Raw genomic sequence first — 54,022 nt, 5'->3', positions numbered from 1 at the left:
TGATCATGGATGGCAACGGTCGCTGGGCTAAATCCCGCGGTTTGCCCCGCGTGATGGGGCATCGGGCTGGGGTTGAAGCGCTGAAAGCCACACTGCGACTGTGCAGCGACTGGGGGATTCAAGCCCTCACGGCCTACGCCTTCTCCACGGAGAACTGGTCGCGCCCAGGGGAGGAAGTGAACTTCCTGATGACCCTGTTCGAACGGGTGCTGCAGGCCGAACTGCAGGCGCTCGAGGCCGAACAGGTGCGGATTCGCTTTCTCGGCGATCTGAAGGCCCTGCCCCAGAAACTGCAGGAGCTGATTGCCGATGCCACGGCCCGGACGGCGGGCAACAACGGCATTCACTTCAACGTCTGCACCAACTACGGCGGTCGACGGGAGCTGGTGCAAGCCGCTCAGCGGCTGGCCCAACGCGCTGCAGCCGGGGAGCTGGACCCCGACAGCATCGACGAGAACAGCATCGCCGCCGAACTGTTCACGGCTGGCGAACAGGATCCCGATCTATTAATCCGCACCAGCGGCGAACACCGAATCAGCAATTTCCTGCTCTGGCAGCTGGCCTACGCCGAAATTCACGTCACCGATGTGCTCTGGCCTGACTTCAATGCCGATGCACTGAAAGCCGCCCTGCGCGATTTCCAACGTCGCCACCGCCGCTTCGGCGGTCTTGATCCGATCCGCCCATGACCCTCAGCATCCGCCACGACTGGACCACCGAGGAGATCCAGACCCTGCTGGAACTTCCCTTGATGGAGCTGCTCTGGCAGGCCCAAACAGTGCATCGGGAAGCCAACCCGGGCTACCGGGTGCAGCTGGCCTCGTTGCTGAGCGTGAAAACGGGGGGCTGCGAAGAAGACTGTGCTTACTGCTCTCAGTCGATCCACAACAGCAGTGACGTCACCGCCTTTGAGGCCCAGATGCAGGTGGAGCCGGTGCTTCAACGGGCCCGGGCCGCCAAGGAAGCCGGAGCTGATCGCTTCTGCATGGGCTGGGCCTGGCGGGAGATCCGCGATGGCGCTCCCTTTGAGGCGATGCTCGAAATGGTGCGGGGGGTGCGCGGCATGGGGATGGAAGCCTGCGTGACCGCGGGGATGCTCACCGACCAGCAGGCGGAACGCTTGGCCGAAGCTGGCCTCACGGCCTACAACCACAACCTCGACACCAGCCCCGAGCACTACGACCGGATCATCTCCACCCGCACCTATCAGGAACGGCTGGAAACCCTGCAACGGGTGCGCAAGGCCGGCGTCACCCTCTGCTGCGGCGGCATCATCGGCATGGGTGAAACCCTGCGGGACCGCGCCTCAATGCTGCAGGTACTGACCAGCATGAACCCCCATCCCGAAAGCGTTCCGGTGAACGGGCTGGTGGCGGTGGAAGGCACACCTTTGGAAGAGCAGGCTCCCTTTGAACCGCTGGAGCTTGTGCGAATGGTGGCGACGGCAAGGATCCTGATGCCCCATGCCCGGGTGCGGTTGAGCGCCGGCCGTGAATCGATGAGCCGGGAAGCGCAGATCCTCTGCCTCCAGGCGGGGGCCGATTCGATCTTCTACGGCGATGTTCTGCTCACCACCGGCAACCCGGACGTGGAGGCCGACCGCCAACTGCTCGCCGATGCGGGGGTGACCGCCAACTGGCAGGAGGGCGCGGCGGCTCCGGCCAGCTGCTCGCCCCGTTGACCAGCTGCACCCATGTAACGATCACCCCACTGGCACACAGGTTGAGGGGGCGCAGGGCTAGTCCGGAAACAGCCCTTCGATGAGGCGCCGTGATTGATCCCCTCGTCATCCCCTTGCTGCTCGGTCTGTTCGTTCTCTCGGTGATCCTTGAAACCATCAAAGACGAACGGCAGCGTCACCGCTCTTGAGATCAGGCCTGACAGCTTCTGAGCGGACCATCCCGACTGTCACCAACCGGAAACACTGCACAAAACACTCATTGTGGGTGGCATCCCGGTTGAGCTACACCGTGCTGGTCTGTGATCCAGCCATGAAGATCGACAGCGCCAACGCTCAACCGATGGGAAGCCTGATCTTTGAAGGAGGGCACAAGCCCTTCCATGCCCTGGCCTGTCCCCTGAAGCCGGCTTCGGTGCGGATCAGCAGGAAAGCCTGACAACCAACAACGCGGTGGCACACTCCGGCCTGATGCAGGCTGGAGGACTGTTGAACCTGTAAGCGCGTGGATCCAAGCAACCTGGAGCCTGTGCTGGCCAAGGACAGCCGACTCCTGGTGGCGGCGTTCTATGCCTTCACGCCCCTGGATGACGAGCGTCGGGAGGCATTGCTGAGCAGCTTGCCGAGCCTGGCTCGCGAAGGCAGCGTGCTCGGATCTGTGTTGGTGGCCCATGAAGGGGTGAATGGCACGATCAGCGGACCAGAGCACGGCGTTGATGCGCTGCTGGATCACCTGCGCGCCTCGTTGGATCTGGGCGACGACCACTACGCACGGCTCGAGGTGAAGCGCAGCTGGGCCGAAAAACCGGTGTTCCGCCGTTTCAAGGCCCGCCGCAAAAAGGAGATCGTGACCATCGGCGTGGCCAGCGTGGATCCCAGCGCCAGCGTGGGCACCTATGTGGAACCCGAACACTGGAATGCCCTGGTGGATGATCCCGACACCCTGCTGATCGACACCCGCAACAGCTACGAAACGGCGATCGGCAGCTTCGAGGGGGCCATCGACCCCAGCACCGAGAGCTTCCGCGACTTCCCGCACTGGGCAGAGTCCACGCTGCGGCCCCTGATCGAAGAGAAGGGCAGCAAGCGCATCGCCATGTTCTGCACCGGCGGGATCCGCTGCGAAAAAGCCAGCAGCTACCTGCAGCAAGAGGGTTTCGGGGAGGTGCACCACCTGCGGGGCGGCATCCTCAAGTACCTCGAGCAGGTGCCGGAAGCCGAAAGCCGCTGGCAAGGGGAGTGCTTTGTTTTTGATCAACGGGTGGCGTTGAACCACCGGCTGGAACCTGGAGAGCACAGCCTTTGCCACGCCTGCGGCCTGCCGGTGTCAGCCCAGCAACGCGAACTGCCGAGCTACATCAAGGGGGTGCAGTGCGTGCACTGCGTGGATCGCTTCAGCGATGCCGACCGGGAACGCTTCGCCATGCGTCAGCGTCAGATCGATCAAAGCCAGATTGATCAAAGTCAGATCGACCAACACAACATCGACCAGCAGCAGGCCTGAGCAGTCAGTCCGCATCGGACAATCCCTGGCAGGGACCACCCCGATGCCGTGCTGCCGATCCTCTACAGCTTTCGACGCTGCCCCTACGCCATGCGCGCCCGCTGGGCTCTGCTGGAAGCAGGACTGTTGGTTCAGTGGCGGGAGATCGCACTGAAGGCCAAGCCGGCGGAGATGTTGGCGGTCTCCCCCAAGGGCACCGTGCCCGTGTTGGTGTTGCCGGACGGCAGAGTGATCGAAGAAAGCCTGGCGGTGATGCACTGGGCCCTGGATCAAGCAGACCCTCGCGAGCTGCGCAACGCCGGCGATGCCTCAGCGCTGATCGAGCAGAACGACGGTGCGTTCAAACATCATCTCGACCGCTTCAAATACACCGACCGCTACCCCGGCACCAACAAAGAGGAGCAACGCTCCGCCGGGCTGACAATCCTTCAGAACTGGAACCAGAGGATCGCTGATCAGGGCTGGCTGCTTGGCAAGCGCTGCTCGCTGGCGGATGCCGCCCTCTGGCCGTTCGTGCGGCAGTGGCGGATCGCAGATCCCGAGGGATTCGACAACGACAACAGCCTGGAAGCTCTTCGCCAGTGGCTCCAGCGTTTCCTCGAGGACCCCCGCTTTGAGCGGCTGATGCAGCGGGCCGACCCCTGGAATGCCGGGGGGCAACAACACCACTTCCCCGCCGATGCCGTGGCAGTTCCCAAGGATCAAGCCCTGTTTCACCTGGCCCTCAAGGCCGACTGGCAGGCCGCCGAGGCCAACGGCAGCTACCGCATCTCCACCCGGGGAATGAGCCTGAAGCAGGTGGGCTTCATCCACTGCTCCTGGCAAGAGCAGGTGCAGGCGACCTTTGAGCGGTTCTACGCCGACGCCGGCGAGGTGCTGCTGCTGGAGATTGATCCCGCTTCCGTGAACGCTCCCCTGCGGGCCGATGCCATCCCCACCGGCGAACTGTTCCCCCATCTCTACGGGCCGCTGCCCTTGGAGGCAGTGCGCTCGGTCGGCACCATGCCCGCAGCAGCATGACCGGACGACCATGACCGTGGCCAGATCCCAATCGATGCTTGAGCAACTGGAAGCCGAAGCCCGTGATCGGGGACTGCTGCTGAGGTTGCAAGTGGGCCGCCCCCTGGGGCTGTGGAGCCTGCGGCTGGTGGTAGCCCAGCAAACCGCCAGCGGCAGCCTGTTGCTGCTGGGGGAAATGAAGGGATGGGCCTATCCCGCCGCCACAGGCCTGCAGCTCGACACGATGCGAGTGATGCCAAAGGCGCCTGCCGGCGTGGGTGATCTGATCTGGGCGGCCACCATGGCCTGGGCCCAGGAGGCCACCCCCTGCTCACGGGCCCGGTTGCTGGCCATCCGCGACGACGAACAGCAGCACCGCCGGTTGGTGCGCTACTTCCGCCAACGCGGCTTCGGCAAAACTCGCGATGTGGAGGCGGCGCTCTGGGATCTGCCCCTGCGCATGGTCTGGGGCGGCGCCGGGGCCCTGATGAGTGGTGATCTGGCCACCGTGCTGGAGCGCAGCCTGCGGGGCTGGCGTCAGTCGGCGGCGTGATAGCTGCTGCGAACCAGCGGACCACTCCGCACCTGGGCAAAGCCCAGCTCTCGGGCCACGTCCGCCAGCTCATCGAACTCCTGGGGCGTCCAATAGCGGGCCACCGGAATGTGCACCAGCGAGGGGCGCAGGTACTGCCCCAGGGTGATCCGTTGGCAATCCACGTTGCGGAGATCCTTGAGGGTGGCGATCACCTCCTCGCGGCTCTCGCCCAAGCCGAGCATCAGGCCACTCTTGGTGGGGATCTCAGGAGCCAGCTCACGGGCAGCCGCCAGTAAACCCAGCGACCGCTCATAGGTGGCACCGCGGCGCACCTCCCCCTGCATACGCTGCACCGTTTCCAGGTTGTGGTTGAAGCACACCGGCTGGGCCTCAAGCACCGTGGCCAGCCGCTCCCGTTGGGCCGTCACCGCCTGATCGTGATCCGCCACGCCCCCCCAGAAATCGGGGGTGAGCACCTCAAGGGCGATCAGCGGATTACGGGCCCGGATCGCCGCCATGGTGCTGGTGAACAGGCTGGCGCCGTGATCGGCGAGATCGTCACGGGCCACCGCCGTGAGCACCACGTAACGGAGCTGCATCGCCTCCACCGCATCGGCCACACGTTCGGCTTCTGCGGTATCCACCGGCATCGGGGCCTGGCCCTTGTCCACCTGGCAAAAGGCACAACTGCGGGTGCAGATCGAGCCGCCCAACAGGAACGTCGCCGTTCCGGCGGCGTAGCACTCGCCGCGGTTGGGGCAGCGCCCCTCCTCACAGATGGTGTGGAGACGGTTGTGCTTCACCAGCCCCTGCACCCGCTCCAATTCAGAGGCATTGCCGATCGGCCGCCGCAGCCAGTCCGGCAGTCGCTCGGCCGGAGGGATGGCGCTGTACTTGCTCATACCGGCCGGCGCCCCTCCAGGGCCCTGCTCAGGGTGACCTCATCGGCGTATTCCAGTTCACTGCCCATGGGCAGGCCGTAGGCGATCCGGCTCACCGAGCAGAAGGGCTTCAGCAACCGCCCCAGATACAAGCTGGTGGTGTCCCCTTCCACGCTGGGGGTGAGGGCCAGGATCACTTCACTGATCTCCTCGTTGGTGATGCGCTGCACCAATTCGGTGACATGCAGCAGCTCCGGGCTGATGCCATCCATAGGTGAAATCAGACCACCGAGCACGTGGTAGCGCCCCTGGAATTCTCGGGTGCGCTCCAGCGCCAGCAGATCGCGGGAATCAGCCACCACGCAGATCACGCCGTTGCGGCGCTCGGGGTTGCGGCAGATCTCACACTCCGGATCAGCGGAGAGGTGGAAACAGGTTTGGCACTGGCCCACCTGGGTGCGAGCCGCCAACAGGGCATCAGCGAACTGGTGGATCTGCTCCTGCGGTTGGTTCAGCAGATGCAACGCGAGCCGCTGGGCCGTGCGCGGGCCGATGCCGGGCAGACGCTCGAACTGATCAATCAGCCGAGCCAACGGTTTGGTGAAGCCGCTCAGGGGTCTGCCGCCGATGCGGGAAATGTAGGAGTTGCAGAGATCATCTGCCGCAACAAAGGCCACGACCATCAGGCCACAACGGCAGAATGACCCGTGGATTGATCGCCCCGCTGATGCAGCTCCTCCAGTCTCTGAGTCGCGTGATCGTTTGCGGCGTTCTGGCACTGGTGCTGGGGGCCTGCGCAGCGGGACCGACTGCAGGACTGCAGTCGTACCAGAGCCCGGATGGCCGTTTCGCCTTCCTCTATCCCACCGGCTGGACCGAGGTGCAGGTGAGCAACGGACCCCGTGTGGTGTTTCACGACCTGATCCACAGCGATGAAACCGTGAGCCTGATGATCAACAAGGTGAACGAAGACAACGAGCTGAGTGAACTGGGCAGTGCCGTTGCCGTGGGAGAGCGCCTGCGCCGTGAAGTGATCGCGACCGCCGGCAGCGGCCGCACCGCTGAGCTCGTGGAAGCGCAGGAGCGTGAGGTGAATGGCCACACCTTCTACGACCTTGAATACGCCGTGCACCTGGAAGACCGTGACCGCCACGAGCTGGCGACCGTCGTGGTGGACCGCGGCCGGCTTTACACCCTGGCCACCAGCGTCAACGAAGACCGCTGGGCCAAGGTGGGTGACCTCTGCGGCCGGGTGGTGCGCTCACTCACCCTGCTGATCTGATCAGAACAGGAAGCGGAAACGCCGGCCGTTGGGATCACCTGAATCGGCGCCACTGCTCGACTTCGCCGGCCACTCCGTATCAAGATAGCTGATGCCTTCGGCATCGAACGGAACCGCCCTCAGGCTGGTGGCCTCAAGTTCGGTGGTGCCCATGGCGGTGACCAACCCGCCCAGTTCCATTGGCCCCAGATCCGTCTCCAACGCCTGCCCTGCCGCAGTGATCAAGGCCGGCAGGCGGATCAGATTCTGCGGTTGTTTCATCTGCTCAAACAGCCCCTTCAGCGCCAGCTGCTGCCGTTCCAGCCGGCCGAAATCGCCGCGGCCGTCGTTGCGCCAACGCAGAAAACCCTCCAGATCCTTGCCCTTCAACAGCTGAGGGCCTGGCTGCAGGTCGATCAACAGGTTCTGACTGCGATCGACGTAATACAGGCGCTTGGGAACATCCACTTCGATGCCCCCCACTAGGTTGGCCAGGGTTTCGATCGCATCCAGGCGCACCACGATGTGGTGACGGATCGGGCGGTTCATCAGGCGCGACAACTCCCGCTCCACCGCCTCCACGCCGCCGTAGGCCATCAGCGCATTGAGCTTGATGCCGCCGAAGCCCTCGGCATCGATGTAGCTGTCGCGAGGGATCTGGGTAATCGACGTGGTGGTGCCATCCACCCGCACCGTGAAGATCACATCGGTGTTGCTGCCGGTGCGGTCCCGGCCCAGCACCACCACCTCCCTGGCCCCGAAGCCGGTCCACCCAACAAACGGGTTGGCCAGCGGCGCGGGCTGAGGCTGAGGCAGCGCGAAGGGTTGATCTGCCGTGCTGGATGGCGCGGTGATCAACCGGCTCAGCGGAACCGAGAGAATCAGGCCGCCGCTGAGACCCGCCACCACAGCAGCAACCATCGGCCAGTTGATGGCCTCAGATGACGCCTTAGCAGGAGGGGCTTGTGGCATGGCACACACGCTATGCAGCATCTTGGCGCGCTCGTCCCATCTCGGGAAGAGGGGCTTAGGCCTCTGTTAAACCAACGGATCGCTGATCACCATCGAGGCGCAGGGGAGCTGGCGGATCAATTGGCTGGTGCGATCACTGCCGGGAATCGGCAGACCGGCAACCCGCCTGCGCTGGGTGCGCAGGATCACCAGATCGTGTTCGCGGCTGAGCCGATGAATGGCCCCATCGATGCCGGGTCCCCGCACAATCACGATGTGGAACCGCTCCTCCGGAATCCCCGGCGGTCGCCAGCGGATCAGCTGCTGTTCCATCCAGTGACGGTCCTGCCCGCTGAAGCGGGGATCGTGAACGTGCAGCAGGGTGATCCGCACGCGCTGATCCTCAGGAGCTGAGTTGATCACCCGCAGCGCCAGTTCGAACTGCTCGCGAGCGTTGGCGGAGAGGTCTTTGATCGGAACGAGGATCCGGCCCAAGCCGCTTTCGGCCCCACGGCCCAGATTCACCACCACCACCGGACAATGGGCCGTGCGGCAGACCCCATCAACGATGTCGCCCATCAGCCAGGCCCGGAGTTGATCGCTGCGGGCTGCACCGATCAACAACAGATCCGCGGCCTGCTCCAGGGCTGTGCGGCTCATGCCGCCGGCGATGTCTTCATCCAGCCGCAGCAGGCTGCGGGTGGGCACAGCCAACTGGGCGCCGATGCTCTCCGCCGTGCTGAGGCGTCCGCGCGCTGCCGCAACGGCCCGGTTCAGGCCACCGCGCATCTCCTCGAGGCTGGGATTCACCATCGCCAGGGGCAACAGCACACCTTCAGCCCCCGATGAGCCCTGCACCAGCCGAGCCGCCATGCTCAGCAACCCCTTCTCGGTGCTGGGGTTGGCTACCGGCACCACGATGCGCAGGGGACGCTGCACCACCTCATTGACCCCATCCAGCACCGCCGCCTCCTCACCGAAGCTGACCGGCACCGCATCGGGGCTGGGATCCTTGAGCCGGGTCACCGACTGCTCGGTGAGGATCGGCCCCAGGGTGGCCGTCACCACCATCACCGCCAGCACGCTGTTGAGCACGGTCTGATTGAGCAAACCCGCCTGATAGCCGATGAAGGCGGTGGCCAGGGTCGCCGCCACCTTGGGCATCGTCAGCGACCACATCATCAGGATCTGAGCGCGGCGATAACCGAACAACCGTCCGCTGACCCACGACGCCAGGCCCTTGCCGCCGATGGCACCCACCAGCATCAGCGCGGTGAACTGAAAGTTGCCCAGGCTCTCGCCAAGGCTGCCCAAATCCAGCAGCAAGCCCAGATCGATGAAGAAGATCGGGATGAACAGCACGCCACCCACAAAAATCACCTGCTCCTTCACCCGGCCCTCGGGCAACACGGAATTCACCGCCAAACCAGCCAGGAAGGCGCCGACGATCTTCTCGACGCCGGCCAGCTCAGCCCCCAGGGAGGCCAGGAACAGGGCCACCAGAACAGCGAGCACCATCCGGTTTTCATCGCTGATGCCCCGCAGCACCAGGCGCCGGCCCAGCCAGCGGATGCCGATCACCACCACCAGAGCGAAGCCACCGATCTTGAGCAGCAGCAGGCCCAGGCCCAGCCCGCTGAGGCTGCCCTGGCCCAGCCCCAGCCCCACCGCCAGCAGCAGAAGAGCCACGATGTCGGTGAAGATCGTGCTGCCCACGCTCACCACCACTGACTCATCCTTCTGGGCGCCATAACTGCGCACGATCGGATAGCCCAAGGGGGTGTGGGTGGCCATCAGGGCGCCGAGCAACAGGCACGACACCGAGGCGAAGCCCGCCATCAGGCCGATCGACACGCCCGTGCCCACACCGATCAACAGGATCAGCAAGCCATAGATGAACGAGCGGCGTTTGACCCGGTTGAACTCCTCGAGGTCGATCTCCAGACCCATGGTGAACAGCAGATACACCGCCCCGAGATCGGAAAGCAGCCGCACCGTTTCGCTGCTGCTGTCGACCCAGTTCAAGGCATGGGGGCCCACCACCACACCAGCCGCCAGCAACCCCACCAGGTCGGGCAGACCCAGCCGCCGGATCAACGGCGGCACCGCCGCACTGATCGCCACCAACATCGAGAACACCCCGAGGGGGTGATGCATGACGTGGCTGATCGAGGCCTGCATGGCCATGGCTGCACCGCCGGCTTGCGGACCCAGCATGGTCGCGGGATCTGCCGGCAACAACAGCTGCTTCAGGAAGCGATAAGCCCTTCGCCGGCCTGCACCTGCCAGAGGTTGGTGTAGATCCCGCCCTGGTCCACAAGGCTGTCGTGGCTGCCCTGCTCCACAATCCGGCCCTGGTCCATCACCACAATCCAGTCGGCATGGCGCACCGTGCTGAGCCGGTGGGCGATCACCACGGTGGTGCGCTGCTGGGTGATCTGGGCCAAGGAGCGCTGGATGGCGGCTTCGGTGTCGTTGTCCACCGCAGCGGTGGCTTCATCGAGCACCAGCACAGGCGCATCCTTGAGGATGGCGCGGGCCAAAGCGATGCGCTGACGCTGTCCGCCGGAAAGGCGCTGCCCCCGCTCCCCAACAAGGGTGTCGTAACCCTGGGGCAAGGCGTCGATGAAGCCAGCGGCTTCAGCCAGGCGAGCGGCCTGCTCAATCGCCACCGGATCGGGATCTGCAACGCCATAGGCGATGTTCTCGGCCACGGTGCCGTGAAAGAGGTAAACGTCCTGACTTACCAGGGCGATGCAGCGGCGCAGGTCCTGCAGCTGCAGGGTGTCGATGGGGACTCCATCCAGGCAGATGCGTCCGCCATCACGCTCATACAGGCGCAGCAGCAGCTTCACCACGGTGCTCTTGCCAGACCCCGTCGCCCCGACGATGCCGAGGGTCGATCCCGCTGGCACGGTGAGATCGAAGCCCTGCAGCAGCGTTGATCGGCCGGCATAGGCGAAATCAACAGCTTCAAAGCGAATCTCACCCTGCAGCCGCTGCGGGTCCACCGGCACCGTCCCTCCCTGGATCAACACCGGCGTATCGATCAGATCGAGCACCCGTTGCGTGGAGGCCATCGAGCGCTGGTACTCATCGAGGGTGCGGCCAATGGCGGTTAACGGCCAGAGCAGCCGCTGGGTGATGAACACCAGAACGCTGTAGGTGGCCACCGGCAGTTCCCCGGCCAGGGCCTTGAAACCACCGATCAACAAAATCGCCAGAAAGGCGAACAGGATCGCGAAGCGAATCAAGGGGATGAAGGCCGCTGAGAGACGAATCGCCCGGGCATTGCTCAGGCGGTAAGCCAGGCTTTCCGCCCGCAGGCGCTCCAGTTCAAGAGCCTCAGCGGTGAAGCTCTTGATCGTGAGCATCCCCCCCAGGTTGTTGGCGAGCCGGGAGGCGAGGTCGCCCGCCCGAGCCCGCACCTCCCGATAGCGCGGCGCCAGCTGGCGCTGGAAATGCAGCGATCCCCAGAGAATCAACGGGATCGGCAGGTAGGCGAACAGGGCCACCTCCGGCGCCACCATCGCCATGCCGATGCCCACCACCAGCACGGTGGTGATCAACTGCAGGATCTGGTTGGCACCCCGATCCAGAAACCGTTCGAGCTGGTTGATGTCGTCATTGAGCACCGCCATCAGGCGACCGGTGCTGTCCTGCTCGAAAAAGGCCAGCTCCAGCTTCTGCAGATGGTCGTAGGCCTCGAGCCTGAGGCTGTGCTGAGTGGTTTGCGCCAGGTTGCGCCAGAGCACGTCGTAGAGGTATTCGAACAGCGACTCCGCCGCCCAGATCACAAAGGTGAGCAGGGCCAGACCCCACAGTTGCTGGCCGGCGGTCCTCAGACCAAAACCCGCCAGCACGGATTGCTCTTTAAGCAACACCACATCCACGGCCAAGCCGATCAAGATCGGCGGGGCCAGATCGAACAGCTTGTTGAGCAGGGAGCAGATCACCGCTGCAACCACCAGGCGGCGCTGCGGCGCCAGATGGCGCAACAACCGCATCAAAGGAGAGCGGTTTGTTGAAGCTTTGCTGAGGGTTCGTTCCAACAGGGTTTTCTCCCTCTGAAGACGCACTACAACGGAATCACAATCGAAGGAGGTGCAATGAGCCGATCAAGGTCGTTCAACCGCTTTCACCGCTACCTGGCACAGCAGAAACGCCGCGGACTGCGGGCTGTCTTGCCCCAGTTCCAGGACGCCCGTGAGCATCAGGAAGGCCCAACCGACAGCAGCGCTGAGGTGCTGCGTCGATTGAGCCGGCGTGAAATGGAATTGGACCTGATGGAGGCCGAGGCCTGAGCCTCAGCCGCGGTAACCGCCACCACCACCACGGGGGCCGCCGGAGCGCTCCCGAGGGGTGGCCTTGCTGACGCGGATCATGCGGCCCATCCACTCCACGTCCTGAAGATCGTCGATGGCTTTCTGCTCATCGGCATCGTTGACCATTTCAACGAAGGCGAAACCGCGTTTGCGGCCGGTCTCACGATCCAGGGGCAGGCTGCAGTTCTTGACCTCGCCGTACTCACTGAAGAGATCGAAGAGGTGCTCCTGCTCCGCCTGGAACGAAAGATTGCCGATGTAGATGGTCATGGACCGTGGAACCGTTGAACGTGCTCAGTCGCTTGAGCTGGTTCCGAAAGCTCGGAAAGGGCCAATGCTCAAGCTTGAACCCGATGACGTTACAGGGCAGTCGCACGAATCAACACAAAAAAAAGAACCAATTGCGAAGACTCGCCCGCAACCGAGCCATCCACTCCATTGTCAGAAGACCCTGACGAAGGAGAGAGATGACATTCGACGGCCTTTGTTTCCAAGCCCTGGCCTGGACCGCCGACGGAGAACTGGATCCCGTGGACAAACTTGTGCTGCTCAACAACTTGATCCGGCAGGGCACGCCGAGCGAGCAGATCGAGTTGATTCAGGTGGTGGAGAAGTTGGCCCTGCTCCAGCCCGAGGTCACCGTTCAGGTGAGCCATTTCTGACGGCTTTTGATCCCCGGGGATCAGAGGCCGTAGGTCTCGGCGGCTCTGGCCTTGCAGGTGGCCTGGGCCGTCTGAATCCCCGCCCCGTTCTGCACATCGGCCAGGAAGCAACGGCAGGTGTCATCCACCATTCCCTCCGGAGCCACGGTCCCAGCCCTATGCAGCTCGGCCTTAACGGCCGTTTTGCAGAACTGGGTGATCAGGCTGTTGTCCGAGGCTGAAGCAGCCAGGGGAGCCGACATCAGACCAACGGCCAACAGCACACGCATCAAGAGGCCTTGCTGATTTGCAGTTCGCGGTTCATCACGCGCAGGCGCTGAAGGCTGTTGAACACATCTTCCGGCATGCCCTTAGGAAGATCCACCAGGCTGTGATTGTCAAAAATCTGGATGCGGCCGATCATCCGGCCCTGCAGACCGGTCTCGCCGGCGATGGCACCCACCAGGTTTCCGGGTTTGACCCGATCGCGGTGACCCACCTCAACGCGGTAGCGCTGCATGTTCTCCTCAGGAGCCCGGGCCGGACGCTCGCGCCGCTCGCGGCGGTCGCCTGAATGGCGATCTCGGTCGCGGTCGTTGCGACGGGTGTTCTGAATCCAGTCGTCGTCGCCCTTACGCAGCAGCGCATCGGGGCCAATGGCCAGGTTGAGCGCCGCCATGGCCAGCTGCTCGGGGCTGAGCTCAAGCTCCGTGGCCACGCGCTGCATCAATTCCTGGAGCAGGGCCGCTTCATCGGCATCAGGGCGTTGGGATTGGGCCGCATCACTCAAACGCTTGCGCAGGCGGTCCAGCCGTCCCTGGTTGATGGCCGTGTTACCGGGCACCTCCATCGCTTCGATCGGTTGGCCCGTGGCCCGCTCGAGGTTGCGGATGAAACGGCGTTCCCGTGGAGTCACGAACAGAACCGCTTCTCCGGTGCGTCCAGCCCGGCCCGTCCGGCCGATGCGGTGCACGTAGGCCTCGCTGTCGAACGGCATGTCGTAGTTGATCACCAGGCCGATGCGCTCCACATCGAGACCCCGCGCTGCAACGTCGGTGGCCACAAGGATGTCGACCGATCCACTGCGCAGCCGCTCCACGGTGCGTTCCCGTTGGTTCTGGGGAACATCGCCATTGAGCACCGCCACCTGATGGCCACCGGCCTCAAGGGTTTCGGCCACGGTCAGGGTGATCGCCTTGGTGCGGGCAAAGATGATCACACCCTCACCACCACAGGCATCGAGAACCCGCTGCAGGGCCTCGAGCTTGTGCGGCATCGGCACCGTGATCGAACGCTGGCGGATCCGCTTGCCTTCCTGATCCTTGGTGCGGATCGTGACCTCAGCCGGATCCTTGAGATAACGCTTGGACAAGCGACGGATCTCAGGGGGCATCGTCGCGGAGAACAGCACCACCTGGCGCTGCTCAGGGAGCTGATCGAGGATCCACTCCACATCGTCGATGAAGCCCATGCGGAGCATTTCGTCCGCTTCATCGAGCACCAGGCTGCGCAGACCGCTGGTGTCGAGCGTGCCCTGACGCATGTGGTCCATCACCCGGCCGGGGGTGCCCACCACCACATCAACCCCGCGCCTGAGGGCACTGATCTGGGAGCGGAAATCCGTGCCGCCGTACACCGCCAGCACCTTCAGATGGGGATGGCCGGCGGAATAAGCCTTGAACGATTCGGCCACCTGCATCGCCAGCTCCCGTGTGGGGGCGAGCACGAGGGCCTGGGGTGTTTTCTGGCCGCTCTCGAGACGCTCGAGCAACGGCAGGGCAAAGGCTGCTGTTTTGCCGGTGCCGGTCTGGGCCTGACCCACCAGATCGCGGCCGAGCATCAGCTCGGGGAAGGCCGCCTTCTGAATGGGGGAAGGTTCGCTGTATCCCTTGTCCGCCAAGGTGCGGAGCAAGGCCTCACTGAAACCAAAACCGGCAAAACCGGATTCCGGTTCAGCCGAAGTGATGGTGGTGGTGAACACCTCAGCATTGGTGTTGGATTCCGGCAGTTCGGACGCAGAAAGATCCACTGCGCAGGCGGAATCGTCGCGCTGCTGTTGCTGTTCAGTCATGAAAGGTGGCTTCGCCTGATTGATCTCTGAAATCAGGCTCACAACCTCCCTGCAACGTAAGAGTTGCGCTCTGGTTGTGTTGCCTACGCTTCAAAGGTTGGCCATCAAGTTATCACCCGGCCGTAATCATCCTGCAGCCGTTCGATGTCGTCTTCCCGCAGATCATCACCGTGCTGAACTTCCAGAATCAGCAGATCTGAACCGTCTGCAAGGGCGCGATGCAAAGCGCCGCAGGGGATCGAGAGCATGACGCCCGCACTGGCGGGATGCCAGATGTCTCCGCAGAGCAGAGCCCCCGAGCCAGACACCACGGTCCAACTTTCGCTGCGATGACGATGCCGCTGCAGCGACAACTGCTGCCCGGCACGAACCAGCAGCCGTTTGACCAAATAGTTGTCCCCCTGGCTCAGCGTTTCGTACCAGCCCCAGGGACGCTCAACCCGCATCAGTCCACCCGCGTCAGATCAGCGTCACCAGGTCAAGGCTGGCACGGGCACGGGTGATAGCTGTGTACAGCAATCGGCGTTGATGTTCTGCAGCCGGGCCATCCTCCAGGGGATCTGGCCAGAGCACGATCACCCGGTCGGCCTCACTGCCCTGGGCCCGATGGATGGTGAGCGCAACCGCCGGCTCCAGACGCCGCAAACGGGCTGGATGCAAACGGCGCACCTCGAGCCGGCCGCCCGGGTCCACCACCTGGAACAACAGACGTCGTTCAGAGCCTGCCCCGATCACCACCCCGAGGTCGCCATTGGCCAAGCCCAGTTCTGGTTGATTGCTGCCGCAGATCACCGGCAAGCCGATCGGCCAACGCTCGACCCTGCCGGCGGCATTGACCCCCAGCAGCGTGCGGTGCACATCATCAAGACTCCACGGCCCCCGGCGACGTGGACAGAGCAACAGGTCCTGCTCGAGCAGCGCAAACAAAGGCCGGGATGCCGCCATCAGCTCCTGCTCGGTGCAGCGGTCGAGATCAACCGTTAATGCCTGCAACTGCTGGAGGCGCTGGATCCAGCGCTGGCGCACCAAGGCAGGGAAACGACGCAGGGGCCAGGGATGCACTTGAAGATTGGCCTGCTCAGGCAAGGCGGCCAGATCCGCTGCAAAGGCCTGCAGATCCCCCTGGCGCAGCTGTTGCGCCACCTGCGCCAGGGCACCGCGGTTGCGGTAGGTGCGCTCCAGATGCACGGCGCCGGCACCGAAACGACCGCGCACGTCCGACTGCTGCAGCCGATGCCAGACCGCTCCACTCCCCACCGGCGGCAGCTGAGCTGGATCCCCCACCAACAGCAGCCGGCAACCACTGGGCAACGCCTCCAGCAGGGCCTGGGTCAAGGCCAGATCCAGCATCGACATCTCGTCGATCACCAGCAGATCCAGTTCCAAGGGACGCTGGCGGTGCCTGCCGAAGCCACGGCTTCCGGCCTCCAACCAGCGGTGGAGGGTGCTGCAGGGCAACGGAGCCCGCTGCGCCATCACCGCCTCCCCCAGGCGCCGGGCCGCCTTGCCGGTGGGGGCCGCCAAACCGATGCGCAGGCCGGGATGGCGGGCTTCCGCCCGGGCCAGAATCTCCACCACCGTGCTGGTTTTGCCCGTGCCCGGACCACCGCTGAGCAGCACAACCGAGGACTGATCCAGGGCGCGCACAGCGGCGCACTGTTCAGCGTTGAGACGATCCGACAGCTCGGGATCAGCAGCCTCGACGGGTTTGGGAAGCGGAGCATGGGCCCGCTTCACCAGCTCGGCCACCACCTGCTCCATGGCCTGCAACCAACGGCGCCAGCCCAGCCGATCACCCTGGAGCAGCAGGGGGGAGGCATCCCCCTCCAGCCATCCACTGGCTTGGGCAGCTGCCAGCCGCTCCGGCGTCAGCGCCACCGTCAACTCCCCCTGCTCCAAGGCCAGCACCAGATCTCGGCTGAGCTCCTCCAAGGCGGGGCCATCAGCCCGGGGCGGGATCCGTCGCCGCAGGGCGGCATGGAGTCCGGCCGTGAAGCTGGAGGGCCAGGTGCTGGTTCCCTGGGGCAGCAGCTCCGTCACGCCGGAACCTCCCCCAGGGCTCGATCCAGGGCCGCGATGCGATTGAGCGGCACGGGTTCAACGATGCGCCCCGGCCCAACAGCATTTTCCTGAGAGGCAATCACCGCTCCGGGCATCCCCCGCAGGAAGCAGTAGACGTAGCCCCCCAGATGCTGCTCCGGGTCGTAATCCGGCAGCCGCCAACGCAGATGGCGATGCAGAGCCACCAGATAGAGGTGGGCCTGCAGGGGGTAGTGGTGGTGCAACATCTGCTCCTCCATCGCCTCCTGGGAGTAGTGATGCGGACCGCACAGCCCCGGCTCAGCACCGGTGCGCCGTTCACCGATCCAGTTGCTCTTCCAGTCGAGAACCCACCAGCGTTGGTGCTGGGGGTCCTGGAACACCAGATCGATGGAACCGGTGAGAAACCCACGGCTGTTGATCGAGAGCGATGCCAGCGCCGGGCTGTAGGTGCGGCCAAAACGGGCCTCGGAATCACAACCGAAGGCGGCCACCAGATCGGCCGTGCGCACGTGCTGCACCGGCAGATCAAAACTGAGTTCAGGCAGGCGCTGGTGCGGCCCCAGCCGATCCAGCGATAACGCTCCCAGCGGTCCCCCCAGGGGCGTCTGCAACACCTGCTCCAACCCCGTCAACACATCGTTCTGTAGATCGGGATCAAGCCCGGCCCGGCGCAACTCGGCGGCGATCAGCTCGAGCCGTTGGCGGGGCTCAGAGGCCTCCGCCGCAGAGAAGGGGAACTGTTCGAGGATCCGGTGAAGACAGTCTCCGGCCCCGGCCCCGCGCGGAAAGGCCGCCAGCGGCCCCGTCTCGGACCATGCCGGTTCTGCCCTCGCCGCCGTCGATTCCACCATCAATTCCAACGCCGATTCCACCGTCGATTCCACCGTCGATTCCACCGTCGATTCCTCGGCGCCGGGATCGCGATCACGACCCTGTTCATGCAGCTGAACGTCGTCGGATGAGGCAATCCAGGCCGAATAACTGGCCCGGCCCCAACTCCGGTCGATCCGCTTGGGGATGGAACCAAGGGCCAACGGCTCGGCCCGCAGCGGAGACCGCCAACGCTTGCCGCTGGGCAGGCTCTCGACCAGGCCATCGATGCTGATCGGAACCTGTCGCTCCGCCAGGGCTTGGCTCAGCCGCTCATCGGTGAGGCTGTCAATCGCATCCCTAGCGGCCTCAGCTCCGAACAACCAGGCGGGCAAGGGGGAATCCTCCTGGCCGTTGGCCCTGGCCCAGATCAGAACCAACTGGGATTGGGCTCGGGTCACCGCCACATAGGCCAGCCGCTCGGCCTCGGCCGCGGCCTCCCGCTGCGCCTGTTGCGCCGCCTGCCAGCCCTCCCCCCAATGGACATCCACCCGAAGCAGGCACTCTCCGGAGAGGGGGTCACGCCAAAGCGGACCGGACACAGCTGGGGGGGCCTGCCAGAGGTAGGGGCAGATCACCACCGGATATTCCAGACCCTTGCTGCGGTGGACCGTGACCACGGCGATGGCGCTGTCGGCCTGATCGCTGTGGGGCTGGCGAGCCTCAGGCACCGGCTGGCTGGGGTGCAACCGCTCCCTCCGCAACCAATCCGCCGCGGTGGCCACATCAAGTCCCTGGCGGTGCATCGCCTCCTGCACCAGCCGTGCCGCCTGCTGCAGATCCCCCAGCATCCGGCCCCGTTCCGACAGCCCCGCCATCTGTTCACCCTTGAGCAGATCAGCCAGCGCCCCGAGCAGGCCCAGCCGCGGCATCGCCTCAGCCAAACCGCGCAACTGCAGCGCCAGCTGATCCAACAGGTCCGGCTCCAGGGCATCGGGCGCGATGGTCATCAGTCCCGAGCAGGCCAGCAGACGCAAGCGAGCGTCATCGCCCGGATCCGCCAGGGCATCGAGGAACCACTGCAACATCAATGCAGCCTCACTGTCGAGCACATCCCCCTGAGTCACCAGGCGGGTGGGGAGTCCACAGACCCCAAGGGCGCGGCGCAGGTCTTCCGCCTGTTGATGACGACTCACCAGCACGCAGAGATCTGCAGGGGTGAGGTCGTCCCGTTGCTGCAGTTGCTCCAGCACCATCGCGGCGAGCCGCTGGGGCAGCTCTGCTTCCAGGGCACTGCGGCTGGAGGGCGCCTCGGTGGAGAGCAGCAGCAGTTGCAACGCCGGGGCATCCTGCGGTGGGGTGGCGGAGCTGCGGGGCTGCACCGCCGGCACAGGCAGTTCAGATCGGGGGAGCCCCGGAGCCATCAAGCGGTTCAACCCCTCCATCAGCGGTGCCGTTGTGCGGAAGTTGTCGAGCAGGTGATCGATCCGCTCCACCTGATCCCGCGCTGCCATGTAGGTGGCCAGATCACCACCCCGGAAGCGGTAGATCGCCTGCTTGGGATCCCCCACTATCAGCAGCAGGTGGCGTTCACCGCCACCGAAGGCCCGCTGCAGCAGACGCCACTGCACGGGGTCTGTGTCCTGAAACTCATCCACCATCACCGCCCGGTAGCGCTGTTGCAGCGGGGCAAGCCAAGAAACGACGCCATCGCCGGGGTCCATGGCAGCCAACAAGCCGCCAAAGGTGATCACCCCGCGGCGGCGACGGCGGCGGTCCAGCTCCTGCAAGCCCCGTTCCAGCAGGTACTGCCAGGTGCGCTCAATCGGTGCATCCCAGAGCGCCGCAACAGCGGCCTGCAAGGCCGGCGTCAGCAGGCTGGGGTCGGTCTCACCGCACTTGCGCGCGACCTTGCACCAACTGCCGGGGTGGAAGTACTCCTTCAGCGGCTTCTCATGGGCGGCAATCTCCAGCAGTGACGGCACTGCGGTCTGCCCATGCAGCCACTGGTTGATCTGCGCGCAGCGATCGCTCTTGGGCTTGGCCGAATAAGGGGTGGTGGTTCCACAGCCCTGGGCTTTCCACTGCTCGGCCGCCTGACGGAACCCCGCATCCAGGGCGGCATGGTCCCGCTGCCAGAGCGGCACGAAGTCGTCCCAGAGCTGCGCCAGCCAGTGCTCCAGCTGTGGAGCGAGGGGCTGGTCGAGATCGATCGCCCCATCAACGGCCCTGAACCGCGGCTGCTGTTCGCCATCGAGTTGCGCCAACCCCCTGCGCAGGCTCTGGGGCGAGAGGCCGCGTTGACGCAACGCCTTGAACTGATCCGGCGGCAGGCTGAGCAGCTCCTGTTGCCACAGATCCTGAACCACCTCGGCCTGGAGCGCGGTGGCGTCGGTGTCCAGCTGAGGCTCCATCGCCGCCGCGTTGCTGAGGGCCAGACGGCGCAGACTGCGGCGGCAGAAGCCGTGGATGGTGGTGATGTCGGCCCGGTCCAGCTGTTCGAGGGCCACCAGCAAGCGCCGAATCCACCGCTGACGCGCCTCCCCTGGCTCGGAACCCACCAGCCAGTCCGCCAGGACGGGGTCTGGAGCGGAAGCCTCCATCCCCTGCTCCAGCTGCTCGAGGCCCTGCAACGCCAGTTGCAGCCGCTGGCCGATGCGGGAGCGCAGCTCTTCGGCCGCCGCATCGGTGAAAGTCACCACCAACAACGCTTCGAGGGCGTGGTCGGCCTCCGTGATCAGCCGCAGGCAGAGATGCGCCAGAGCAAAGGTTTTGCCGGTGCCAGCGCTGGCCTCAAGCAGGCGGACCCCAGGGCCGAGGGGGTAGGTGTTGGCATCGAAGCGCTGGGCCATGGATGGAGTCTGCTCAACTTCGGCCTCAAAACCAGTGTTAACTTCCATGAAGCAGCCGGCGAAAGCTGCGAACTGGACTGGGTGTTGTCACACCCCAGAACAGAAGACGAACTGAGCGGGGGCCTGAAGAACCCTCGCTTTTTTATGGGCTTGTGAACGGATGCAACCCAACCCTTGAGAGAACAGGGGCTTGTGGGGGTGCGGGGCCATCAGGCCAACACGTTGGTGAAAGCCACCGGCCTGTTGTGTCCCCCGAACGTCGTCAGAAATTGGCCCAGCTGCTGGTGCGCAAAGCCGCCGCTGTTGAAAGCATCAACCAGGAACATCGGGCCTACTTCTTCCGCCGTCAGGCCGGCGAGCCCATGGTGATTTCCAACGAACGCATGCGCGAAATGCTCGACGAGCTGTTCGACTAACGCAGCTGGGCCAGAAGCGGGCCGTACAGCAGCTGACACGCCTCCTGGAATCCGGCCTCATCCATCAATTGCTCCGCAGCGATCTCCGTGCCGAAGCAGAGCTGCATCACCGGGGTGGCCCCTTCCTCCTGCCAGGTCTTGCGGAAGTCCTGCGGCCCCTCCCCCGGTTTGCGCCGGTCTTTGGCCACCATCTGCCAGCCGCTCTTCGGGGGGACCGGCCAGCACCGCTCCAGCCCCTGTTGCGCCAGCCGCGCCAGCTGTTGCAGCTGGTGCTCGGCTTCAGCCGTCGGCAACGCCGACCAGCGCAAGTGCACCTCGGCGCCGGCAACCCGGGTGCTGCGGGCCACCACCGCTGAGCCGGCAGCAGGCGCCAATCCCTCAGCGCACAGCAACAGATGCTGCAACCAGCCGCGCATCACCGCCGCGGCCGTGAGCATGCCGGGCTGCACCACCACCTGGGTGTCGCCGGCGTAGAGCAGGGGCATCGGCAGACCGGCGAGCACAGGCACCTCCCGGCGGCAGGGACCAAGCGATGCCAGCTGCCGTTGCAGGGCCTGCCAACGCTGCTGCAGTTCCTCTTGCTCAAGGGCCGCACCAGCCCCCGCCGGCAGCACACCCTGGCCCGCCAGCGACGTCGTCCAATCCGGAGCCGATCCAAGAATGAACTGCTCCTCAAGCTCGTGGTTGAGCAGCAAATAGCGCTGCAGGCCCTCTAACTCGAGCGCCTCAAGATCCTCCACCGCCTCAATGCCTTCCCCAGGCCGCAACCCCCGTGCCTGCAACCAGGCCTTCTGGGGCTGCTGCATCCAGGCCAGCAAGGCTTCAGGGTCCAGGGCCAGGTCGTCTCGGTCACGTCCCTCGGCCTCTACCTCGTCATCGACATCGTTCAGGTCTTGCTGCCAGAGCGATGCCCAGGCCAGCCCCTGGGCCTGGGCTGATGCAGGAGCACGATCCAGGCAGCGCCGGGCCTCCAGCTGGCGGCGATCACAGCTGAGCGGCGCCTCGGGCCGAAAGTTCTCTCGGGAGAGGGGGTTGGCCGCCGGCGTGATCAACAATCCCTCCGTGGAGGAACCGGCCCGTTGCAACTGCTCCTGCAGCACCGCAAGCCACTGTTCCACCGGCGCAGCAGGCGGCTGGGGCTCACCGGTGCGCTCCAGCCGCCCGCACCAGCTGATCAGCAGATGACGGCGTGCCGACATCAAAGCCTCCAGCAGCACGTAGCGGTCCTGGTCGCTGCTGCGGGGATCCCCCAGACGCCGTTGCTGCTCGAGCAAGTGAAAACCAGGGCGGCGGCTCGGGCGTGGAAAGTCGGCGCTGTCGAGGCCCATCAAAACCACCACCTTGTGGGGGATCGCCCGCATCGGCTCCAGGGCACTGATGGTGAGGGCGCCACTGCGGTGACCGAAGCGACCACTGTCCACTGACAAGGCCTCCTGCAACACCTCCAAGGCCACGGCTGCATCGAGGTCCAGAGGGCAGTCATGGGCTCGCAATCGCCACTCCTCAAGGGCCGCCGCCCAGCTCTGCGACTCATCGGCCCAGGCCCCACCCTCAGCGAACAGCTCCTGCAACAGGGTCTGCAGCAGCTGCACCCAGTCATGGCACGGCCGGGGCTGTCGCAGGCGATCGAGCATCCGCGCCAAACGGTCCAGAAGCGTCCACCAACGCACCAGGCGATCGGGATCCAGCTCCTGCTGGAACGGTGCCGCCCCTGCTGGAGCAAGGCCCGGCTCCACCGGCAGCACCAGGCCCAGCAGCCAACGGTCGAGACACCAACGCAGGCTGTGCACCTCATCCCCGCCCCGCTCGCGGGCATCCAAGCCCCAGCGAAAACCGCTGCGTTGCAGCGTCTGGGTGATCAACACCGCCTCCTCCGGCGTGAGTCCCTGCTGGCCCTGCAGGGCCGGATTGGCCAGCAGACGTTCCAGCCCCGTGGCGGTGAGGCGTGTGGCCGCTAGCTCCAGCAACGTGAACATCGCCATCGACAACCCCGGACTGCTCTGCTGACTGCGGTCGGTGAGACGCCAGGGCAAATCGACACCGATGGCCGCCGTGTCGTTGAACACGGAGCTAAGCAGCGGTGCATAGCGCTCAATCTGCGGCGTCATCACCAGCACGTCGCGGGGCGCGAGATCGGGATCGGCCGCCAGCCACTGCAAGATGCGATCACGCACCAGTTGCACCTCCCGCCAAGGCCCCGGTGCCGCCTGAAACAACAGCGACTGATCGTCGGAGGAACGCTCCAGTGCAGGGACGCTGTCGGCATCCACCAGCTGCTGCTGAAGCTGATCGAGCAGGGTGGGTTGGCGCTCTTCCGCTGCGGCCATCTGCAGGGAACCTGCAAACAGATCCCCCTCGCGTCGCTCCCCCAACTGGGCTTCACCGGAGCCCTCCAGCAACTGCTGAAATTCGGCACCCATCCGCCCAAGAACAGCCTCCAGACGCGGCGCCTCCGCCAACCAGCCCCCGTCGGGCGGAACCAGCCAGTCATCCCCGAGCGAGGCACGCCGACTGCCGCAGCGCTGCCACAGATCCGGACACGGGGTGAGCAGGTAGATCTCAACCTCCAGCAGACCTGACAAGGCCTGAATCAGATCCACCTGCACCGGTGCCAGGGCACTGATGCCAAACAGCCGCAGCCGCTCCGGCAGCAGGGCTGGATCAACGTCTCCTCGCCGGAGACGATCGACGGCCTCACGCACCTGCAGCCCAAAGGGAGCCCGGGGAAGCCGTTGGGCCAGCAGTCGCCAGAGCACGGGCTGCCAGTCGTCATCGGGCCGCGGCCGTTTCCACTGCTCCAGTTGATCGGGGCGGTAGAGGGCGTAATCGTCCATGGCATCGGCGATGGTGCGTGCCAGCTGCCAACGGTCCCGCGTCAACCCCGAGGTGGTTCCTTCACGCTGGGTAAGCCAGGTCCGTAGCGGCTGGGCGACGGGCTGCTCCAACAGCTCCGGCAGCAGCTCGAGCACAGCCCACACCAGCTGGCCCGCCCGCCAGGGATCGTCCTCCTGCGCGGGGAGATGCAGCACCTGGCGCACCAGCTGCCGCAGGCGACTACCCGGGAAGGGGAAGCGCACCAGGGAACTGATGCCGTTGGCCATGGCCAGCTGTTCCCCCAACCATCGGCTGGTGGGCCAGGTGTTGACCATCACCTCCACCGTTTCAAGGGGGCCCGGCTGCTGCTCGATCAACTGACGGGAGAGCAAGCGAGCCAGAAATTCAGCCCTGTTGCTTCGATAAACCGTCAGCAAGGGCCAACTCCAGCCAGTACGGCATCGGTTGCAGCTCCTTCAACCTGAACGACCGCATCGGTTTGCGGGCAGTAGGCCGATAAACAACCGCCGTAGACCGCACCGGTGTCGATCAGAACAATCGCGCCAAGGCGTTCCACCTGGGGACGGGGCGTATGGCCCACAACAACCTGGCCAAAACGACCGTCATAGGCCTCCCAGAAGGGATCACGAATGGAGAGGTCCGGTTGACCCGCTGCATCGAACCCGGCATGGGTGGCGCACCAACCGTCACCGCGATAGACGAGCGGGAGCTGTTGCAGGCGCGGCAACCATTGGCGAGCGCTGCTGTCGCCCAACTGGGCATAGGTGGCGTGCTGACTCAAGCCGTCCCTGGATTCCAGGGCATCAATGAGGTCTTGCTCATGGTTCCCGCGCAGCCACGTGGCACGGCCGGCCTGGACCAGATCCCAGACCAGATTCATCGTGGCGGGAATGGCCTCACCACGGTTGATCACATCCCCGCAGAAGACCAGATGGTCGTTCGGCGGCAGGGTGGCGAGCAGTTGGCATAGGGGCTGATGGCAGCCATGCACATCTCCAATCACCCAGTGCCGGCGGCTGTGCAGGTTCAAAGCAACAACCTGGAGATGCGTCAATTCTGATGCTCAGCCAGGCAGCGCCAAGAATCCGGCATGCAGATCAGAACAAACCGAGAAAGCGCTTGCGTTCCTTGGGTTGGCTCGGGTCTGGCTTGGGTTTTTCGGGGGTTTCCCTGCGGTAGCGGGGCTTGGCATCACCAACGGTGACCAGGGGATCGTTGTTCTTGAACCAGATCCAGTCGCGAATCGGCGGCGTCTCCGTGAGATCACGGCGGGTCAGCCCCAACCCCAGCTTGGCCGAAGCCCCCAGCAGGATGTCCACCATCGCGTCCCCATCGGGACAGGTGGCCAAGGCCTTGTTGGTTTTCTCCGCACCATCGAGGGCCTGCACCAGGAGTGCAATGCGCTGCTGAACGGGAAGGGAACTGGGATTCATCAGACGGCACCGGCAAGGGCATCGGGAATCCCCGCGGAGGGAGCTTCAAAGGTCCCCACAGCCACGTACTCCAAACGGAGTTTGAGGAAGGTGATGAAAGTGGGATCGGTGGACACCACAGCGGCAGCTGGCTGGGGAATGGTTGCCTTGAGCTCAGCCAGCTCAGGAGAAGAGAGGAAAGCCGGTTGCTTCACCAGCCAGAAATCGATGGTCTTGCCGGTTTCGGCGTAGTTGCGTTGGCGCTCCCGCAGCACTTCCTCCAACGGCTCCTCCACGGTGAGGAAGCGCTCGCTGGCTGCAACGAAGTGATAAGTGGTCATCCGGGCGCCTGTCCGAAAAGGGGATCAAGGCGGGGATTCTGAACCAAGACCTTCATATCCCGCACAGCCTGTTGCAGTCCGACGGCGACAGAGCGGGCCACGATCGTGTGGCCAATGTTGAGTTCTTCCATCCCAGGGATGGCCGCGATCGGCTCAACGTTCTGATAGGTGAGGCCATGGCCGGCATTGACCCGCAGACCGAGCTGCCGGGCGATGGCCGTGCCCTCCTGCAAGCGCGCCAGCTCCTGGGGCTGGGTGCTCCAGTCGGCATCGGCATAGCGCCCCGTGTGCAATTCCACCCAGCAGGCCCCCGTGGCTTTGCAGGCCTGGAGCTGGGTGGCCTCCGGATCCACAAACAAGCTCACCGGAATCCCAGCGGCCTGAAGGGTGTGCACCATTCCCCCCAGGGAGGCCTCTTGTCCGGCCACATCCAGGCCCCCCTCCGTGGTGACCTCCTCCCGCCGTTCCGGCACCAGGGTGACCATGTCGGGCTTGATCCGCAGCGCAATCGCCACCATCTCCTCGGTGGCGGCCATTTCCAGGTTGAGGCGGGAGCGTACGGTCTGGCGCAGCAACTCCACATCCCGATCTTGGATGTGACGCCGGTCTTCCCTCAGATGCACGGTGATCCCATCGGCGCCACCGAGTTCGGCCAGCAGTGCCATCGACACCGGGTCTGGCTCGACGGTCCGCCGCGCTTCACGGATGTTGGCGATGTGGTCGATATTGACGCCGAGGCTGGCCATGACGGGGCAGTCGTTGGCCGGATCCTATGCAGCTTTGCCTGGGGGATTTAGGTTCTCTGGCACCGAATTCGATCAGCCCGTTGCAAGCGGCCCTGGCGACCCGAGAAAACAGCCTGCGTGTCGGCATCGACAGGTTCTGGGCCCCCTTGGCGATGTTCACCACCCAGGATCTGGCGCTGCGCTTTCAATTCCGTGAGCGTCTGGTGCTCAACCCAGAGCACCTCCCCCATCAGGGCCCGGTGCTGCTGGCACCGACGCACCGCGCCCGCTGGGATGCCCTGATGGTGCCCATGGCCGCCGGCCGTCGGGTCAGTGGCCGCGACTGCCGCTTCATGGTGACCACCACCGAAATGCGGGGGCTGCAGGGCTGGTTCCTACAAAGGCTCGGCTGCTTCCCGGTCGACCAGGGACGGCCCTCGATGACCACCCTGCGTCTGGCCATCGACCTGCTGGCCGACGGACAGCAATTGGTGATGTTCCCCGAAGGCAGGATTCACCGGCAGGACGCGGTGATTGAACTGCGGCCCGGCCTGGTGCGTCTGGCCCAACTGGCCCAGAGCCGCGGCGTTTCCGTTCCTGTGGTTCCCGTTGGCTTGGGCTACAGCCAGGCCCCCCCGAGGCCGTTCAGCCGGGCAGCGCTCTGTTTCGGAGCACCACTCAGCGTGCCAGCCAAGGGAGATCGCGAGGCGACACGGCAGTTCAACAGCGAACTCGCTGCGGCGATGCATACGGCTGAACAAGCGGCCCGTGCTGCCGTTGGCCGACCGCTTCAGAGCTTCTAAAGTCCGCCCACGTTTTCTTGCTGGTCACATGGGTTGTCGCGCATTGCTGACGACTGCTGCACTGGTGGCAACCCTGGGCGTTAGCGCAGCTCCCGGCATCGCCCAAACCTCAGCCGAGAACCGCGTTCTGGCTCAGAGCCAGGGTGGATTCAACCCGGCGGCCGTACGTTCGATGCTGGCTCAGGGCGATGCAGCCGCAAGCCGGGGGGACCTCGCCGAGGCGCGGGCTGATTACGACAAAGCCCGCAAAGCCTCCAAACAACTCCTGGCCTTCTATCGCGACCTGAGTGGTGCCTTCCGGGGGCTTGATGCTCGGATCCCCCGTGAGATGGACACCAAGGGCCGTGAAGCCCTGGAACTGCTGGCGGAAACCAACCTCCGCCTGGCAGCCCTGTTCCGCCGTCAGAACCAGCCCGAAGTGGCTGTTCCGGTTCTTGTCGAGGTGGTCAAGCTGATGACGCCGGCCAAGCCTCAGGGTCAGAAGGCCTATCAGAGCCTGCTGGAACTGGGCTTCGTTGAAACCGAATTCCGGGGTGCATCGGCTGCCGGCCAATGAGCCGGTCTGTCAGCATCTGAGCCAGTCCCCTTTTGCACAACCGCCGCCATGGTGCAGCCGGATGCCGTTGAAGCCGCGATCCAACAGGTCATTCCCGACGCCAACGTCACCGTTGAAGACCTCACCGGTGGCGGTGATCACCTCCAAGTGACGGTGGTGTCGTCTGCTTTTGCTGGCCTTTCACGCATCCGTCAGCATCAAATGGTGTACGGCGCGCTGCAGCAGGAATTGGCCAGCGAAGCGATTCACGCCCTCGCCCTCAACACCTCAACCCCTTCGGACGCTGCGTCCGCTTAACGCCAACTCACGCTCAACGATGGACCCCTCCACCAAAGCTCGCATCGAAACTCTGGTCGCTTCCAGCCCGATCTTCGTGTTCATGAAGGGCTCCAAGCTGATGCCCCAGTGCGGATTCTCAAACAATGTGGTGCAGATCCTGCACTCCCTCGGTGTGGCATTCGAGACATTTGACGTTCTCTCTGATCCAGAGATTCGTCAGGGAATCAAAGAATTTTCCAGCTGGCCCACCATCCCCCAGGTGTATGTGAAAGGGGAATTCATCGGCGGCTCCGACATCCTGATCGAGATGTACAACTCCGGAGAACTTCGCGAAAAGCTGGAGATCGCTCTCGCCAGTTAACTCAATAGCCCTGGGGATGGCGCATATACAAGGTGCTCACATCCCCGTCAGGGCCAATGAAGCTGGAGGGATCCAGGATCCAGCGATCGATCAATTGCTCGAGACGATGCTGAGAGCGGGGGTCAAGCGAGCCTGACTTCCGCAATGCATGCAGGTAGCCGTCGGAATACAGCCGAAGCTCCGACGGGGTGTGATATCTCGTCGTCAGCTCCTGGCAGGCATCGCAGAGCGATTGGAAATGGCGGATGGCTTCAGGGTCGTCGAGTGATGTCATGAGATACAACAGCAGCCCCTGCTACCAGCCTGCCAGGAATTTCGGCTTAGCGTAGGCGCGCCCGGGCCGATCCAGTGACCTCCACTCCCCACGACCTCACGGCGGAAGCGTCTGCAGCCAGCACCGATCCGGTGGTGATGCCAAGCGCAAGCACCGGTCAGGAACCTTCGCGAGTGTTGGTCGTCGAACCGCACCCCACCCTGCGCACGGTGCTGGTGCAGCGACTGCGTCAGGACGGTCATCTCACCGCAGCAGTGGCCAGTGCCGCTGAAGCTTTGGAGGTCTGTCAGGAACAGTCACCCGATCTCCTGGTGAGTGCAGAACTGCTGGAGCGCAGCTCCGCCCTGCGTTTAGCGGAGCAGCTGCGTTGCCCGGTGATTGTGCTGACTGCACGGGCCGGAGCCGAACCGGTGGTGGGCCTGCTGGATGACGGTGCAGACGATGTGCTGCGCAAACCCTTTGGCCTCGAGGAACTCGCCGCCCGCTGCCGCACCCTGCTCAAGCGGGGGCACAGCGGCCTGCAGGAGCGGGTCACCGTTGGTCCGCTGGAGGTGCATCTGCTCCTCCGTCAGGTGACGCTGCGGGAGCAGCCGGTGGAGCTCAGCCCCCGCGAATTTGCCCTGCTTTGTGCGCTGTTGATGCCGCCTGGGCTGGTGCGCAGCCGGCAGGAACTGCTGCGAATGGCCTGGCCTCCCTTCAGCGGTGGCCCCCGTTCGGTGGACACTCAGGTGCTGACCCTGCGCCGCAAGCTGGAGCAGGCCGGTCTTGGCGAGGGCGGTGGAATCACCACCGTGCGTCAGCGGGGCTATCGCTTCAGCCTCGACAATCTGCCGTCCAGCTGAATCAAGTGAATTCATTCCAGTCAGCGACTGGAGTTCTGGGGTCATGGCCAATCAACGCCAACCCGAAGCAACCTTTGTGCTCAAGTTCCTTGAAGAGACCTCAATTCGTCTTGTGATGACGCAGGGCCTGCTTCAGCTGGGCCTCTTTGGTCGGAACCAGATGGTGCGATGTCACCCAACCCAATTCACAGAGGTGATTCGCACAGACTTTGAGCTGAACCGTTCCGCAGGGGAGGTTGGTGAGTTCGGTTGTCATCCGATCGGAACCACTACATCGATTTCAACGTCTGAGCGCTCCATGGCAACGCCAGACATCTGGACAAAATCAAGAGTTGTTTGCGGGAGCGTCTTCATTGCTTGATCAGCGCAGCCGGGTCAACATGGCGCTGTCGACACCCGGGAGCCCCCGCCGTGATCGGATTAACCAGGCTGTATTGCAACCAGGGAGAGAGATTTCTCCTCATCGATGTTGCCTCGGAAGAGGCTTCGAAACGGGCCGAAGAGCTGCTCAACGACGGCTGGGAGATCGAAGCGGCAATACCGGTCTGAAGCGAGACAGCGTTTCACGTCCGGATTGGGAGTGGCTGGTGGGATGACGTCCCTGGAATGGGGGAGCTGCGCTGGTGAACAAATCCCTCAAATAGGGGAGTTTTTCTGAGACAGGAACGGAGATGCTGTGTTCAGAGAGGAGAACACCATGCTTCCAAAGCTCACAATCGACCACATACAAGTGGATTGCTGATGCCTGAACGATGGCGTCGGGAACCCTGATGCCTGCCGAGGGCGTCTCTGAAACAGGCTGAAAGCCATACAAAGACCCGTCAAGGGAAAGAAGGGAGTGCTTCTTGCCGCCAACTATCTCCCGAGAAGTTTGCAAATCAACACCAAAACAATGAAACAATCCAATCCACTATCCGACTTCATTCAATTCATTATCGGCGGATGTTTCTTTGCTGCAGGCGTATTCCTGTTGTCAAACCAAGTAATGGTAAGAGCACCTATGGCAATCGGTAGCGCTGTCAGATCAGGCTATGGTCGAGGTTGGGGTGCTGGATTTGCATTCCCGTGGGGAAGCCCTGGGATGGGATTGTTATTACTCCCACTTGGAATTGGCCTTTGCATGGCGTTCGTAGGTGTTTATGCCAGGTGGTCAAAGCTTTTGATCTGGGCCTCCCTATCTACACTTCTTCTTGGTGTTCTCAACAGCGTCAGGATGTCGTTTATGCAAACCACTCTTTGGCAGCTAGGGGTCTACATGGCGATGATTGGTATTGGTGGTGGCTTGATGTTCAAAGGCTTGAAGGGTGATGGAGGCGATGACAGCCGAGCCAACTCTCGATCATCAGGACCAGATGACACTGATGTGCTTCAAGAACTTGCTGAGTTGCGAGCAAAGGTTGATCGAATGAATAAACTCAATCACTATCAATCTCACAACAAAACACTCACCCAGTCAGCCCTGACGGGGTGGAGTGTTGATGAACCAGCTCTAATCAGCCTGGATAACCCGCCGGCAAACTGATCCAGCCCTGGGCCAGCGCCAGAGACGTGACCAGTTCGCCGGCGATCATGAGCACGGCCAATCCAGCCAAGAGCTGATACGTCCAGGGCGGCGTCAGACGTCCGATGCCCTTTGTCGACACAGGGGTGTTGGCGGCCAGCAGCTCCAGGAATCGATCGAAGCGCTCAATGCGTTGCGGTAGGAGCTGGTGGCGCAGATCAACTGCCTTCACGTAATACACCGTTCCCCCCTGACTGGTGCCAACGGGAACCAGGGCCCGAATGTCCTGCCAACGCATGGACCAGCCGCGCCGCAGCAACCAGCGGATCCAGGCGGGGTAACGCACCTGAATGCCTTCGGCATCGGTCTCCACCCGTTCACTCAACAGACCGATCACCAACACCAAGCCCAGCAGCAGCCCTGCCACCATCAGCCAGCGCGACTCCGCAGGGGCCAGCAATGGCAAGGGCAGCACCAAGGCCCCATACAGGCTGAGCAGGGTGAAGCGGATCAGGGGCGATAACCCGAAACGTTCGATGCCGTTCATCGGTCGTCTGGAGAACCGGGCAGCGGTTCGATCAGTTCAGACGGTTGGTAGGTGCCACCAAACACCTCCTGTTCACGCCCCTTCCAGAACTGACCGAGCCGCATCAGATCGGCATGGGCCTCCTGCACCTTCTCGAGGTACAGCTGAGGATCCATCGAGTCCTTGGCTTCCTTGAGCTTCTTGAGCCGCAGCATCTGCAAATTCCAGGGCTTGGTCAGCTCGCCCCTCTGCTCGAGGTAGCGGGCCAGATCGTCCGACGACGGCTGAAACTCAGGCGGCATCCCAACTCCTATGGACGATCACGCTAGGAAGAAGATCAGGCCGGCAGCGCCCAGGGATTGAGGCCCAGGTCGGCCCCAACCCGATGGGCACAGGCAAACCCACTGAAGGCCACAGCGTTGAGGCCCTGGCCGGGGAAACAGGAATCACCCACGCAATAGAGGTTTTTCAGGCCCGTGCGGTTGAACGGCATCGGCAGCAGTCCCGGCAATTGCATCGCCGGAATCGGGCCGTAGCTGCCCTGAAAGCGACCCAGAAAACGCCGGTGACTGCGGGGCGTGCCGATTTCCTTGTGGGTGATGGCATCGGCGAGGCCGGGAAGGATCGCCTCCAGGCGCTGGATCAACCGTGCAGCATCCGCCTCCTTTTTCTCGCGGTACTGGCTGGGGGTCAGTCCCTGCCAGGCCTCCATCGATGAGGGCGTGAAGGTGTGAACAATGTGATGCCCAGCCGGGGCTAGATCCGGATCCAGCAGCGAGGGCATCGACACGAAGATCACCCCCTGCTCGTCCTCCATCCGGTTCCAGTCTTCGAGCAGGAGGTGATGGCAGTGGGTGCCAGCCGGAATCAGGTCAGCCCGAACCCCCAGATGCAGCGACAGAAACGAGGGTGAAGGCACATAACGCTTGCGCCAGAACTGCTCTTTGCCCGGCGTGTGGGCGGCATCCACCAGGGATTGTCCGGAGCGGCGCTGCTCATCACCCGCTCCGGAGAAGGTGTCCCAGCGGGTGGCGTTGGAGATCACACGATTGGCGCGGATGACCTCTCCATCGGCCAGCTTCACGCCAACCGCCTGATCGTTCTCGATCAACACCTCGGTGACTCGGGCCTTGTAGCGGATGGCGCCGCCGTGACGTTCCAATCCCTTCACCAGCTTTTCGGCGATCACGCCGACGCCTCCCTTGGGGTAGTTGATCCCGCCCGCATGCCGATCGGAAAACACCATGCCGGCATTGATCATCGGCGTGCGATCCGCCGGCATCACCGACCAGCAAAAACACTCGATGTCGATGAACTTGAGCAGCTGCTCATCCTTGATGTGTTCGCGGGCCACCACACCGACGTTGAACGGCAGCCAGCGGGCCAGCCCCAGACAAGCCAGTGGTGCCTTGAAGAACACCTTGGTGAGGTAGGCCGGATCCTCCAGCGAGAGAAGCGGCATGGCATCGAGGCAATTGAACACCTGCCAGCAGGTGTCGTAGAAGCGGCGGATCCCCTTCGCCTCATGGGGAAACCGCGCCGTGAGATCGGCGATGAACTGCTCGTAGTCGCGATCCACGGCGATGCGCAGTCCACCGGGCATGTGGTACTCGAGCTGGGCGGGGTCGGGGATGGTGTCGCAGTGCTCCCCCACATCGGCAAGGGCCCGGGTGAGCAGGTTGGTGAAACCCTTCTTGCCGAAGCCGAAGATCATCGAGGCACCCACATCAAAGGTGTAGCCCTCACGCTTGAAGGCACCGCCACTGCCACCCGGGATCAGATACCGCTCCAAGACGAGGGTCTTGGCTCCCTTGGCCGCCAACTGACTGGCGGTGACCAAACCACCGATGCCGGAACCGATCACAACGGCATCCCACTGCTGGTTCTCACTCATGGCATCGCTTCTTTGGGGGTGACGCTAAGGGGCCGTCTGCGGCCTTGGATCCTGGCGGTGAATCGGCGGCCTCACCGTGAGGATCACCTCTGAACGCACCGGGCGTCCCAGTTCAGCACTGCAGCGGGCATCGATGTGATGGCGCAGGCCATCAATCACCCGACTTTCCATAGGCTGCAGCGGATTGATGTAGACCACGACAAAGGCCGTGCGGCCCAGCTGCTGCACCGTGAAATCCATCATCTGCAGCTGAAGCCCCACCAGCTCCTGCATCAACACCAGTCGCGTGCGCTGAAGCACATCCGGGTCGGCGGCACAGCCCGCGGCCTGAGCCATGGCATCCCGCAGCGCCGCCAGCGGTTCGCGCAGCAAGGCCAGGCTCACCGCCAGCACCAGCAGGGCATCGGTGATCGGCGCAAGGGCAGACAAAGGCGTTGCCAAGAGCAGCGGCGACGCCAGCAAGGCCAGACCAGTGGCCAGGGTGATCACCGCATCGATCCGAGCATTGCGGGCCTCTGTGAGCAGCAGCAGCGACACCCGACCCGTACGGCGCCAATCGCGGCGGTGCCGCCAGGCCAGCAATCCACACAGTGCCGTCATCAAAGCGGTGTAGAGGGCCACCGGCTCCAGATGCAACGGCGCAATGCTGGTACCCCGCCACCAATCGATCAAGGTGGAGCAAGCGCTGCCGAGGCCAAACCCGATCACCCCGAGCAGCACCAGGGAGCGAAACAGTACGTACAAGGCTTCCTGCCCTTCGTAGCCATAGGGCCAGGCTCGATCCGGTGGCCGCACCACGTTGCGGCTGATGCGACTGGCAATCAAGGACGACCCCACCAACACGGCGGAATAAAGGCCGTCCAACAGCAGGGCCGAGGATCCGGTGAGCACATGGGCGGAAAACCCAGCCAGGGCCATCACTGCGTTGGCTCCAACCCCGAAGCGCAGGGAGCGCTGTTCGATCCGGCGAGCCTCCGCAGGGGTTGTCATGCCGTCACGGTCTGGGGTTGGAGGGCCCGCATCGGCTCCAAGTCCTGCAGGGCACGATCGCGGTAGGCGCCATAGCGCGCTCGCTTGTCGCGAATGCGTTCCGGCAGCTCCGGCAACAAACCGAAGTTGGGGGGCATCGGCTGGAACTTGGCCGTTGGTGCTTCGCTGACGAAATGGGTGAGGGCTCCACTCATGCAGGTGGCCGGCAAATCAATGGGCTCCAGGCCCAGGGCCAGCCGGGCCGCATTGGTGCCGGCCAACCAGCCACCGGCCACGGCGGCGGCATAGCCCTCGGTGCCGGTGATCTGGCCTGCCGCCAAAAGGTTGGGGCGCTGGCGGAACTGCAGCGTGGGCTGCAGCAGCTGCGGCGACTCCAGGAAGGTGTTGCGGTGCATCACCCCGAAACGCACGAATTCCGCCTGGCCCAGCCCGGGAATCATCTGCAGAACTCGCTTCTGCTCACCCCATTTGAGATTCGTCTGGAAACCCACCAGATTCCAGAGGCGCCCGTCCTTGTCTTCCTGCCGAAGCTGCACCACCGCGTAGGCGCGCTTGGCCCGGCGCACATCGCGATCGTTCACATCGCCCCAACGGGGATCCCAGAGCCCGATCGGCTTCAGGGGGCCATAACGCATGGTGTCTTCACCACGACGCGCCAACTCCTCAATCGGCAGGCAGCCTTCAAAGAAGGTGGCTTCGTTCTTGTCGAAGTCTTTGAGTTCCGCCTGTTCCGCCTCCAGCAGGGCCTGGCGGAACGCCAGGTACTGCTCCTTGTCCATCGGACAGTTGATGTAGTCGGCATCCCCCTTGTCGTAGCGGCTGGCGCGGAAGGCCACCGACAGATCGATGCTGTCCCCATGCACGATCGGACTGGCCGCATCAAAGAAGTGGCAGTCGGCACGGCCGGTGAAATGGCGCAGATCCTCCGCCAACGGTTCACTCGTGAGCGGCCCCGTCGCCAAAACGGTGATCGCATCCTCCGGCGGTAGAGCCTGCTGCTCACGCCGTTCGATCGTGACCAGAGGATGCTGGTCGAGAGCTTCAGTGAGGGCAGCGCTGTAGCGACCGCGATCCACGGCCAAGGCTCCGCCGGCCGGCACGGCATGGGTGTCGGCCGTGCCGATCACCAAAGAGCCAAGCCTGCGCAGTTCCTCCTGCAGCAAGCCAGCGGCACGGTCGCTGCTCAGAGCGCCAAAGCTATTGCTGCACACCAATTCAGCGAAATCACTGCTGTGGTGCGCAGGGGAGCGTCGAATCGGACGCATCTCCACCAGGGTGACCGCAACTCCTGCTCGGGCGATCTGCCAGGCAGCCTCAGTGCCGGCCAGACCGGCACCAAGGACGGTGACATGGGGAGATTGAGACAACCGGCTGCATCAAGCAGCCTTCAGCCTACGAAGCTCGCTTGCCTGGATCAGGCGCGGCTGCGCTTAAGCATCAGCTGAAGTTGACCCACAGCCGCACGGCCGATGTTGAAAGCAGCCCAGCTGACGGCGGCCAGGATCGGTGCAACCACCAGGAACAGGCGGGCATCGATACCCAGAACCTGGCCCGTGGTGATCACGCTGAAGGCCGAGTAACCGACGATCACCAGGATGAGGACCAGACCGATGGCAACTCGGACCATTCTTGAAAACGGAAATCTGTGTCGCCGATCTTACGGACTTCTCCGTTGATCCCACGACCTTCCTTGAAAGCTGATCGAATTCGCAGCAATCGGAGGAGTGCATTCAAGGGCTGATCTGGGCGTGGGATGCCGCCAATTGCGCGTAACGCCGGGCATGGCAGCGCTGTTCATGAATCGCCTCAGGCGACAACTCCCGCTTCACCGCCGCTGGCGCACCCATCACTAGGGTTCCGGGAGGCACATCCTTGGTGACAACAGAACCAGCAGCCACCAGGGAGCCTGCACCGACGGTGACGCCATTGAGAACGATGGCCCCAATGCCCACCAGGCATCCATCCTCGAGCGTGGCGCCGTGGATGACGGCCCTGTGCCCCACGGTGACGTCGGCACCGAGGCGAACCGGCTGTCCCGGATCGCCATGGAGCACGGCACCGTCTTGAACATTGCTGCCCGCTCCGATGCTGATCTGCTCGAGATCTCCGCGCGCAACGGCCGTGGGCCAGAGGCTGCTGCCCGCTGCCATCTGCACATTGCCAATCACAACGGCGGATTCAGAAACCCAGGCGTTGGCATCGATCTGGGGATCGGGCCAGGGCTTGGAGCCAGTCATGGCCATGGTTCAGCAGCCACCAGTCTCCCCGGCGACCTGAGTGATAACCTCATTTGGTGCCGAAATGGCATGCCCAAGCGGGCACGGGTCGCTAGCTCAGCGGTAGAGCATCCGGCTTTTAACCGGCTGGTCCTGAGTTCGAATCTCAGGCGACCCATATTCACGATTTGATGTCGTCTCGTGACTCAACCGAGCCGACGACCGAGCGGCTGTTAGAAAGCCGTGAATCTCTGATCAGGCCAACAGTTCAGATGGCGTATTTCGCATTCTTTGGCGTCACGATTCTTCTGGCATTGCTGGGTGGTTTGTTTTCTCGAGTGGCCGCAGAGCGCTATTGGATGTGATCAGCGGCAGAGGCTTCAGCGAACGTGGCTGAGGTTGATCTCGCCGTTATCGGTGCAGGACTGGCTGGCTGCAGCCTGATTGGCCGGCTTCAGCAGTTGGGATCTGATCTCAAGATTGCTTTGATCGAGGCCGGCCGAGGGCCAGGTGGACGCACGGCCACCCGCAGGAGACGCGACCAAAGTGGCTGGCTGCTCAACCATGGAGCACCGGGGTTCAACCTCAGTGAATCCATGCCGGAGGGCATGGATTCACTGCTGAAGCCATTGCGGGCAGCAAATGTGCTCCAGCGGGACAAGCGAGCTGTGCTTTCGCTCGATGTCGAAGCCGGTTTGTCGCCTGCCACGAGCCCAGACGCCTGGCCAAATGGTGGCTGGTGGCATGGTGTACCCAGCATGGCGAGCATCTGCGAGGCGCTTCTCGATACGGCTGGCACCGCGCAACTAAGCAGCCAATTCGAAACCCGTGTGCGCTGGTTGGAGCGACGCCGGGACCATTGGCTGCTGGAGAACGAGGATCGAACCTGGAGCCTCAGGGCCAAGCGCCTTGTGCTCAGTGGAACCCTGCTGGCGCATCCCCGCTCTCTGAAGATGCTGGCTTGGGATGACGTCCCCCTTCGGTCTGCCGTTGCAGAGGGCGTGGACGCTGACCTCGATGCGGCATTGAGCCTGCTGCAACACGGCCAAGCCGAGGTGCGCTGGAACCTGATGGTGGATCTGGGCGTGCTCGCGCTCAAGGCTGAGGAGCTGCCTGCTCAGATCTGGTTGGACGACGACGCCAAGGCGCGCTGGAAGGTTGAACGCCTCGTGCTGCAGCCCCAAAGCGATGGTCGCTGGGGGCTTGTGGTGCATGGGTTGGATTCCGGGCAAGCAGTCACGCCCGAAAGCCAGGGGCAACTGCTGGCTCAGGAGCAACAGCGCCTGGTGGAGCTGTTGCCCGAACTGCTGCAAGCCCTGCCGGTTGTTTCAGCTGCGTTGAACCAGTCGACACCATTGGGTGTGATGCGCTGGGGCGCCTCACGCCCCCTCAACAACCCCTTGCCACAAGAACTGCAGTGGTGCCCCACCAGCGCCGTGGGGTTCTGTGGCGACTGGATCGCAGGGACTGGCTTCGGTAGAGCAGAGGGAGCGATCAGCAGCGGCGTCAACCTGGCTGAACATCTGCACGCTGACCGCTAATTTCTGTGAGCGCCGGGGAGTGGCGCAGTTTGGTAGCGCGCTTGCTTTGGGAGCTCCGAAAGTCCCAAGCCCGAACGCAGTTACCGCAAGGTTTCTGAGCACCTCGACAACTCAAGCGAGCGACGGCGAGTGACAAGCGCTTTTAAGCGCGCTTGCTTGCCTGTCCTTAACAATCAATTCCTGGCGTTCAGCCCTATTCCTGTACTAATACAAGCGTACTAGCGAGAGGGGTGTGTCGCTTGATCATGCGAGCGCCGTTGCAGCGCCAAAGTCAGATCCCGTCTTTCTGCACGTCAAAGCAGAAATGACCGTGATCGTCACTGACACGGAAGGTGCCTGACGTATGGCTGATGTCATCTGGGTCGATGGCGGGGCCAGAAGCCCCAAGGTTCCAACGTTGTTTCAGGTGGCTGATGTCGATACCGGCGTCATCAACTGGATCAACGCTGACCTAGTGACTCACATCTGCCCAAGAGCTTGAGTGGTCAGGGGTTGCTGACTCTGGGTATTTCTACTCACTGGTCATCTGCCATAGGCCCTTAGGTTGCGCTGATTCTCAGTTCTGTAGGCCCCCTTTCAGCAGCACTAGGCCATACGCCTTCGCTTTTGGAAACGCCAATCGATGACTGACCCCTCTCTCGACATCTCCGCCGCACTGCGTGAAGCGCAGCTGCAGCGTCTCGAGGCCTCCCTGGCTTCAAAGTCAGTGGTCAGGTACCAGCCTCAAGTCGAGGCACCCAAAGACAAGGACGAACCAGTTAGCGACTGACCGTTAACAGTCGCTCTCCAACCCCTTGATCAGCACGGCATATTGAGGACATCCAGCTACGGCTGATGTTCTCTGAATACTTGTTGTGGAGGCGCTCGTCTCGATAGCTCTGGGCGTCTTACTCGCCTGGTTCACTACCCGGCTGATCATTTGGTTTTTCAGCCCTGCTCGGTATGAGCGCGATGTCAGTCCAGAAGACTGAATTCGCTGCCATCCATAGCTCCACGAAAAAGGGACTCCAGCACCGGAGTCCCTCATGCTCGACGTGGCACATCAGCGCCACAAAAAAATGTACGAGTCACATTGCGTCTCAACTGTGTCCTGTGCGTCACATTATGTATTTGGATGCGTAGACGGAGCCGCATCGCGTGCATCGAGCGATGAGAGAAGCGACCCCGCCACCGGTGTTTTCTGCCAAGGTCCCACCGGTACTTCGGTTTTATCCCTGCTCTAGGGCTATTAATCGAGCCATCTGATACCAATCGTCTCCATGGGCTTATTTGAGTCGATAGGGTCCGCGGACTCTTAGGTCCATCTCTCGTGAATCGTCATCCGAACATTGCCTTTCTCGGTGGCACCGTGATCATCGCGATCATGGTTATGACTGCCTTCGCCAACGTCGCAAACGCTGGTGGCTGCTCCTACAGCAAGTCCAAGTCAGCCGAAGTAACCACTGAAGAGGTCAAAGACACAGCTGATAAAAAGGCCGAAGTCGAAGCCTGATCAGCAATGGAGCTTCTTGGCTTTCTGCTGGGCGCCGTTGCGATTGCCTTTGTTATCGCAAAGGTGATTTTCAGCAGTAAGGCAAAGACGCCTGCATCCACAAACCCGCCTGAAGACAAGGGCAACAGCGACAGCTGATCCATCGACGTGCCAACCGCAGTGGTTGCGATGTTGAGCCTCTTCGAGGGTCATGGCTTTTGGCTCAAACGTCATAAACCGGACCACCCCAAGAGCAGTCAGTTGCTCTTTGAGGCTCTTCAAAGCATCAGCAACTTCTCGTTCGGTCTTGCCCTTGTCGACAATCGCGAAAAGGGTTTTGACCGCTTCGATCTTTGAGTACGGCTTACAGCGCCCGTCACGAATGATGTCGATAAGACATTGAGCTGCTTCGGGTGCTGCCTCAATCAGGATCGAATGACTCTGATCCAGTTGGTCTTGCAAACAGCCTTCCAGACACGCTTTCGCGTCTGGATGCCGCTGCATGAAACCTCTGACACGAGTTGCAGTTGTACCAGCACGATCTGCTGCTGCTTTCCAAGTGAGGCCCTGGCTGCGCGCTTGTATTGCAATTCGAATGTCGGGAGGAAGCTCCCGCGTTTCGATTGCAGGTCTACCCCGACCTTCTTTAGTTGGGGTCTCAGTCATTCAGTAATGCCCCACTGAGCACGTGCCTGAGCTGCTGCACGCTCACTTACAGGTGATGCAGCCAAGCGACCAAGCAAACCCATTGATCGGAATTCAGCCGATTTCTGAGCCTGCTTTTCAAAGATCGCTTTCTCACGAGCCCTGGTGGCCTGACGAGAACGCTCAATCACTGCTTCACGTTGGCGGTCTGCATCTGCTGCATACGCATCCGTGTGTGCAGCACGCAGAGCACCAGCGTCTTCAGGGTTGACCTGACCAGTCAAAAGCCGTTGCTGTACGTCAGCCGGTAGCGGTGCACCACGACCACCAAACATGTTCTGCCAAAGAACAGGGTTTGCATCGCGCATTGCCATCGTGACTGTCATTGACAGGTCTTCTGGCTTTTGCGGCATCGGAGGTACTGGTTCACCAGGAAACAGCCTCGAATACGTGGTCACAAATTGCTGGAGGTTGTCGATCATCGGAAGTAACGCAGATTTGGTTGGCGACGTTGATGCAGCTCTTTAATTCCAGGGCAGCGTTTATCTCTCAAAACTTCGGGTGTCACACCCTCAGCTGACCACTTTCGGTAGGCCATTAATGACCAAGCATCCTGGCTAGATTGACTATGCGGAAAAATGAGTCGGGCTGCTGAGTTTCAGCGACTGATCATCATCCACTGCTGAGCGTCTAGGTTGAAATCATCATCACCCATAGAGTTATCGACTCTTAGTAAAGTATAGAACTAAATAAAACATGGGGTGTCCCAAGGGTTGCGATTACTCTTTCGACTATGTATGCTGTTTAAGAAAGTTCCCCGCACTACGATTGCATTAGCAAAACTTGCAACCCTACCCTCACCTATTGCTACTGCTGACAACAGGAATGCTAATCAAACTAATCACCAGCAATACACATCAGCGATAACAGCATTAGTGATTGCGAGGCCTCATGATTGCAAAAAACGCTGATAAGAATTAGTACGCCATAAGCAACCATCTGGGTTCAACTGCTGCTCTAATACATAAATGAGCACAGTCTCCTTGGAGACAGGCTCAGAACCTCGACAATCTGTTTGCTTATGAAGGTCAATCGATCTGGACAAGCCCAGATACTCGATGACGTACAGCTCGACCAGTTAGCAGCAGCGATGCCAGCAGGTCCACATCGGATCGCTTGCTTACTTACTCGGTACACCGCTTGTCGGATTTCCGAGTGCTTAGCTCTGCGCTGGGGCTACATCGCAAACGGTGTGGTCGTCTTTCCCGGATCAATCACAAAGTCCGGCAAGACCAGAGAAGTAGACATTCATCCTCGCTTGAGTTGCGCCTTAGATCAGTGGCGAACCGAATGGTCGGACTACAGACTAAACGGCAAACCAATTCATGAACGTATGGACATTGCACCAGGAGCCCTGCCGGGCGCAGATCATTTCCTGTTTCCCGGTCTTGGCTTTGCAACCCACATGAAACGGCAAAGTTACGACCGCGTATTAAGGCGAACATTGGAAGAACTCGCCATTAAAGGCGCGAGTTCACATTCGATGCGCCGAAGCTCGCTTACCAAGCTGGCTGACGCGGGAACACCACTGCGCCACATCATGGAAGTCTCAGGTCACCAAAGTTTGGATGTCCTGTCGCGCTATCTCGGCTGCACGCCGAAGCAGAGAAGGGCTGCCATCAATGCCCTATGAATGGGCCGTTACCTAACTACATGAATGGGTGTAGTTGGGTAACGCTTTCAGGCATCAATTTCTCGCAGTTTTTAGCTTCTGCGCATGTAATTACTAAATCCCGTGTCTTTTGTATCTTCTCAACACCAAAAGCGCACAAATGCTCAACTTGAACAATTGGCGCGCGAAGCTGAGATTGAAACCAACAGAAGACGCCTGGAAATTGTGGAATTAAGGCGACTAGAGCGTTGGCAGCACAAGCCTTCTCAGTCTTGAGCTGATTTTTTTTGGCGCCAATCCAACGGCGATTCAATCTTGTAAGTCAGGGTGTATTCACCAATCGGCTCTTCAGGACGCGACTCATCAAAGATGCGCACCATCCTCAGAGTCGGTGGCTTCTTGACCCGTTGAAGGCGGTCTACGTGGCGCTGTAACGCCATCAGGTCGCGGTACTGACTCATGGTTTTTTCTGTGAGAAAAGCGCCGCCGTCTAAATGGCGAAAAACTGCGTCAAAGGTGTCCCGGACATCATGCGGGTCAATTCCATTATCGCTGAAATCCCTTGCAATAACTACGCCCGGACGTTCCGGACAACACGGACATCATCATTTCGGTGTTCGTTCAACCCTGGGGTGGGTTGGTGACTAAACCACTCATCACTCTCTTACTTTTCCTCTCTCATAAAAAGGAGTGTGAACAGTGTCCGAGATGTCCAGAGGTAGCCACCGCAGGGCTTTTCAGCGAAATGGTCGTAAGTGTCCGGGCTATTTCGGACATGTCCGGTTTCTGATTCAAGACATGATCCCGAAGGTGATTTTGAGATCACAAGCGCACTTAACAACACAAGCCGAAGGTGTGGGTACGTGCCTCAGAAGTATGTACTGCGTTGAACGGGACAATGGCCCCGATCAGTGGGCCAGAGAAACTTGCTTTCAAACTGAATTCAAGGCGTTCGTTCATGCCCGCACAAAATCGCTGGCAACAGGGAACACCTATCGAGTTCTGTTCAGCAGCCCCTCCATTACAGGAGAGGTGCTGAGAGTTTCGAAAGGCAAGGCACTCTTAGATGCCGATGACCAACTAGTTGGATAGCCGTTGGTGCTCAAACACCTGTTCAGGCGTAGGCGCCTCAGCCTTATGACTGACCAAAGCAGCCCAGTTGCCTTCGCGGTAATTGCGCTTGTCCCACCGGCCAGCTGTATCAACCTCAGCACGTATCCGGAAACCAAACAACTGAGGGTTCACCTTCTTGGTTGAGTTGGTGCCAGGTACTGAACGACGTTGAGTGTGCAGGTTGGGTAGCGCCTGTTTGATCCGAGTCAGCAGCGTCCTTCTGTTGATGACCTTGGAGTAACCAAAGTCCTCGCAGAACTGCTTGAACGTTTCGTACAGCACCCCCATCTTCGGCATGTACTCGCCCCCGCAGGGCTCACAACAGTTGTCGAGGAATTGGCGAACCACATCCATATCAGCCTCAACGTTGTGTTGAGCGTCGATAAAGGTCTGGTTACCGCTAACCAGCACACGCTTCACATCAGCGTGTTTGGCCTGAAGCGCCCAACTGACGATTGATCCAAGTTCACCAGCAAGCTTCTGATCCAAGTCAACATCTGGCTTTTCAGGAGGTCGCTGAGTTTCAAGGATCAAAGCCCTGCGTGCCATGCCGCTACCTGCATTTTCAAAATGAGGCGCTTGGCTGCTGCAAATGACGACACGACCTTTGTAGACGACGCCTTCGGTGTCATCAGTAAAAAGGTTGCGTTGAGACATGAGGCCACCCTCAACCATCGTGTAGAGAGTGGTCACACCGGTTTGCAATCCCTGAACATCAGGGAACGCGACCAGTTGCTTACCAGAGACGTACTGCCGGATCTTTTCCGGTGTATTGATCTCATTAATGCTGCTGGTGATGGCGCTGACACAGCTAGGCGGAAACAACTTCTCAATCAGCCGCTCCAAGACACCTTTGCCACTACCAGATGGACCGATGACCATCACGATTTTTAGGGGTGGCAGAGTCGGATCAACCATGTAACGCAGCAACTGCTGCATCGGTTCGACGTAGTGCTCGCCAAAGCTGCTGACAATGAAGTCATGCAGGTGCGGCGGACACTCAACACAGTCCCGAATGAAGTCACCTTGGATCGAATAAGTGAGCCGGTACTCAGGCTTATGAGGAACCAGCTCACCCTTGTCGATCAAGAAGGTGCCATTCGCGAAGGCAATGGCGGGTGTCTGATCCATCTCTGCCTCAGCAGTCATGGTTTGAAGCCACTCGATTGAAGACTTCACCCGTGCAGCGGTTGAGAAGCTGAACTTCTTGTCCCCTGGTTTGCTGTACGAAAAGCACTTGAGCAGCAGGTCTGCGATCTCACGCTTCATCGCGTGACGAGGAACGTGCAACCAACAGCCCTGGTCCGGGTTGTAGCGGACAAAGCGACCACCACTGTGAGCAAGGTGCTGATCAGTGAGCTCGCCTTTCAAACCAATGGCGTTCTCAATCACAACCTCAACGGTCTTGTGGCGATTGACCGTACAAAACGAGTCATCGATGTTTGCGGTCCAATCATCTGGATTGGATGCAGGCAATAAACGCTTCTTGTGCCAGCCATAAGAAGGACGCCATAAACCTTGGCGTTCAAAGTGCGCCCGCAACTTCCGCTTGAGATAGGTGTCGCAGTAATCGGACGTACCGCAAGGTACAGGCCGGTAATGCTCTTCAAGAGCTGCTTCGACGTCACCACCTTTCATGCCGCTATTGGCGGCAAACTCCGACATCAACGTCTTTTCGATGCTGTCGGCATCAATAACGGTGCAACCAAGTGACTCAAGATGCAGGCGCGCAGCACGCAGGTGCTTGCTGAGTTGCCAGCACTTACGCCAACGGTCATCGGATTCAGGATCCAAACCTCGCAGTAGCTCTTTGGTCTTTGGACCAAGTGCCTCAGTCAGTTGCACCGGGGGCAGGGTTGAGAAGTCAGGAAACTGCTCATGGTCATCAGGTTCAGGACCATCTGCTGGCCTGAAGTCACCACCGCTGTCAGTGACTTCATCAACTGGTTCATCCAGTTCAGGCAAGAAAGACAGCACGTCATCCAGTTCATACGTCTGAGATGAGAGGTGGATGATTTCAGCACTGCGCCCGGTTTTGGGATGCACAGAGCCAGCAAGGCGCTGAACCTGAACAGCGCTGTGCAAGTTGTGGTCTGTTTGGACACCAGGGTTGGCATCCTCAATCGCTTGACTCAGTCGCTTGCGACAGAACTCAGCAGCAGCAACTCCAACCGGTGTTCTGAAGACCCAACTCCAGTGGATGGACTTGTTTCCTGTGAAGACACCAATGGTCGGAGTCGGCAGGTTTGCTTTCTTCCAAGCAACCTTCTGACCCTCAATGTCGAGACCCTTATCGATCTCATACGACATGCACACCACACCGGTGATCGTGTCGCGGCGTTTACTCGTGCCACCAATGGCAGAGAGGAAGCCGAGGTTTTGAGTCTCCGGATTTTGAAGGTGGTGGCGTACTAAGTCGAAGCGACGATCACCGTTGAACTTGGCAACGACCTGGTCCCAGTCGTAAGGCAGATCCTTCTTCAGATTGCGAGACGGTACATACCGAGAGGTAGAGCCGTAACAAGCAAGGATGCAGGGGTCATGCTCACCAAAACCAAGCGCCTCAAGATGACAAAGAGCTTTTTCCTCGTCGATGTCGTCGAGTTCAAAGGTTTGTTCTTCTAATACAATAGAAGCAGGAACCTCGACAATTTCAGAGATAGCAGAAGTGTCACCGGCTGCACTGCCGGTGTCTACGGAATACGGCATGATGGACACGGAATCTTTGTTTCAAAGGCTCTGCGTGCGGGCAGGGCTTTTTTCTTGTCAACAGACAGGAGCAGGCCCATCCCAACGCGCCTGAGTTTCACGGCAGCGTTCGATGTTCCAGATGCGGGTCGCAGTTTTGTGCGGACCAATCTGAACAAAGTGATCGCCCAAAACGAAGTACCCGTCTTTGATCCGACGAGTCATCGTTTTGCGGCTTGTCTGCAATGCAACTGTCGCTTCGTTAGTTCGAAGCCATTGGGCAGCCATGACACATGCGGATGAAGTGGAAAGTGCCCTATCCGCTAAGCGGACTCGCCTGAGGGCTAAATTCCAGCTCCTACGCTGAAAAGTCGTCCACACAACTATCACCGTGTTGTGGGAGTCAGTAACCAGAGGAAGGGTCTCTGATCTCTGAGGCACCAGCCAAAGCTGGTGATTCAACCGGGTCAGAGGTCGAATGAAACAACACCTACAAATATGGTGATTTGGGTGTTGTGATCACATCCTTGTCGAGGTTGCGAAAATCGTCAACCTTTTAATCGCTGTCTATAGCGTTTTGCGGCTTCGAAAGCATTATCGATCTCATCGTTATCTGCCCAAGTTCCGTAATTCGCTTGGTGCGTTTGCACGGAGTGCCCCAGCACTCGCGCTGCAACTCGTGCACTCAATCCGTACTGCTGGTGAGCTCTCAGAGCCCATCCATGCCTGAACGAGTACATCGTCACGCCTTTTGCCTCCAACGGTTTCCAGCCCTGCTGCCGCGTCAAATAACGACGTCCAGCGTTGGCAACACCACCACCAAACGGTGGCAAGTCCAAACCATTGGCTACCTGCTGAAGCAGACCCCACTCTTCTTCCCATTCCGGATGCAGTGGCTTGAGGATCCTTGGATCTGTTTCGCCACCACCAGAGCGCTTGATGTAGTCGCACCACAAGCGACCGTCATCCGCATGGATCGATAGGTGCTGGATTTCAACTGGCCGCAGTCCGTAAGCGGCGAGGAAACGGAGAACCGTTTTCCAGCGTTCACCAGCTTTGTCCGTTGGCAACGACTCAATGAGATCAACGATCTCTTGGTCTTGCAGCGGCAAACCAACCTTTGGCTTCTTGTCTTTGGTGCCAACAACGTCCTTCACCGTCACTGGTGGCGTCCAACGCTTGGCATCGAGATGCTTCTTCTCGACTGCCCAACGCAAAAAACGAGCCAGGTGCTGAAGCCTGATTTCTTTGCTGCGTCCCGGCTTCGGAAACATGTCACCCACTATTTCCAGCAACTGGTCAGCAGAAGCAGCAGCAGTCGCCTGTACCAGCCGATTCCTCGTGTACTTGAACTGGGTGTCGGAACGGACCTTTCCAAGCTTGGAAAGCGACGCCAGCCACTGGTCAAAAAGCGACACCAGTTGGTTGGGGTCAACCTTCTTAGTTGGCAGCGGTGCTTGCTTCTGTTGGCCCTGGTACGCCTCTAACGCCTCTTCGATGGTCAGACCAACAGCAACACCCTGAGCAATCGCTTCAACAGCCTTCTGGATGCCACCAGCACTCGCTTGAAGCCACGGGATGCCAAGTGACTTGGTCTTGCGAGTGCCGTCACTAAACCGGACATCCAGCTTTGCTTTGCCGCGTTGTTCTCCAATCCGATAGGCAGAGCCAACGGTGTTGCGTAGCTGGTTCCGTAAACCAACCTCCCAATCAGCAGCGTGAGCGCGCTGAGGCATCTAGGCGAGTGACGAGAGCGAGTGACAAACGAGTGACAACGTGACCCTATTTGGCCCTAATTGCCCTCGTATGTCCAGGGCCCAAAACCGTGGCTAGCACTGGAAGCCCGTTGAGCACTATGATTTCTGTGTTCGGGGAGTGGCGCAGTTTGGTAGCGCGCTTGCTTTGGGAGCAAGATGCCGCAGGTTCGAATCCTGTCTCCCCGATGCGATAAAAAACCAGTCCCCAGCTGGTGTTTAAACCGTCCCGCAAGGGGCGGTTTTTTATTGCTCTCCCTGTTCAAGCAAGCTCCTTGAACGGGCTTCTCACTACGCGGTGGCGCCAGAAATCCCAATGCCCCACCCTCGTCCAGGTCGCAGACGTGGACAACCGCGACATCAACTGACTCAACGCTGACCTGGGTACTCATATCGCGCCAAGGGCCTGAATTGAAATTGCGCCTGTTAAGCCATCCAAGGATTTGTAACAAGCCGAACTCTTTGTCTCAATTCGCTTGGCCGGGACTCATCTTGTTGTCTATTTGTTGGATCAGCGGAGATCAAGAACATGAAAGGAACCAAGACCAAACTCACCACCGCTCCAGAGGGCTTCGAGTACTACAGGGTTTGCGACCAGGAAGGTGTCTGCCAAGTCGTCAGAGGCATGTGGGCAGCACAGCACCTCACAGAAGACATACGTGAACTGAGCGCCACCAAGACAAAGTATTCAGATGATTGGGTTTAGGGCTCTGAACGACAACCCGCTTGACCCATACAAGGGCGATGGCATCTGCCATAAACGAGGAGATCCCTGATGCCGTCACACGCTGGAGTTTTTTCTTGCGTATGTCAGCAATGAAACCCGCTCCGTTGATGGCTCAGATGATCTCTTTACGGCCAGCCTTGATCTTGGCTTTAGCTGAAACAAGACCAAAAATCAGCAGAATCAGAAGGCCCGCATTCACGCCAACGAAAAACATTGCGTCCATGACTTCAAGATGGCTTTGCTCGTCATAAGGAAAGCGAACAAAACAGCCCATCGGTCAAAAGACTCATTCAGCTCCGAAGAAAGAAGAAATCTTCGGCTGATCTTGGGAGATCTGGCGAGACCAACTACAACTGCCAATCGCCATCAGTGCAGTTCTTCCCTTGCAACTCTTGCAAACGCGCCAAGAGCTCTGGATCACCAACAATCTGCCGGCGGCATCCGTCTTCACCCATGTAGGTCAGATGCCCATCGGCATCGATGACCAGCGCGGTCATGGGGGTAACTGGAGACGTCTCGTCGATGGCGATGCGCTCCTTCTTCAGATCCACCCAGTCTGCGTCCTGTAAGCGCACAAGCCCAAAGCCATGAACAAACCAGACAGTGGTGGCAGCCGCCTGGGCAGCGTTCCTCTATGAAGGGTGCGATGGACTGGCACCTTTCCAAACGCGTGACTGATCAACAAGGCAAAGACAGGGCCTACTGGATTGATGAGATCGCCTTCCTGGAGGCACGCTTGAACGGCAGTCAGGGCGACATCGACAACGAAGACCGAGCGGCCTGCGAGGAAGCCCTAAAAGCGGCGAAAGCGAACTTGGCTGCCTCTCGGTGAACCCGGGGCTGACGGAGGCCCGAGCCACAACTAGGGTTTGAAGGTGAGAGGGAGACCTCTTCGGGCGTGGTTGCTTGATTTGGTGGGTGGTGTCACGACCTACTGCCTCTCTCACACCTCTTGATCAAGGCTGATTGGTCACGGCTGAACCAGGCCCCTCTCCTTGGCATAACTCTTGTAGTGATTGGGAAATTCATCGGCAAGCCGAGCAAGTACATCACTTGAAGAGCCCATTTGCTCGTTCACTTCATCAAAAACCGATGCAAAACAGCTCTCACACCTGATTTCAAGACAAAGCTCATCCCAGCTCGTGCCTTGTTTGTTGAAACTGGCCACAAGCTCTTTAAAGGTCACGAGAAACAGAGTTTTCTGCTGCGGACAAGCTTAGAGGCAATGACAACAACCAATTTGATGCCGAATGAAATCAGGATTGGCATAGCCTGATGGCACATGGCTTTGATGAACCAACATTCAAGGGATGAAACGATTGCTGCAGCTGCTTCGGCGATGGACTGGCCAACGGGAGAAACCCCCATTGCATACACCCGAAGAGTTGGAGTGCTTTAAAACAGATGCGATCGACAATCGCGGCAAGCACTACTGATGCAGGGGGCAACTGAACTGGCACTACTGGCCCTGGCGTTTGTCGGGATTCAGCTCTGGTGGCTCAGCAAGGTCTTTTTGAATCGACCCCGGCAGCCAAGGCCACTGGGCAATCCCATGAGGGCGAATTCGCTTCAAAACGAGCGAACTGCCCTGCAAAAGATCTTTGATCAATCCTGAGAACCGCCAAACCTTGGTATCGAACTAGGGACAAACACCGATGCCTGATGCGATCTGAACAATCAGCGTGGTGCATCAGCAACAACAGCCATGGCACTGATTTGTTGTGCGCACTGTGGTCACATGCACTCGAGCCTGAGAGGGAACTGCCCCCAGTGCCATCAACAGAGACGCCTATGGTCTCCCCAGGCGTTGTCAGAACGGATCAAACCAACGCCGATGAACACCAAGGAGTGACCACCATGGCCTTTGAAGCCCCCCAGCAGAGGGACGTCAGTGCATCAGCTGCGGTGACATCAAACCTTTGAATTTCTTTGGCTTGGATCAACAGGAGTGCCGGAACTGTGAATCAAGTCGACGCCAACAGGGCATCAAACAAAACGCCAATGATTCCGTCGAGGAGGCTTGAATCAAACCGAGCCTCAATGAGCATATGCACCAATGTTCAATTGATATCCATGGGCTATCACATGGGTAGCATTGCAAAGAGGTGTCATGGGCAAGGTTCTTTCAGCAGCAAAGTGGTCATTCGAACTACTTGGCCAACGCATCACTGCACTTCGTCTTAAAAAGAGCTTTTCAGAATCAAGGATTTACAGCGACTGGGCTTATGACGAATCACAGATGAAAGAGGCCGATTTTGGCAAGCGTGAGCAGAAATCTCATCTCGAATACGATTGCTGAAGCCACAAGCTGATTCATCAGAACCAAAAACAGCGGCTTAACAGGCATCCAACCAAAGCCTTGAATGGCGAATTGACCAGCCTAAGAGAAAGGTTGGCAATTTGCGTCCAAGCCTCCTAGAACGCTGTTCAGCATCATTGTTGCAATGGCCTTGATTCCCCGCTGGCAGTTCATGACTGACAGCAGCAAAGCCATGGTGAAGCGATCTGCGATCACACTTGTGGTCGTCCTAATTGGATTAACACTGCTGCGCGCAATCTTTCCCTGGATCCTGGTTGGCCTTGCCCTTTATGGTGCTTGGTGCCTGTTGAACCGGAAATAACCGATGAGCGATGACTCAACCCAAGCCAGACGCACGCTCTATCTCTGGGCCCTTGGCCTCAACGTTGTCGCTTGGGGCGGATACCTCGTTCTAACTAAAGTGATGGGTATCGATTTTGAATCGATTCGGCAAGCCAGATTAGCTGGTTGAGACTGACTTCCTTTCTTGAACAAGGGCTCTGCTTTGAACAACAGAGATAAGTAGCAGAGCACAATTCGTGCACTAGCGATGCAAGGGTTAGAGGTGCAGATGCACAGCTGACCTGATCCAGCCTCAGCGGACTTGATCCACAGGCCACCAAGGGTATAAATCGTCTGGTGCAGACAAAAAGCCGCTCCATGCCTGGAGCGGCTCAATAGCCAAGGCAATCCCCATCACCCGGCGATCTGCACCAATCTTTGATGCAATGAAAAAATAATACCCACCACACACCAGATGTAGTGGAGGTCAACACTCACTTAAGACTCTGGTGAACATGCGTGAAGTGGCCAGATAACGCAACAGCAGCACTGCATCCAGTGCAAGGGAGCCCGCTTTGAGGAGACACTAAATCTGGAGCAGGAGGTCCAAACCCCTCGGAATTGTGGTGCTTCATGCTGAAGACATCCTTAAAGGAGAAGCCATGATTTCTGGCCCATCCTGCCCATTGCGGCTGGGAGTTCTCGATAGTCCCGACTATTGGACTGATGACGCACTGATGTCTGCAGTGCGTCCATTGAATCCAGAGGAACTTCACCACCTGGCCGTTGGATCCCAACAACGAAGGAATCAACAACGCGGTGTTCGCACCACCCGTTCATTCAATTCCGGCGGCTGAACGCAGCCAGGAGTTGATGAATCGGCTCGACAAGCTTGTCGACCCAGGTGCCTGAGCGCCGACCAGCAGGCCGCTGCAACGCCGAGGCATGCAGCATTGGCCCGTTGGAGCCATACCCCTCAAAAGCAATCAAAGCGTCTTGAGCTCCCTGCAGCTCCTGGTCGATTCGACGGGAGGAGAAGCGGCTGTGGGCTCGGTTTCGCGACGTTGACATGACTGGAGCGGTTGCACCTACATCCGGTCTGGCTACGGACCGAGCTGCTTGGCAGCAATTGGTGATGCTTCTTAGGGAGCCCAAGCACAACCCATTTACAAACCGTTACAAGAGGCTTAACATTTCTCAACTCGCCTACGAGCAATGGCTTCTTCAACTCCCAACGACGACTGGTTCCAAAGCGCCGCAGCAGCTCAAATCCGCAGCGAGCGTTTCGAACGGGCAGAGCTCCTCAATGGCCGCGCCGCCATGATCGGCTTTGTGGTGGGCGTGCTGACGGAAGCTCTGACGGGGCACGGGATCGTGAGCCAGATCACCTTTGGCGTGTTCGGCTGCAACTGAATCGATCAGGCCAATGGGGCAAAACGTGCCATTGAAATCACGCGTTCCTCACCCCATTGGCTGTCGCCAAGCCCTGACTGATCCCATTTTTAGGGTTGAAACGCTTGATATTGCAGGCGTTTTGCGATAAAAGGTTATGAATTGGTTATGAAGAGATGAAGACAAGCACCGCCCATTCACGCCTCGAGTCCCTCCAGCTCGCAGCTGAAGAGTGCCTGACCCGCGATGAAGCTCAGAAGATCTTGAGGAAGGCAGACAAGGCCCACGCCAAGCTCGAGTCGTCCGCAGCCCCCTTCCACCGCCCCAAGAACTGACAGGCACCTCAAGCCTGCAGCGGACGAATACATAAATTCTTTTACTCATGAACTGGAGTGTGTCCATCCACTCCAACGCCCATCAAGCCAACGCGGGATGGCTGTGCCGCCCTTGATATGTCGTTGATTCATGGGCTGGATTGGCGTCACTCCTTTTCATCAACAGAACGGTGGCCGTCCTGTTGATTTGTGGAGCTGCCGAGAAAAACTGAAGGGTGCAGATCGATCGTGGGCGATCTGCTGCCATACCATCCGGATCTCTCCAGAACCGGATACCAGATCAATCAGGGAAGACGGAGATGGCTTGAAGCCTCTGCAACGGATCTCTTCGCCTATCCCATGTCGAGCAGATAGTGCATGACAGCAACCCGATGGGACACAGCAATGCCCTCGGGGGAGTCGGGACCGATCAACGCCTCGGGAACACGATGGATGCGCGTGAGAGGTTTGATCTCATAGGCCGTCCCTTCGGGAGCACCGGAACCGCGACTGCGGTCCCAGATGCCACTGGCGTCACCCTTGTAATGCCCCGCCACCTGCGAGAGGTGCGCATAGAAATTGGGCCCGATGCGACAGAGCACGATGGCCAGACAGGCATCGAAATCGTCGGACGAAAGCACATTGATCCCATCACGGACAGCACGTTCGTCAACCCCGAGAACCATGTCCTCGAGTGCTGTTTCACCCGTCTATTGCCAGCAACGGATGGTGACCGCGTCGTGTTGGCTCACTTTCTGCGGGTGAGATCACCGAAATCATCGTCGTTGGGCTGCAGAAATTGCCAAACGACAGGAACGGTGAGGGCGACCGTCAAGCCAATGGTGACCCATATCGCTGTCGTGTAGTCACCCATGTCATGTCCCCATTTCTGCGGACCTTAACCAGTCCGGGCCGAAGCAGCAGCGAAAACGCCAGTCACACCTGGACACGCCCTCACCACAACCTGGTCATCCTTCACAAGGCCGATGCCACGACACTTCATTCGGGGAACGAGACACCCCGCACACACCGACCAAGAGGCCTTCATGAGTCCAGCACGCCTCATCATGGGATAATTAAGCAACCCTTAAGGGCTGCCCAATGGGTCACTTCGCTAAGCAGCTCAGTGCGCAGGAGATCAAGCAGGGCTATGCCCTGCTCAACCTGATGGAACATCTCGACCGCGAGATGGACCTGCTCAATCAGCAGCGCATCCGCGTTGGGCCAACAACCCAGGAAGGACAGCGACTCACCCAGATCAAGCAGAGCCATCTGCGCAAACTGCAGAACTGCATCAGCGAACTGAACACCAGTGGCTTCAACGACTGGTTGCTGCACCAGCAGCCTGCCTGACCCTTGAATGGGGCTGAGCCATCCCGGGTGAGACAACCCTTTGCCGCTTCCGGTCGTTTACCACCCGCACTACTCCGCGCCGCTGCCGAGCACCCATCGCTTTCCGATGGCTCTTGAAGCCATAAGCCAAGTTATTGCAGTCGATCTCAGGGAAGTGTCCTTCGAGAAATCACAACGCAAATAACAACGCACTCGGACAACTCACACCTTGAACAAGGGGAGAGGGGCTCCACATGAGGGGGGCATGGG

At 60.7% G+C, this 54,022-nt stretch carries 63 protein-coding genes, 2 tRNA genes and 1 pseudogene (1 of these 66 cut by a window edge); 30 read left to right on the top strand and 36 right to left on the bottom strand.

Going from position 1 to position 54,022, the window contains the following annotated elements; genetic code table 11:
* From uppS to NCN05_RS00295, 6 genes are all read left to right on the top strand, one after another.
* On the top strand, nt 1-689 hold the 3' portion of the coding sequence (gene uppS, locus NCN05_RS00320) for an undecaprenyl pyrophosphate synthase (protein ID WP_250396537.1). Its footprint begins 94 nt before the window's first position; the window shows 689 of its 783 coding nt (coding positions 95-783); its start codon lies off the left edge, out of view; it ends in the stop codon at nt 687-689.
* A complete protein-coding gene (gene bioB, locus NCN05_RS00315) occupies nt 686-1,681 on the top strand; it encodes a biotin synthase BioB (protein ID WP_250396536.1) in 996 nt (331 codons plus the stop codon). Before uppS ends, bioB begins: the two co-directional genes overlap by 4 nt.
* Nucleotides 1,682-1,946: 265 nt before the next feature.
* Entirely contained in the window at nt 1,947-2,117 is a 171-nt protein-coding gene (locus NCN05_RS00310) for a hypothetical protein (protein ID WP_250396535.1), read from the top strand.
* 66 nt (nt 2,118-2,183) lie between these two features.
* Complete coding sequence (gene trhO / locus NCN05_RS00305) at nt 2,184-3,182, top strand: oxygen-dependent tRNA uridine(34) hydroxylase TrhO (RefSeq protein WP_250396534.1); 999 nt, start codon at nt 2,184-2,186, stop codon at nt 3,180-3,182.
* A 48-nt stretch (nt 3,183-3,230) separates the two neighbouring features.
* A complete protein-coding gene (locus NCN05_RS00300; RefSeq protein WP_250396533.1) occupies nt 3,231-4,202 on the top strand; it encodes a DUF952 domain-containing protein in 972 nt (323 codons plus the stop codon).
* Between the two features lie 34 nt (nt 4,203-4,236).
* The gene (locus tag NCN05_RS00295; RefSeq protein ID WP_250396893.1) at nt 4,237-4,734 is read left to right on the top strand and encodes a hypothetical protein; all 498 of its coding nucleotides are present in this window, start codon (nt 4,237-4,239) and stop codon (nt 4,732-4,734) included.
* On the opposite strand, the gene lipA is transcribed toward NCN05_RS00295, so the two are convergent.
* Together lipA and recR are read right to left on the bottom strand one after the other, a co-directional pair.
* The gene (gene lipA, locus NCN05_RS00290) at nt 4,719-5,618 is read right to left on the bottom strand and encodes a lipoyl synthase (RefSeq protein ID WP_250396532.1); all 900 of its coding nucleotides are present in this window, start codon (nt 5,616-5,618) and stop codon (nt 4,719-4,721) included. The genes NCN05_RS00295 and lipA overlap by 16 nt on opposite strands.
* Nucleotides 5,615-6,190 carry a recombination mediator RecR gene (recR, locus tag NCN05_RS00285; protein ID WP_170950649.1) on the bottom strand — a complete coding sequence of 192 codons (576 nt, stop codon included), beginning with the start codon at nt 6,188-6,190 and terminating at the stop codon, nt 5,615-5,617. The genes lipA and recR overlap by 4 nt, the downstream gene beginning before the upstream one ends.
* A 134-nt stretch (nt 6,191-6,324) precedes the next feature.
* Between recR and psbP the strand changes: the two genes are divergently transcribed.
* On the top strand, nt 6,325-6,879 hold the full coding sequence (gene psbP / locus NCN05_RS00280) for a photosystem II reaction center PsbP (protein ID WP_250396531.1): 555 nt from the start codon (nt 6,325-6,327) through the stop codon (nt 6,877-6,879).
* Here psbP and NCN05_RS00275 read toward each other — a convergent pair whose 3' ends face one another.
* The 3 genes from NCN05_RS00275 to NCN05_RS00265 all read right to left on the bottom strand — a co-directional run bounded on the left by NCN05_RS00275 (nt 6,880) and on the right by NCN05_RS00265 (nt 11,816).
* Nucleotides 6,880-7,830 carry an LCP family protein gene (locus tag NCN05_RS00275; RefSeq protein ID WP_250396530.1) on the bottom strand — a complete coding sequence of 317 codons (951 nt, stop codon included), beginning with the start codon at nt 7,828-7,830 and terminating at the stop codon, nt 6,880-6,882.
* A gap of 66 nt (nt 7,831-7,896) precedes the next feature.
* Nucleotides 7,897-9,996 (bottom strand): cation:proton antiporter domain-containing protein, encoded by a 2,100-nt coding sequence (locus NCN05_RS00270; RefSeq protein ID WP_250396892.1) that lies wholly within the window; start codon nt 9,994-9,996, stop codon nt 7,897-7,899.
* 62 nt (nt 9,997-10,058) lie between these two features.
* Nucleotides 10,059-11,816 (bottom strand): ABC transporter ATP-binding protein, encoded by a 1,758-nt coding sequence (locus tag NCN05_RS00265; RefSeq protein WP_250396529.1) that lies wholly within the window; start codon nt 11,814-11,816, stop codon nt 10,059-10,061.
* Nucleotides 11,817-11,918: 102 nt separating this feature from the next.
* Here NCN05_RS00265 and NCN05_RS00260 point away from each other — a divergent pair, with 102 nt between their 5' ends.
* Nucleotides 11,919-12,113, top strand: a complete 195-nt coding sequence (locus NCN05_RS00260; protein ID WP_250396528.1) for a hypothetical protein — start codon at nt 11,919-11,921, stop codon at nt 12,111-12,113.
* Between the two features lie 3 nt (nt 12,114-12,116).
* On the opposite strand, the gene rbp is transcribed toward NCN05_RS00260, so the two are convergent.
* A complete protein-coding gene (gene rbp / locus NCN05_RS00255; protein ID WP_011364605.1) occupies nt 12,117-12,404 on the bottom strand; it encodes an RNA-binding regulator in 288 nt (95 codons plus the stop codon).
* Between the two features lie 197 nt (nt 12,405-12,601).
* On the opposite strand from rbp, the gene NCN05_RS00250 reads away from it, so the two are divergent.
* A complete protein-coding gene (locus tag NCN05_RS00250; protein WP_250396527.1) occupies nt 12,602-12,796 on the top strand; it encodes a DUF8633 family putative protein in 195 nt (64 codons plus the stop codon).
* 20 nt (nt 12,797-12,816) lie between these two features.
* Here the strand turns inward: NCN05_RS00250 and NCN05_RS00245 are convergent, their stop codons facing one another.
* The 5 genes from NCN05_RS00245 to NCN05_RS00225 form a co-directional block, all read right to left on the bottom strand.
* Entirely contained in the window at nt 12,817-13,065 is a 249-nt protein-coding gene (locus NCN05_RS00245) for a hypothetical protein (protein WP_250396526.1), read from the bottom strand.
* The gene (locus NCN05_RS00240) at nt 13,065-14,846 is read right to left on the bottom strand and encodes a DEAD/DEAH box helicase (protein WP_250396525.1); all 1,782 of its coding nucleotides are present in this window, start codon (nt 14,844-14,846) and stop codon (nt 13,065-13,067) included. Before NCN05_RS00240 ends, NCN05_RS00245 begins: the two co-directional genes overlap by 1 nt.
* Before the next feature lie 104 nt (nt 14,847-14,950).
* Entirely contained in the window at nt 14,951-15,292 is a 342-nt protein-coding gene (locus tag NCN05_RS00235; protein ID WP_250396524.1) for a phosphomannose isomerase type II C-terminal cupin domain, read from the bottom strand.
* Nucleotides 15,293-15,305: 13 nt separating this feature from the next.
* On the bottom strand, nt 15,306-16,886 hold the full coding sequence (locus tag NCN05_RS00230) for an ATP-dependent DNA helicase (RefSeq protein WP_250396523.1): 1,581 nt from the start codon (nt 16,884-16,886) through the stop codon (nt 15,306-15,308).
* Complete coding sequence (locus NCN05_RS00225; RefSeq protein WP_250396522.1) at nt 16,883-20,599, bottom strand: UvrD-helicase domain-containing protein; 3,717 nt, start codon at nt 20,597-20,599, stop codon at nt 16,883-16,885. Before NCN05_RS00225 ends, NCN05_RS00230 begins: the two co-directional genes overlap by 4 nt.
* A 197-nt stretch (nt 20,600-20,796) precedes the next feature.
* Here NCN05_RS00225 and NCN05_RS00220 point away from each other — a divergent pair, with 197 nt between their 5' ends.
* Complete coding sequence (locus NCN05_RS00220) at nt 20,797-20,967, top strand: hypothetical protein (protein WP_006851171.1); 171 nt, start codon at nt 20,797-20,799, stop codon at nt 20,965-20,967.
* On the opposite strand, the gene NCN05_RS00215 is transcribed toward NCN05_RS00220, so the two are convergent.
* The 5 genes from NCN05_RS00215 to NCN05_RS00195 form a co-directional block, all read right to left on the bottom strand.
* Nucleotides 20,964-24,218: an exodeoxyribonuclease V subunit gamma gene (locus NCN05_RS00215; RefSeq protein WP_250396521.1), complete on the bottom strand. Its 3,255-nt coding sequence runs from the start codon at nt 24,216-24,218 to the stop codon at nt 20,964-20,966. The genes NCN05_RS00220 and NCN05_RS00215 overlap by 4 nt on opposite strands.
* Entirely contained in the window at nt 24,212-24,832 is a 621-nt protein-coding gene (locus NCN05_RS00210; RefSeq protein ID WP_250396520.1) for a metallophosphoesterase, read from the bottom strand. The genes NCN05_RS00215 and NCN05_RS00210 overlap by 7 nt, the downstream gene beginning before the upstream one ends.
* A 67-nt stretch (nt 24,833-24,899) precedes the next feature.
* Nucleotides 24,900-25,235 carry a hypothetical protein gene (locus tag NCN05_RS00205; protein ID WP_114987829.1) on the bottom strand — a complete coding sequence of 112 codons (336 nt, stop codon included), beginning with the start codon at nt 25,233-25,235 and terminating at the stop codon, nt 24,900-24,902.
* The gene (locus tag NCN05_RS00200; RefSeq protein ID WP_114987831.1) at nt 25,235-25,555 is read right to left on the bottom strand and encodes an MgPME-cyclase complex family protein; all 321 of its coding nucleotides are present in this window, start codon (nt 25,553-25,555) and stop codon (nt 25,235-25,237) included. Before NCN05_RS00200 ends, NCN05_RS00205 begins: the two co-directional genes overlap by 1 nt.
* Nucleotides 25,552-26,301, bottom strand: coding sequence for a pyridoxine 5'-phosphate synthase (locus NCN05_RS00195; protein ID WP_250396519.1), 750 nt, complete (start codon nt 26,299-26,301; stop codon nt 25,552-25,554). The genes NCN05_RS00200 and NCN05_RS00195 overlap by 4 nt, the downstream gene beginning before the upstream one ends.
* 26 nt (nt 26,302-26,327) lie before the next feature.
* On the opposite strand from NCN05_RS00195, the gene NCN05_RS00190 reads away from it, so the two are divergent.
* From NCN05_RS00190 to grxD, 4 genes are read left to right on the top strand one after another with little or no spacing between them, the layout of a single operon-like run.
* Nucleotides 26,328-27,083, top strand: coding sequence for a lysophospholipid acyltransferase family protein (locus NCN05_RS00190; protein WP_250396518.1), 756 nt, complete (start codon nt 26,328-26,330; stop codon nt 27,081-27,083).
* A 28-nt stretch (nt 27,084-27,111) separates the two neighbouring features.
* Nucleotides 27,112-27,639 (top strand): hypothetical protein, encoded by a 528-nt coding sequence (locus NCN05_RS00185; protein ID WP_250396517.1) that lies wholly within the window; start codon nt 27,112-27,114, stop codon nt 27,637-27,639.
* A gap of 48 nt (nt 27,640-27,687) precedes the next feature.
* Entirely contained in the window at nt 27,688-27,936 is a 249-nt protein-coding gene (locus NCN05_RS00180) for a BolA family protein (protein ID WP_114987834.1), read from the top strand.
* A 19-nt stretch (nt 27,937-27,955) separates the two neighbouring features.
* Nucleotides 27,956-28,279, top strand: a complete 324-nt coding sequence (grxD, locus tag NCN05_RS00175) for a Grx4 family monothiol glutaredoxin (protein WP_006851683.1) — start codon at nt 27,956-27,958, stop codon at nt 28,277-28,279.
* Nucleotide 28,280: 1 nt separating this feature from the next.
* On the opposite strand, the gene NCN05_RS00170 is transcribed toward grxD, so the two are convergent.
* Nucleotides 28,281-28,553, bottom strand: coding sequence for a DUF6761 family protein (locus NCN05_RS00170; protein ID WP_115082587.1), 273 nt, complete (start codon nt 28,551-28,553; stop codon nt 28,281-28,283).
* A gap of 74 nt (nt 28,554-28,627) precedes the next feature.
* Between NCN05_RS00170 and NCN05_RS00165 the strand changes: the two genes are divergently transcribed.
* Nucleotides 28,628-29,395, top strand: coding sequence for a response regulator transcription factor (locus NCN05_RS00165; protein ID WP_186540678.1), 768 nt, complete (start codon nt 28,628-28,630; stop codon nt 29,393-29,395).
* Between the two features lie 100 nt (nt 29,396-29,495).
* On the opposite strand, the gene NCN05_RS00160 is transcribed toward NCN05_RS00165, so the two are convergent.
* On the bottom strand, nt 29,496-29,651 hold the full coding sequence (locus NCN05_RS00160; protein WP_170950645.1) for a hypothetical protein: 156 nt from the start codon (nt 29,649-29,651) through the stop codon (nt 29,496-29,498).
* Between the two features lie 582 nt (nt 29,652-30,233).
* Between NCN05_RS00160 and NCN05_RS00155 the strand changes: the two genes are divergently transcribed.
* On the top strand, nt 30,234-30,917 hold the full coding sequence (locus NCN05_RS00155) for a hypothetical protein (RefSeq protein WP_250396516.1): 684 nt from the start codon (nt 30,234-30,236) through the stop codon (nt 30,915-30,917).
* On the opposite strand, the gene NCN05_RS00150 is transcribed toward NCN05_RS00155, so the two are convergent.
* From NCN05_RS00150 to NCN05_RS00120, 7 genes are all read right to left on the bottom strand, one after another.
* A complete protein-coding gene (locus NCN05_RS00150; protein WP_115010169.1) occupies nt 30,889-31,443 on the bottom strand; it encodes a hypothetical protein in 555 nt (184 codons plus the stop codon). The two genes, NCN05_RS00155 and NCN05_RS00150, sit on opposite strands and share 29 nt — an antisense overlap.
* Nucleotides 31,440-31,724, bottom strand: a complete 285-nt coding sequence (locus tag NCN05_RS00145) for a hypothetical protein (protein WP_115010170.1) — start codon at nt 31,722-31,724, stop codon at nt 31,440-31,442. Before NCN05_RS00145 ends, NCN05_RS00150 begins: the two co-directional genes overlap by 4 nt.
* Nucleotides 31,725-31,759: 35 nt before the next feature.
* Nucleotides 31,760-33,316: a carotenoid isomerase gene (crtH, locus tag NCN05_RS00140; protein ID WP_250396515.1), complete on the bottom strand. Its 1,557-nt coding sequence runs from the start codon at nt 33,314-33,316 to the stop codon at nt 31,760-31,762.
* Between the two features lie 24 nt (nt 33,317-33,340).
* Nucleotides 33,341-34,306 (bottom strand): cation transporter, encoded by a 966-nt coding sequence (locus NCN05_RS00135; protein ID WP_250396514.1) that lies wholly within the window; start codon nt 34,304-34,306, stop codon nt 33,341-33,343.
* Nucleotides 34,303-35,673, bottom strand: coding sequence for an FADH(2)-oxidizing methylenetetrahydrofolate--tRNA-(uracil(54)-C(5))-methyltransferase TrmFO (gene trmFO, locus NCN05_RS00130; RefSeq protein WP_250396513.1), 1,371 nt, complete (start codon nt 35,671-35,673; stop codon nt 34,303-34,305). Before trmFO ends, NCN05_RS00135 begins: the two co-directional genes overlap by 4 nt.
* 47 nt (nt 35,674-35,720) lie before the next feature.
* Nucleotides 35,721-35,843 (bottom strand): photosystem II protein Y, encoded by a 123-nt coding sequence (locus tag NCN05_RS00125; RefSeq protein ID WP_025362202.1) that lies wholly within the window; start codon nt 35,841-35,843, stop codon nt 35,721-35,723.
* A gap of 193 nt (nt 35,844-36,036) precedes the next feature.
* Nucleotides 36,037-36,549: a gamma carbonic anhydrase family protein gene (locus NCN05_RS00120; protein WP_250396512.1), complete on the bottom strand. Its 513-nt coding sequence runs from the start codon at nt 36,547-36,549 to the stop codon at nt 36,037-36,039.
* Nucleotides 36,550-36,628: 79 nt separating this feature from the next.
* On the opposite strand from NCN05_RS00120, the gene NCN05_RS00115 reads away from it, so the two are divergent.
* The 6 genes and pseudogenes from NCN05_RS00115 to NCN05_RS00090 all read left to right on the top strand — a co-directional run bounded on the left by NCN05_RS00115 (nt 36,629) and on the right by NCN05_RS00090 (nt 39,555).
* Nucleotides 36,629-36,700 (top strand) — tRNA-Lys (locus tag NCN05_RS00115).
* 13 nt (nt 36,701-36,713) lie between these two features.
* A complete protein-coding gene (locus tag NCN05_RS00110; protein ID WP_170950646.1) occupies nt 36,714-36,887 on the top strand; it encodes a hypothetical protein in 174 nt (57 codons plus the stop codon).
* Between the two features lie 24 nt (nt 36,888-36,911).
* Nucleotides 36,912-38,063, top strand: a complete 1,152-nt coding sequence (locus NCN05_RS00105) for an NAD(P)-binding protein (RefSeq protein WP_250396511.1) — start codon at nt 36,912-36,914, stop codon at nt 38,061-38,063.
* A gap of 232 nt (nt 38,064-38,295) precedes the next feature.
* Nucleotides 38,296-38,544, top strand: a pseudogene (locus tag NCN05_RS00100) (DUF3104 domain-containing protein).
* Between the two features lie 141 nt (nt 38,545-38,685).
* Nucleotides 38,686-38,832: a hypothetical protein gene (locus NCN05_RS00095; protein WP_250396510.1), complete on the top strand. Its 147-nt coding sequence runs from the start codon at nt 38,686-38,688 to the stop codon at nt 38,830-38,832.
* Between the two features lie 540 nt (nt 38,833-39,372).
* Nucleotides 39,373-39,555, top strand: a complete 183-nt coding sequence (locus tag NCN05_RS00090; protein WP_250396509.1) for a hypothetical protein — start codon at nt 39,373-39,375, stop codon at nt 39,553-39,555.
* Here the strand turns inward: NCN05_RS00090 and NCN05_RS00085 are convergent, their stop codons facing one another.
* On the bottom strand, nt 39,556-40,200 hold the full coding sequence (locus NCN05_RS00085) for a hypothetical protein (protein ID WP_250396508.1): 645 nt from the start codon (nt 40,198-40,200) through the stop codon (nt 39,556-39,558).
* Nucleotides 40,197-40,661 (bottom strand): hypothetical protein, encoded by a 465-nt coding sequence (locus NCN05_RS00080; RefSeq protein WP_250396507.1) that lies wholly within the window; start codon nt 40,659-40,661, stop codon nt 40,197-40,199. Before NCN05_RS00080 ends, NCN05_RS00085 begins: the two co-directional genes overlap by 4 nt.
* A 599-nt stretch (nt 40,662-41,260) precedes the next feature.
* On the opposite strand from NCN05_RS00080, the gene NCN05_RS00075 reads away from it, so the two are divergent.
* A complete protein-coding gene (locus NCN05_RS00075; protein WP_250396506.1) occupies nt 41,261-41,872 on the top strand; it encodes a tyrosine-type recombinase/integrase in 612 nt (203 codons plus the stop codon).
* A gap of 245 nt (nt 41,873-42,117) precedes the next feature.
* On the opposite strand, the gene NCN05_RS00070 is transcribed toward NCN05_RS00075, so the two are convergent.
* The 3 genes from NCN05_RS00070 to NCN05_RS00060 form a co-directional block, all read right to left on the bottom strand.
* Complete coding sequence (locus tag NCN05_RS00070; protein ID WP_250396505.1) at nt 42,118-42,291, bottom strand: hypothetical protein; 174 nt, start codon at nt 42,289-42,291, stop codon at nt 42,118-42,120.
* 640 nt (nt 42,292-42,931) lie between these two features.
* A complete protein-coding gene (locus NCN05_RS00065; RefSeq protein ID WP_250396891.1) occupies nt 42,932-45,673 on the bottom strand; it encodes a primase-like DNA-binding domain-containing protein in 2,742 nt (913 codons plus the stop codon).
* 527 nt (nt 45,674-46,200) lie between these two features.
* Nucleotides 46,201-47,388: a site-specific integrase gene (locus NCN05_RS00060; protein ID WP_250396504.1), complete on the bottom strand. Its 1,188-nt coding sequence runs from the start codon at nt 47,386-47,388 to the stop codon at nt 46,201-46,203.
* Nucleotides 47,389-47,521: 133 nt separating this feature from the next.
* Between NCN05_RS00060 and NCN05_RS00055 the strand changes: the two genes are divergently transcribed.
* Nucleotides 47,522-47,595 (top strand) — tRNA-Pro (locus tag NCN05_RS00055).
* Between the two features lie 650 nt (nt 47,596-48,245).
* On the opposite strand, the gene NCN05_RS00050 is transcribed toward NCN05_RS00055, so the two are convergent.
* Nucleotides 48,246-48,407 (bottom strand): hypothetical protein, encoded by a 162-nt coding sequence (locus NCN05_RS00050; protein ID WP_250396503.1) that lies wholly within the window; start codon nt 48,405-48,407, stop codon nt 48,246-48,248.
* 73 nt (nt 48,408-48,480) lie between these two features.
* On the bottom strand, nt 48,481-48,684 hold the full coding sequence (locus NCN05_RS00045) for a hypothetical protein (protein ID WP_250396502.1): 204 nt from the start codon (nt 48,682-48,684) through the stop codon (nt 48,481-48,483).
* A 119-nt stretch (nt 48,685-48,803) separates the two neighbouring features.
* Between NCN05_RS00045 and NCN05_RS00040 the strand changes: the two genes are divergently transcribed.
* Nucleotides 48,804-48,965 (top strand): hypothetical protein, encoded by a 162-nt coding sequence (locus NCN05_RS00040; protein WP_250396501.1) that lies wholly within the window; start codon nt 48,804-48,806, stop codon nt 48,963-48,965.
* Between the two features lie 138 nt (nt 48,966-49,103).
* Here the strand turns inward: NCN05_RS00040 and NCN05_RS00035 are convergent, their stop codons facing one another.
* On the bottom strand, nt 49,104-49,319 hold the full coding sequence (locus NCN05_RS00035) for a hypothetical protein (RefSeq protein ID WP_114987852.1): 216 nt from the start codon (nt 49,317-49,319) through the stop codon (nt 49,104-49,106).
* Nucleotides 49,320-49,568: 249 nt separating this feature from the next.
* On the opposite strand from NCN05_RS00035, the gene NCN05_RS12610 reads away from it, so the two are divergent.
* Together NCN05_RS12610 and NCN05_RS00030 are read left to right on the top strand one after the other, a co-directional pair.
* Complete coding sequence (locus tag NCN05_RS12610) at nt 49,569-49,748, top strand: DUF8681 family protein (protein WP_502988790.1); 180 nt, start codon at nt 49,569-49,571, stop codon at nt 49,746-49,748.
* A gap of 495 nt (nt 49,749-50,243) precedes the next feature.
* Nucleotides 50,244-50,432, top strand: coding sequence for a hypothetical protein (locus NCN05_RS00030; protein ID WP_136975384.1), 189 nt, complete (start codon nt 50,244-50,246; stop codon nt 50,430-50,432).
* 1,122 nt (nt 50,433-51,554) lie between these two features.
* Here the strand turns inward: NCN05_RS00030 and NCN05_RS00025 are convergent.
* Nucleotides 51,555-51,785, bottom strand: coding sequence for a hypothetical protein (locus NCN05_RS00025; RefSeq protein ID WP_115010180.1), 231 nt, complete (start codon nt 51,783-51,785; stop codon nt 51,555-51,557).
* Between the two features lie 144 nt (nt 51,786-51,929).
* Between NCN05_RS00025 and NCN05_RS00020 the strand changes: the two genes are divergently transcribed.
* Nucleotides 51,930-52,127, top strand: a complete 198-nt coding sequence (locus NCN05_RS00020; protein ID WP_115010181.1) for a CAB/ELIP/HLIP family chlorophyll-binding protein — start codon at nt 51,930-51,932, stop codon at nt 52,125-52,127.
* A 155-nt stretch (nt 52,128-52,282) separates the two neighbouring features.
* The gene (locus tag NCN05_RS00015) at nt 52,283-52,441 is read left to right on the top strand and encodes a hypothetical protein (RefSeq protein WP_170950551.1); all 159 of its coding nucleotides are present in this window, start codon (nt 52,283-52,285) and stop codon (nt 52,439-52,441) included.
* Between the two features lie 332 nt (nt 52,442-52,773).
* Here NCN05_RS00015 and NCN05_RS00010 read toward each other — a convergent pair whose 3' ends face one another.
* Both NCN05_RS00010 and NCN05_RS12460 read right to left on the bottom strand, forming a co-directional pair.
* Nucleotides 52,774-53,106: a hypothetical protein gene (locus NCN05_RS00010; RefSeq protein WP_250396500.1), complete on the bottom strand. Its 333-nt coding sequence runs from the start codon at nt 53,104-53,106 to the stop codon at nt 52,774-52,776.
* A 62-nt stretch (nt 53,107-53,168) separates the two neighbouring features.
* Entirely contained in the window at nt 53,169-53,294 is a 126-nt protein-coding gene (locus tag NCN05_RS12460) for a hypothetical protein (RefSeq protein WP_006850800.1), read from the bottom strand.
* Nucleotides 53,295-53,521: 227 nt separating this feature from the next.
* Between NCN05_RS12460 and NCN05_RS00005 the strand changes: the two genes are divergently transcribed.
* Nucleotides 53,522-53,773 carry a hypothetical protein gene (locus NCN05_RS00005; RefSeq protein WP_250396499.1) on the top strand — a complete coding sequence of 84 codons (252 nt, stop codon included), beginning with the start codon at nt 53,522-53,524 and terminating at the stop codon, nt 53,771-53,773.
* The last annotated feature ends 249 nt before the right edge of the window (nt 53,774-54,022 follow it).

This window comes from Synechococcus sp. MU1651 (assembly GCF_023630635.1).
In the GTDB taxonomy this organism is placed as follows: Bacteria; Cyanobacteriota; Cyanobacteriia; order PCC-6307; family Cyanobiaceae; genus Parasynechococcus.
Note: the sequence above shows the minus strand (reverse complement) of the source record. Positions and strands in the feature narration are given on the sequence as shown.

Excerpts from the sequence above, each read along its gene's own strand:
- NCN05_RS00020 (WP_115010181.1), top strand. The coding sequence starts at position 51,930 with ATGGCTTCTTCAACTCCCAACGACGACTGGTTCCAAAGCGCCGCAGCA.
- NCN05_RS00015 (WP_170950551.1), top strand. The coding sequence starts at position 52,283 with ATGAAGACAAGCACCGCCCATTCACGCCTCGAGTCCCTCCAGCTCGCA.
- NCN05_RS00295 (WP_250396893.1), top strand. The coding sequence starts at position 4,237 with ATGCTTGAGCAACTGGAAGCCGAAGCCCGTGATCGGGGACTGCTGCTG.
- NCN05_RS00195 (WP_250396519.1), bottom strand. The coding sequence starts at position 26,301 with ATGGCCAGCCTCGGCGTCAATATCGACCACATCGCCAACATCCGTGAA.
- rbp (WP_011364605.1), bottom strand. The coding sequence starts at position 12,404 with ATGACCATCTACATCGGCAATCTTTCGTTCCAGGCGGAGCAGGAGCAC.
- NCN05_RS00110 (WP_170950646.1), top strand. The coding sequence starts at position 36,714 with ATGTCGTCTCGTGACTCAACCGAGCCGACGACCGAGCGGCTGTTAGAA.
- NCN05_RS00005 (WP_250396499.1), top strand. The coding sequence starts at position 53,522 with ATGGGTCACTTCGCTAAGCAGCTCAGTGCGCAGGAGATCAAGCAGGGC.
- NCN05_RS00150 (WP_115010169.1), bottom strand. The coding sequence starts at position 31,443 with ATGAACGGCATCGAACGTTTCGGGTTATCGCCCCTGATCCGCTTCACC.
- NCN05_RS00200 (WP_114987831.1), bottom strand. The coding sequence starts at position 25,555 with ATGACCACTTATCACTTCGTTGCAGCCAGCGAGCGCTTCCTCACCGTG.
- NCN05_RS00180 (WP_114987834.1), top strand. The coding sequence starts at position 27,688 with ATGGTGCAGCCGGATGCCGTTGAAGCCGCGATCCAACAGGTCATTCCC.
- NCN05_RS00265 (WP_250396529.1), bottom strand. The coding sequence starts at position 11,816 with ATGCGGTTGTTGCGCCATCTGGCGCCGCAGCGCCGCCTGGTGGTTGCA.
- NCN05_RS00160 (WP_170950645.1), bottom strand. The coding sequence starts at position 29,651 with ATGACAACCGAACTCACCAACCTCCCCTGCGGAACGGTTCAGCTCAAA.
- NCN05_RS12460 (WP_006850800.1), bottom strand. The coding sequence starts at position 53,294 with ATGGGTGACTACACGACAGCGATATGGGTCACCATTGGCTTGACGGTC.
- NCN05_RS00075 (WP_250396506.1), top strand. The coding sequence starts at position 41,261 with ATGAAGGTCAATCGATCTGGACAAGCCCAGATACTCGATGACGTACAG.
- lipA (WP_250396532.1), bottom strand. The coding sequence starts at position 5,618 with ATGAGCAAGTACAGCGCCATCCCTCCGGCCGAGCGACTGCCGGACTGG.
- NCN05_RS00185 (WP_250396517.1), top strand. The coding sequence starts at position 27,112 with ATGGGTTGTCGCGCATTGCTGACGACTGCTGCACTGGTGGCAACCCTG.
- NCN05_RS00170 (WP_115082587.1), bottom strand. The coding sequence starts at position 28,553 with ATGACATCACTCGACGACCCTGAAGCCATCCGCCATTTCCAATCGCTC.
- NCN05_RS00225 (WP_250396522.1), bottom strand. The coding sequence starts at position 20,599 with ATGGAAGTTAACACTGGTTTTGAGGCCGAAGTTGAGCAGACTCCATCC.
- NCN05_RS12610 (WP_502988790.1), top strand. The coding sequence starts at position 49,569 with ATGCAGGGGGCAACTGAACTGGCACTACTGGCCCTGGCGTTTGTCGGG.
- NCN05_RS00205 (WP_114987829.1), bottom strand. The coding sequence starts at position 25,235 with ATGAATCCCAGTTCCCTTCCCGTTCAGCAGCGCATTGCACTCCTGGTG.
- NCN05_RS00235 (WP_250396524.1), bottom strand. The coding sequence starts at position 15,292 with ATGCGGGTTGAGCGTCCCTGGGGCTGGTACGAAACGCTGAGCCAGGGG.
- NCN05_RS00065 (WP_250396891.1), bottom strand. The coding sequence starts at position 45,673 with ATGCCGTATTCCGTAGACACCGGCAGTGCAGCCGGTGACACTTCTGCT.
- NCN05_RS00080 (WP_250396507.1), bottom strand. The coding sequence starts at position 40,661 with ATGATCGACAACCTCCAGCAATTTGTGACCACGTATTCGAGGCTGTTT.
- NCN05_RS00060 (WP_250396504.1), bottom strand. The coding sequence starts at position 47,388 with ATGCCTCAGCGCGCTCACGCTGCTGATTGGGAGGTTGGTTTACGGAAC.
- NCN05_RS00245 (WP_250396526.1), bottom strand. The coding sequence starts at position 13,065 with ATGCGTGTGCTGTTGGCCGTTGGTCTGATGTCGGCTCCCCTGGCTGCT.
- NCN05_RS00270 (WP_250396892.1), bottom strand. The coding sequence starts at position 9,996 with ATGGCCATGCAGGCCTCGATCAGCCACGTCATGCATCACCCCCTCGGG.
- NCN05_RS00025 (WP_115010180.1), bottom strand. The coding sequence starts at position 51,785 with ATGTCAACGTCGCGAAACCGAGCCCACAGCCGCTTCTCCTCCCGTCGA.
- grxD (WP_006851683.1), top strand. The coding sequence starts at position 27,956 with ATGGACCCCTCCACCAAAGCTCGCATCGAAACTCTGGTCGCTTCCAGC.
- NCN05_RS00030 (WP_136975384.1), top strand. The coding sequence starts at position 50,244 with ATGGGCAAGGTTCTTTCAGCAGCAAAGTGGTCATTCGAACTACTTGGC.
- NCN05_RS00085 (WP_250396508.1), bottom strand. The coding sequence starts at position 40,200 with ATGACTGAGACCCCAACTAAAGAAGGTCGGGGTAGACCTGCAATCGAA.
- NCN05_RS00145 (WP_115010170.1), bottom strand. The coding sequence starts at position 31,724 with ATGCCGCCTGAGTTTCAGCCGTCGTCGGACGATCTGGCCCGCTACCTC.
- NCN05_RS00135 (WP_250396514.1), bottom strand. The coding sequence starts at position 34,306 with ATGACAACCCCTGCGGAGGCTCGCCGGATCGAACAGCGCTCCCTGCGC.
- psbP (WP_250396531.1), top strand. The coding sequence starts at position 6,325 with ATGCAGCTCCTCCAGTCTCTGAGTCGCGTGATCGTTTGCGGCGTTCTG.
- NCN05_RS00260 (WP_250396528.1), top strand. The coding sequence starts at position 11,919 with ATGAGCCGATCAAGGTCGTTCAACCGCTTTCACCGCTACCTGGCACAG.
- NCN05_RS00010 (WP_250396500.1), bottom strand. The coding sequence starts at position 53,106 with ATGGTTCTCGGGGTTGACGAACGTGCTGTCCGTGATGGGATCAATGTG.
- NCN05_RS00070 (WP_250396505.1), bottom strand. The coding sequence starts at position 42,291 with ATGGCGTTACAGCGCCACGTAGACCGCCTTCAACGGGTCAAGAAGCCA.
- crtH (WP_250396515.1), bottom strand. The coding sequence starts at position 33,316 with ATGAGTGAGAACCAGCAGTGGGATGCCGTTGTGATCGGTTCCGGCATC.
- NCN05_RS00250 (WP_250396527.1), top strand. The coding sequence starts at position 12,602 with ATGACATTCGACGGCCTTTGTTTCCAAGCCCTGGCCTGGACCGCCGAC.
- NCN05_RS00095 (WP_250396510.1), top strand. The coding sequence starts at position 38,686 with ATGACTGACCCCTCTCTCGACATCTCCGCCGCACTGCGTGAAGCGCAG.
- NCN05_RS00120 (WP_250396512.1), bottom strand. The coding sequence starts at position 36,549 with ATGGCCATGACTGGCTCCAAGCCCTGGCCCGATCCCCAGATCGATGCC.
- NCN05_RS00050 (WP_250396503.1), bottom strand. The coding sequence starts at position 48,407 with ATGGGCTGTTTTGTTCGCTTTCCTTATGACGAGCAAAGCCATCTTGAA.
- bioB (WP_250396536.1), top strand. The coding sequence starts at position 686 with ATGACCCTCAGCATCCGCCACGACTGGACCACCGAGGAGATCCAGACC.
- NCN05_RS00275 (WP_250396530.1), bottom strand. The coding sequence starts at position 7,830 with ATGCCACAAGCCCCTCCTGCTAAGGCGTCATCTGAGGCCATCAACTGG.
- NCN05_RS00190 (WP_250396518.1), top strand. The coding sequence starts at position 26,328 with ATGCAGCTTTGCCTGGGGGATTTAGGTTCTCTGGCACCGAATTCGATC.
- NCN05_RS00240 (WP_250396525.1), bottom strand. The coding sequence starts at position 14,846 with ATGACTGAACAGCAACAGCAGCGCGACGATTCCGCCTGCGCAGTGGAT.